This is a genomic window from Nostoc sp. NZL, assembly GCF_015714705.1.
Lineage (GTDB): Bacteria > Cyanobacteriota > Cyanobacteriia > Cyanobacteriales > Nostocaceae > Nostoc > Nostoc foliaceum_A.
Genome location: NZ_WBKL01000194.1, coordinates 1 through 57,671 on the forward strand (window position 1 = coordinate 1; position 57,671 = coordinate 57,671).

At 42.4% G+C, this 57,671-nt stretch carries 51 protein-coding genes and 2 pseudogenes; 21 read left to right on the forward strand and 32 right to left on the reverse strand.

The window, feature by feature from the left end; all coding sequences use genetic code 11:
- Nucleotides 1-144: 144 nt before the first annotated feature.
- The 3 genes from F8R90_RS28255 to ispD form a co-directional block, all read right to left on the reverse strand.
- Nucleotides 145-492, reverse strand: coding sequence for a DUF760 domain-containing protein (locus F8R90_RS28255; protein ID WP_104908394.1), 348 nt, complete (start codon nt 490-492; stop codon nt 145-147).
- 97 nt (nt 493-589) lie between these two features.
- Nucleotides 590-1,114, reverse strand: coding sequence for an SMC-Scp complex subunit ScpB (gene scpB / locus F8R90_RS28260; protein ID WP_196512801.1), 525 nt, complete (start codon nt 1,112-1,114; stop codon nt 590-592).
- A 145-nt stretch (nt 1,115-1,259) separates the two neighbouring features.
- Nucleotides 1,260-1,943, reverse strand: coding sequence for a 2-C-methyl-D-erythritol 4-phosphate cytidylyltransferase (ispD, locus tag F8R90_RS28265; protein ID WP_190899368.1), 684 nt, complete (start codon nt 1,941-1,943; stop codon nt 1,260-1,262).
- A 69-nt stretch (nt 1,944-2,012) separates the two neighbouring features.
- Between ispD and F8R90_RS28270 the strand changes: the two genes are divergently transcribed.
- Entirely contained in the window at nt 2,013-2,972 is a 960-nt protein-coding gene (locus F8R90_RS28270) for a glycosyltransferase family 9 protein (protein WP_196512800.1), read from the forward strand.
- Between the two features lie 223 nt (nt 2,973-3,195).
- On the opposite strand, the gene F8R90_RS28275 is transcribed toward F8R90_RS28270, so the two are convergent.
- Nucleotides 3,196-3,666, reverse strand: a complete 471-nt coding sequence (locus F8R90_RS28275) for a CRR6 family NdhI maturation factor (protein ID WP_196512812.1) — start codon at nt 3,664-3,666, stop codon at nt 3,196-3,198.
- 651 nt (nt 3,667-4,317) lie between these two features.
- Here F8R90_RS28275 and F8R90_RS28280 point away from each other — a divergent pair.
- Complete coding sequence (locus F8R90_RS28280) at nt 4,318-4,764, forward strand: Fur family transcriptional regulator (RefSeq protein WP_190899382.1); 447 nt, start codon at nt 4,318-4,320, stop codon at nt 4,762-4,764.
- An 80-nt stretch (nt 4,765-4,844) separates the two neighbouring features.
- Here the strand turns inward: F8R90_RS28280 and F8R90_RS28285 are convergent, their stop codons facing one another.
- On the reverse strand, nt 4,845-7,916 hold the full coding sequence (locus tag F8R90_RS28285; protein WP_196512799.1) for a pentapeptide repeat-containing protein: 3,072 nt from the start codon (nt 7,914-7,916) through the stop codon (nt 4,845-4,847).
- 142 nt (nt 7,917-8,058) lie between these two features.
- Here F8R90_RS28285 and F8R90_RS28290 point away from each other — a divergent pair, with 142 nt between their 5' ends.
- Both F8R90_RS28290 and F8R90_RS28295 read left to right on the forward strand, forming a co-directional pair.
- Complete coding sequence (locus tag F8R90_RS28290; RefSeq protein ID WP_196512798.1) at nt 8,059-9,834, forward strand: DUF3685 domain-containing protein; 1,776 nt, start codon at nt 8,059-8,061, stop codon at nt 9,832-9,834.
- A 74-nt stretch (nt 9,835-9,908) separates the two neighbouring features.
- Entirely contained in the window at nt 9,909-10,619 is a 711-nt protein-coding gene (locus F8R90_RS28295) for a diacylglycerol/polyprenol kinase family protein (protein WP_196512797.1), read from the forward strand.
- A 39-nt stretch (nt 10,620-10,658) separates the two neighbouring features.
- Here F8R90_RS28295 and F8R90_RS28300 read toward each other — a convergent pair whose 3' ends face one another.
- The 3 genes from F8R90_RS28300 to F8R90_RS28310 form a co-directional block, all read right to left on the reverse strand.
- Entirely contained in the window at nt 10,659-12,113 is a 1,455-nt protein-coding gene (locus F8R90_RS28300) for a dihydrolipoyl dehydrogenase family protein (protein WP_196512796.1), read from the reverse strand.
- Nucleotides 12,114-12,215: 102 nt separating this feature from the next.
- Nucleotides 12,216-13,355: a threonine-phosphate decarboxylase CobD gene (gene cobD, locus F8R90_RS28305; RefSeq protein WP_196512795.1), complete on the reverse strand. Its 1,140-nt coding sequence runs from the start codon at nt 13,353-13,355 to the stop codon at nt 12,216-12,218.
- Between the two features lie 26 nt (nt 13,356-13,381).
- Nucleotides 13,382-13,666 (reverse strand): HU family DNA-binding protein, encoded by a 285-nt coding sequence (locus F8R90_RS28310; RefSeq protein WP_010998076.1) that lies wholly within the window; start codon nt 13,664-13,666, stop codon nt 13,382-13,384.
- 910 nt (nt 13,667-14,576) lie between these two features.
- Between F8R90_RS28310 and F8R90_RS28315 the strand changes: the two are divergent.
- Nucleotides 14,577-14,696: pseudogene (locus tag F8R90_RS28315) on the forward strand (Uma2 family endonuclease); the annotation flags it as partial.
- A 60-nt stretch (nt 14,697-14,756) separates the two neighbouring features.
- Here the strand turns inward: F8R90_RS28315 and F8R90_RS28320 are convergent.
- From F8R90_RS28320 to pilM, 5 genes and pseudogenes are all read right to left on the reverse strand, one after another.
- Nucleotides 14,757-15,331: pseudogene (locus F8R90_RS28320) on the reverse strand (Uma2 family endonuclease).
- A 220-nt stretch (nt 15,332-15,551) separates the two neighbouring features.
- On the reverse strand, nt 15,552-17,894 hold the full coding sequence (locus tag F8R90_RS28325) for an AMIN domain-containing protein (protein WP_196512794.1): 2,343 nt from the start codon (nt 17,892-17,894) through the stop codon (nt 15,552-15,554).
- Between the two features lie 126 nt (nt 17,895-18,020).
- Nucleotides 18,021-18,791 (reverse strand): pilus assembly protein PilO, encoded by a 771-nt coding sequence (locus tag F8R90_RS28330; RefSeq protein WP_196512793.1) that lies wholly within the window; start codon nt 18,789-18,791, stop codon nt 18,021-18,023.
- On the reverse strand, nt 18,788-19,564 hold the full coding sequence (locus F8R90_RS28335) for a PilN domain-containing protein (RefSeq protein ID WP_196512792.1): 777 nt from the start codon (nt 19,562-19,564) through the stop codon (nt 18,788-18,790). The genes F8R90_RS28330 and F8R90_RS28335 overlap by 4 nt, the downstream gene beginning before the upstream one ends.
- Nucleotides 19,565-19,568: 4 nt before the next feature.
- Nucleotides 19,569-20,675, reverse strand: coding sequence for a type IV pilus assembly protein PilM (pilM, locus tag F8R90_RS28340; protein WP_190899348.1), 1,107 nt, complete (start codon nt 20,673-20,675; stop codon nt 19,569-19,571).
- Between the two features lie 142 nt (nt 20,676-20,817).
- On the opposite strand from pilM, the gene F8R90_RS28345 reads away from it, so the two are divergent.
- A complete protein-coding gene (locus F8R90_RS28345; protein WP_196512791.1) occupies nt 20,818-22,116 on the forward strand; it encodes an ABC transporter substrate-binding protein in 1,299 nt (432 codons plus the stop codon).
- Nucleotides 22,117-22,153: 37 nt separating this feature from the next.
- Here the strand turns inward: F8R90_RS28345 and F8R90_RS28350 are convergent, their stop codons facing one another.
- From F8R90_RS28350 to F8R90_RS33580, 3 genes are all read right to left on the reverse strand, one after another.
- Nucleotides 22,154-23,452 (reverse strand): bifunctional folylpolyglutamate synthase/dihydrofolate synthase, encoded by a 1,299-nt coding sequence (locus F8R90_RS28350; RefSeq protein WP_196512790.1) that lies wholly within the window; start codon nt 23,450-23,452, stop codon nt 22,154-22,156.
- A gap of 158 nt (nt 23,453-23,610) precedes the next feature.
- Nucleotides 23,611-23,736 carry a photosystem II protein Y gene (locus F8R90_RS28355; protein WP_069072075.1) on the reverse strand — a complete coding sequence of 42 codons (126 nt, stop codon included), beginning with the start codon at nt 23,734-23,736 and terminating at the stop codon, nt 23,611-23,613.
- Between the two features lie 190 nt (nt 23,737-23,926).
- Nucleotides 23,927-24,454, reverse strand: a complete 528-nt coding sequence (locus F8R90_RS33580) for a gamma carbonic anhydrase family protein (protein ID WP_196512789.1) — start codon at nt 24,452-24,454, stop codon at nt 23,927-23,929.
- Nucleotides 24,455-24,696: 242 nt separating this feature from the next.
- Here F8R90_RS33580 and F8R90_RS28365 point away from each other — a divergent pair, with 242 nt between their 5' ends.
- The 5 genes from F8R90_RS28365 to map all read left to right on the forward strand — a co-directional run bounded on the left by F8R90_RS28365 (nt 24,697) and on the right by map (nt 30,595).
- Nucleotides 24,697-25,206, forward strand: coding sequence for a TIGR02652 family protein (locus tag F8R90_RS28365; protein ID WP_442946757.1), 510 nt, complete (start codon nt 24,697-24,699; stop codon nt 25,204-25,206).
- 59 nt (nt 25,207-25,265) lie between these two features.
- Complete coding sequence (locus F8R90_RS28370; protein ID WP_196512788.1) at nt 25,266-25,709, forward strand: VOC family protein; 444 nt, start codon at nt 25,266-25,268, stop codon at nt 25,707-25,709.
- 142 nt (nt 25,710-25,851) lie between these two features.
- A complete protein-coding gene (locus tag F8R90_RS28375; RefSeq protein WP_196512787.1) occupies nt 25,852-28,701 on the forward strand; it encodes a M16 family metallopeptidase in 2,850 nt (949 codons plus the stop codon).
- Nucleotides 28,702-28,963: 262 nt separating this feature from the next.
- Entirely contained in the window at nt 28,964-29,488 is a 525-nt protein-coding gene (locus F8R90_RS28380; RefSeq protein WP_196512786.1) for a cupredoxin domain-containing protein, read from the forward strand.
- Between the two features lie 279 nt (nt 29,489-29,767).
- Nucleotides 29,768-30,595 carry a type I methionyl aminopeptidase gene (gene map, locus F8R90_RS28385; RefSeq protein WP_196512785.1) on the forward strand — a complete coding sequence of 276 codons (828 nt, stop codon included), beginning with the start codon at nt 29,768-29,770 and terminating at the stop codon, nt 30,593-30,595.
- 135 nt (nt 30,596-30,730) lie between these two features.
- Here the strand turns inward: map and F8R90_RS28390 are convergent, their stop codons facing one another.
- On the reverse strand, nt 30,731-32,209 hold the full coding sequence (locus tag F8R90_RS28390) for a hypothetical protein (protein ID WP_196512784.1): 1,479 nt from the start codon (nt 32,207-32,209) through the stop codon (nt 30,731-30,733).
- 208 nt (nt 32,210-32,417) lie between these two features.
- Between F8R90_RS28390 and F8R90_RS28395 the strand changes: the two genes are divergently transcribed.
- Nucleotides 32,418-33,815 carry an amidase gene (locus F8R90_RS28395; protein WP_196512783.1) on the forward strand — a complete coding sequence of 466 codons (1,398 nt, stop codon included), beginning with the start codon at nt 32,418-32,420 and terminating at the stop codon, nt 33,813-33,815.
- A gap of 8 nt (nt 33,816-33,823) precedes the next feature.
- Complete coding sequence (locus F8R90_RS28400) at nt 33,824-34,522, forward strand: Crp/Fnr family transcriptional regulator (protein WP_196512782.1); 699 nt, start codon at nt 33,824-33,826, stop codon at nt 34,520-34,522.
- An 84-nt stretch (nt 34,523-34,606) separates the two neighbouring features.
- On the opposite strand, the gene F8R90_RS28405 is transcribed toward F8R90_RS28400, so the two are convergent.
- The 8 genes from F8R90_RS28405 to F8R90_RS28440 all read right to left on the reverse strand — a co-directional run bounded on the left by F8R90_RS28405 (nt 34,607) and on the right by F8R90_RS28440 (nt 41,440).
- Nucleotides 34,607-35,098 (reverse strand): hypothetical protein, encoded by a 492-nt coding sequence (locus F8R90_RS28405; RefSeq protein ID WP_196512811.1) that lies wholly within the window; start codon nt 35,096-35,098, stop codon nt 34,607-34,609.
- 21 nt (nt 35,099-35,119) lie between these two features.
- The gene (locus F8R90_RS28410) at nt 35,120-35,467 is read right to left on the reverse strand and encodes a cupin domain-containing protein (protein WP_196512781.1); all 348 of its coding nucleotides are present in this window, start codon (nt 35,465-35,467) and stop codon (nt 35,120-35,122) included.
- Between the two features lie 92 nt (nt 35,468-35,559).
- A complete protein-coding gene (locus tag F8R90_RS28415; RefSeq protein WP_196512780.1) occupies nt 35,560-36,336 on the reverse strand; it encodes an SAM-dependent methyltransferase in 777 nt (258 codons plus the stop codon).
- A gap of 83 nt (nt 36,337-36,419) precedes the next feature.
- Entirely contained in the window at nt 36,420-36,959 is a 540-nt protein-coding gene (locus tag F8R90_RS28420; RefSeq protein ID WP_230966748.1) for a GNAT family N-acetyltransferase, read from the reverse strand.
- Nucleotides 36,960-37,102: 143 nt separating this feature from the next.
- The gene (locus tag F8R90_RS28425; protein WP_196512779.1) at nt 37,103-37,939 is read right to left on the reverse strand and encodes an EndoU domain-containing protein; all 837 of its coding nucleotides are present in this window, start codon (nt 37,937-37,939) and stop codon (nt 37,103-37,105) included.
- Nucleotides 37,940-38,110: 171 nt separating this feature from the next.
- Nucleotides 38,111-38,977 (reverse strand): aldo/keto reductase, encoded by an 867-nt coding sequence (locus F8R90_RS28430; RefSeq protein WP_196512778.1) that lies wholly within the window; start codon nt 38,975-38,977, stop codon nt 38,111-38,113.
- A 308-nt stretch (nt 38,978-39,285) separates the two neighbouring features.
- Entirely contained in the window at nt 39,286-39,792 is a 507-nt protein-coding gene (locus tag F8R90_RS28435) for a pentapeptide repeat-containing protein (protein WP_196512777.1), read from the reverse strand.
- 133 nt (nt 39,793-39,925) lie between these two features.
- On the reverse strand, nt 39,926-41,440 hold the full coding sequence (locus F8R90_RS28440; RefSeq protein ID WP_196512776.1) for an LCP family protein: 1,515 nt from the start codon (nt 41,438-41,440) through the stop codon (nt 39,926-39,928).
- Nucleotides 41,441-41,555: 115 nt separating this feature from the next.
- Between F8R90_RS28440 and F8R90_RS28445 the strand changes: the two genes are divergently transcribed.
- The 5 genes from F8R90_RS28445 (at nt 41,556) to F8R90_RS28465 (ending at nt 46,732) form a co-directional block, all read left to right on the forward strand.
- A complete protein-coding gene (locus tag F8R90_RS28445) occupies nt 41,556-42,677 on the forward strand; it encodes a mannose-1-phosphate guanylyltransferase (protein WP_196512775.1) in 1,122 nt (373 codons plus the stop codon).
- 78 nt (nt 42,678-42,755) lie between these two features.
- Nucleotides 42,756-43,052 carry a membrane protein insertion efficiency factor YidD gene (gene yidD / locus F8R90_RS28450; protein ID WP_196512774.1) on the forward strand — a complete coding sequence of 99 codons (297 nt, stop codon included), beginning with the start codon at nt 42,756-42,758 and terminating at the stop codon, nt 43,050-43,052.
- 31 nt (nt 43,053-43,083) lie between these two features.
- The gene (locus tag F8R90_RS28455; RefSeq protein WP_196512773.1) at nt 43,084-44,730 is read left to right on the forward strand and encodes an ABC1 kinase family protein; all 1,647 of its coding nucleotides are present in this window, start codon (nt 43,084-43,086) and stop codon (nt 44,728-44,730) included.
- Between the two features lie 160 nt (nt 44,731-44,890).
- Nucleotides 44,891-45,871 carry an ABC transporter ATP-binding protein gene (locus tag F8R90_RS28460; protein WP_190901481.1) on the forward strand — a complete coding sequence of 327 codons (981 nt, stop codon included), beginning with the start codon at nt 44,891-44,893 and terminating at the stop codon, nt 45,869-45,871.
- A 72-nt stretch (nt 45,872-45,943) separates the two neighbouring features.
- Nucleotides 45,944-46,732 carry an ABC transporter permease gene (locus F8R90_RS28465; protein WP_196512772.1) on the forward strand — a complete coding sequence of 263 codons (789 nt, stop codon included), beginning with the start codon at nt 45,944-45,946 and terminating at the stop codon, nt 46,730-46,732.
- 9 nt (nt 46,733-46,741) lie between these two features.
- On the opposite strand, the gene F8R90_RS28470 is transcribed toward F8R90_RS28465, so the two are convergent.
- The 3 genes from F8R90_RS28470 to F8R90_RS28480 all read right to left on the reverse strand — a co-directional run bounded on the left by F8R90_RS28470 (nt 46,742) and on the right by F8R90_RS28480 (nt 50,532).
- Entirely contained in the window at nt 46,742-48,478 is a 1,737-nt protein-coding gene (locus F8R90_RS28470) for a serine/threonine-protein kinase (protein WP_196512771.1), read from the reverse strand.
- 178 nt (nt 48,479-48,656) lie between these two features.
- Nucleotides 48,657-49,493 carry an alpha/beta fold hydrolase gene (locus F8R90_RS28475; RefSeq protein WP_196512809.1) on the reverse strand — a complete coding sequence of 279 codons (837 nt, stop codon included), beginning with the start codon at nt 49,491-49,493 and terminating at the stop codon, nt 48,657-48,659.
- A gap of 118 nt (nt 49,494-49,611) precedes the next feature.
- The gene (locus F8R90_RS28480; RefSeq protein ID WP_196512770.1) at nt 49,612-50,532 is read right to left on the reverse strand and encodes a bestrophin family protein; all 921 of its coding nucleotides are present in this window, start codon (nt 50,530-50,532) and stop codon (nt 49,612-49,614) included.
- Between the two features lie 122 nt (nt 50,533-50,654).
- Here F8R90_RS28480 and F8R90_RS28485 point away from each other — a divergent pair, with 122 nt between their 5' ends.
- Complete coding sequence (locus tag F8R90_RS28485; RefSeq protein ID WP_196512769.1) at nt 50,655-50,852, forward strand: hypothetical protein; 198 nt, start codon at nt 50,655-50,657, stop codon at nt 50,850-50,852.
- Between the two features lie 445 nt (nt 50,853-51,297).
- Here the strand turns inward: F8R90_RS28485 and F8R90_RS28490 are convergent, their stop codons facing one another.
- From F8R90_RS28490 to F8R90_RS28505, 4 genes are all read right to left on the reverse strand, one after another.
- Complete coding sequence (locus F8R90_RS28490; protein ID WP_196512768.1) at nt 51,298-51,684, reverse strand: VOC family protein; 387 nt, start codon at nt 51,682-51,684, stop codon at nt 51,298-51,300.
- A 581-nt stretch (nt 51,685-52,265) separates the two neighbouring features.
- A complete protein-coding gene (locus tag F8R90_RS28495) occupies nt 52,266-53,090 on the reverse strand; it encodes an SIMPL domain-containing protein (RefSeq protein WP_196512767.1) in 825 nt (274 codons plus the stop codon).
- A 190-nt stretch (nt 53,091-53,280) separates the two neighbouring features.
- Nucleotides 53,281-53,658 (reverse strand): hypothetical protein, encoded by a 378-nt coding sequence (locus F8R90_RS28500; RefSeq protein WP_196512766.1) that lies wholly within the window; start codon nt 53,656-53,658, stop codon nt 53,281-53,283.
- Between the two features lie 533 nt (nt 53,659-54,191).
- Nucleotides 54,192-55,256 (reverse strand): NAD(P)/FAD-dependent oxidoreductase, encoded by a 1,065-nt coding sequence (locus F8R90_RS28505; protein ID WP_196512765.1) that lies wholly within the window; start codon nt 55,254-55,256, stop codon nt 54,192-54,194.
- Between the two features lie 144 nt (nt 55,257-55,400).
- On the opposite strand from F8R90_RS28505, the gene F8R90_RS28510 reads away from it, so the two are divergent.
- Nucleotides 55,401-56,243 carry a hypothetical protein gene (locus tag F8R90_RS28510; RefSeq protein WP_196512764.1) on the forward strand — a complete coding sequence of 281 codons (843 nt, stop codon included), beginning with the start codon at nt 55,401-55,403 and terminating at the stop codon, nt 56,241-56,243.
- On the forward strand, nt 56,225-57,550 hold the full coding sequence (locus F8R90_RS28515) for an O-antigen ligase family protein (protein ID WP_196512763.1): 1,326 nt from the start codon (nt 56,225-56,227) through the stop codon (nt 57,548-57,550). The genes F8R90_RS28510 and F8R90_RS28515 overlap by 19 nt, the downstream gene beginning before the upstream one ends.
- Nucleotides 57,551-57,671 lie beyond the last annotated feature (121 nt).

Below are 57,671 nucleotides of genomic sequence, written 5' to 3' on the forward strand. Positions count from 1 at the left end.
AATTACGAATTACGAATTACGAATTACGAATTACGAATTACGAATTACGAATTACGAATTACGAATTACGAATTACGAATTACGAATTACGAATTACGAATTATTTGGTCAATAGTCCCAGAATATTTGACTACTGACTATTGATTATTGACCATTAGACAAATGCTCTAACTGCATTCTTTGTTCCATCTGGCGCAGAAAATACCCCGTCATCATGGCCGAAGCTAGAAGCCCAGCTAAGTTCTCCCGATCTGTTGTGATTTGCACGTTGAAATTTTCTGCCGGGAGCATTCCCACTAGCCCTTGGACATTTTGCGAGATAATTTGTTTAATTTCGGGGCTGGCGGACTGAGCAATCCTAGCTAAAACATCAGGAGACTGATGTTGTAGATATTTGAGTAACTGATTAGGGTATTCCTCAGAGTGGTCGGAAAGAAGTTGATTAGGGTGTTCCTCAGAGTTGTCATTCAAAAAGTCAGGATTAAACACCATTGGCAGTTTTATTTAGCTTAATTGCTAACTCTACTTTAAACCATAGTACAAGGGTAGCGCATTCACCACGGGTATAAGCCGTGAAAAGGAGGGGACATTATTTTGGTTCTAGTTCTAGTTCTAGTTGTTCTTCCTTTTGGCTGGTAGCAAGTATTTGCGGGAGTTGTTCTATTTGGAAATACTGATGAAACTTCGGGGTTACTTGCAGTGAATAAGAGCGAGAATCGCTGTCTCGACGCTTTCGGATGAAACCAAGTTCGACGAGTTCAGGAACGTGTTGATATACTCCTGAACCGCGTAAGTTAATCAAGTCGCTCTGAAGTATGGGACTATTAAGGGCGATCGCGGCTAAAGTCCGCAATGCACCTACACCCAATTCTACTGGTATCATCGTTTGCACCAAATCATGAAAATCAGACCGGAGTTGCAAACTGTAACCATCTGGAGTTTCTACTACCTCTAGGGCGCTATCTCGGTGGGCATAGTTGTCCATTAGTTCAATTATGCCTTCTTTGACAGTGGCGCGATCGCACGCGGCATACTCGGCGATTTCGCCGAGCGACAAGGGTTTACCTTTTAAATAGAGAATTGCTTCTATCTTCGTCGCTGTGGCTGTAATCATTTAGTTACTAGTCATTGGTTATTAGTCATTGGTCATTAGTACATGACAACTAACAATCAACAAGTGTGTGGCATTATATCGTAAATTGTCAAAATATTGTTTGAAACTCTGAAATTGGAGATGGGGCATTGGGGAATCATTTTCCTCAAAAGCCTCTAGTTGTGAGAATAAATTCTGCGATCGCTAAATCTTGTGGAGTAGTGACTTTTAAATTTGTCTCCTCTCCCTCGACAATTCGGACTTCAATACCGCACTTTTCAAACAAAGCGGCATCGTCAGTTACTTCCCAACCTTGACGGACACCTTCAGCGTGGCACTGTTTCAACAACTTGACATCAAATCCTTGGGGAGTTTGTGCTGCCCACAATTTTCGTCTGTCGGGTGTTTCTTGAATTATGCCTTGTTCATCGACAACTTTGATAGTGTCTTTGACCGATACACCAGCAATTAAACCGGGACAGTGACGAATGGCTTGGGCACAAGAGTTAAATAAATCTGGTGTGGCTAGGCATCTAGCCCCATCATGAATCAAAACTTGTTCTGCGGCTACTGGCAGGGACTGCAAACCATTGTAAACAGATTCTTGGCGGGTGGAACCGCCTTGTATCAATTCCACTGGTTTAGTCAGCTTCAGATCGGCGATAATTGCGTTGAAGTCTGGCCAATCAGTAGGCTGAGAAATAATCCCAATCCAACTGATTGTATTAGCGGCTTCTGCGGCTAATAGAGTCCAAGCAATAATTGGTTGCGATCGCACTTTTAGAAGGAGTTTATTACGGTTACTCCCCATTCTTTTTCCGATTCCCGCAGCTGGAATTAGTAAATACACAGAATTCCTCAATCTTTAAGCTATATATTTTCCCCTAAAATAGGGAGCGAGTAAGCGTCAATAAATATTATGCGAGTAGTAGCCCTTGTACCTGGCGGAATTGGCGACCAAATTCTCTTCTTTCCGACTCTAGATGACCTGAAGCGCCATTACCCTAACGCTCAGATAGATGTCGTTGTTGAACCCCGGTCAAAGGCTGCCTACCGAGTGAGCAAGTCAGTTCACGAGGTACTGACCTTTGATTTTCAAGACCGTAATAGTCTGGCAGATTGGGGTAACTTGGTGGGGACAATTCGCGATCGCGAATACGATGTCGTCATTGCTGTTAAGCAAATTTGGTTGCTTGGTCTTTTACTTTGGTTGACGGGAATTCCCATACGTATTGGCTACAAAGGCAAAGGTTCGGTTTTTCTGACCCACGCTGTGCCATTCAAACCATCCCAGTATGCGGCGGCAGTATATCACGATTTGCTGCAACCATTGGAAATAAATAGTCCTGTCCCAGAGTTAGCGGTAAATGTGCCAAAACCAGATATTGAGTGGGCACAAAAGGAACAAAAACGCTTAGGGGTGAATGAAACAGGCTATATCTTGATTCATGGCGGTTTTGGCCAGTTATCCCAGGCTAAAGAACTGGATAAAATCTACCCTGTCGAAAGTTGGCATCAAATTATTCAAGGCTTCCAAGACAAGCAGCCGGATATGCCTGTGGTGGTCGTTAAGGGAACTGATGATGAGCAGTTTGTGCGATCGCTTCTGGGGTCTTCTCCAGATATCAAGGTGACTGCCCCTGATGATATTGGCAAGTTAACTGCTATGATTGCCGGGGCAAATTTGATGTTGTCTACTGATAGTGCGGCACTACAACTGAGTGTTGCAGTCCAAACCTATACCATCGCCTTATTTGGGCCCACTAATCCAGCTAAGTTGTTGCCGAAAAACGATAAATTCCTGGCCATTGCATCTCCCACGGGAAAGACGGCGGATGTTTCACCAAACGCCGTTTTGGAGAAAATTTGGGGTGGCTAAAGGGCAGTTTGTCCCGACTTCTGCGATAAGTCTATTGGATATCCAAATGTAGTTATGCGTTTGTTGAATGACCGCAAAACCTGGACGTGACAGCTAGATTTTGCGGTTATTCAGTATTAAAAACCAGATTTCTCTCTAGCAATGCTTTGTGCTTACTTGCGATCGCGCCTGGGCTAGGCAATAGGCATAAGGGTTTTAGCCTAGTTCCTTTTTCTTCACCGAGTTAAAATATCTCAAAAAAAGCATCATCTAATTCATAACCCAGCATTTGGGCCATAGACTTCAGCCGTGAGAGACTGGGGATATCTTGCTGTTTAAGCCAATCACCCAAAATAAAGATTTTGTGCATCAAAAATATTTCTAAGGCTTCAGGATTGTACTGAATGCCTTCTTGGGAACTGAACTGGTGTGGTACAAGCATGGCGGCATAACGAGCAAATTCTCCAGCTTTCCAATCTAGTAAAAATGGTAACCAAGGGTATTTGGCATCTAGGCGCACAAACCACAGTCGCACCTCTGGAATTTCTGAAAGTTCCCGTGGATCGCCAGGTTCGAGATCGTAATTGAGATCAAAGCGTAGCTGCTGTTCATGGGACGCGACCCCATCTTGCAGCAGTTGTTCAATTACGGTTGACGCAGGCGACAGATCCAGATTGTTAATGAAGTCATTATTGAGTGCGATCGCAATTGTCATTGATTCAGCAGCCACTTTCTTGATGCTCAACTGTAGGATCGAGAATATACAGTAGCAGCTTTCAGGGATTGACGCTACATTGATCTTTATAAATCAATTGGTATTTACTAATACTTTTTTGTGGAGAATTGGTCAAACTATACAAGATTTATACACAAATCTGACCTTCTCAAATTGATTTAATACTTTTGCTTAGTTTTCGCTGGTTATCACAAATATATATCTAATGGCTAGCATTGATATCAGCCTCTGGTGATGCCTGCGGTTCTTCCTAGCCTACACCACTCACTTACACCAAATTTTCCTCCACTTAAATGTTTCTTTACTAATTGCTAAAATACTCACATTTAACTAATAAATTACTACACGACTTACATAGAATCAGCCTACTTGGGAAAGGCAACGCCTGCCCCAAGGTGGACATTTACAGCAATTTTAAGTTAAAGTTGTAATGAGTTTGTTTTAGATTAAGGTCTGAGAAAGTAGCCGTCAACAAGCAAAAAAAATAATTATCGCCACCTGTCTTTTGCAGCATCAAAAGCCAAAACACAAGTACAGGTAGAACAGCGGTGTGCAATATTATTGCATATATTAAATAACCAATAAACATTTAAATGGGAAAATTCCCCCCAACAGTTAACAAGCTGTAATATGCAAAAACAAACAATTTCTCCAAAACCAATTCGTTCTCTAGAAGATGCGCTGGATCGGTGTCAAATCCTGGGTATGCGCGTCAGTCGTCAGCGTCGCTTTATTCTGGAATTACTTTGGCAAGCAAATGAACATCTTTCTGCTAGAGAGATTTACGATCGCTTGAACCAACTAGGTAAAGAGATCGGTCATACTTCTGTTTATCAAAATTTAGAAGCATTATCCAGTCAGGGCATCATTGAATGTATTGAACGCTGTGATGGGCGTTTGTACGGTAATATCAGTGACTCTCACAGTCATATAAACTGTGTGGATACAAATCAAATTCTTGATGTTCATGTGGAACTACCAGAAGATTTGATCCGCAAAATTGAAGAAGAAACAGGAGTGCGGATTACTGACTATAGTATTAACTTTGTTGGTTACCGCAACCCGCAAGAAAGCTGATGGTAGTTAGGAGTCATTCAATTTTAGATTTTTCCTTCAATCCAAAATCTAAAATTGACGGCTTCCCTAGCTAATAAAAACTAATAATAATTAGTCTCATCAATAGAGTTCTTGCCAAAAACTGTCTCATCATCGGCATCATCATCATATAAATCTACTGGTACAATTGTGCCTTCGCAGCTTTCAATTAGTCCGATCGCAGGGAGTTTGTTCCAATTATTATCTGGGTTTGTCGGAATTTGGACGGTATTTAAGAAGGGTTGCTGCGAGCGCAAATGTTTCAGTCTTTGAAACGATTCTTTGGAGAACAAGGCACCATTATCAGCGGCCAATTTTTTATCCGCCTCAGTAAGGATGGCATCAAATAAGCAGGCGTTGGTGAGATTCGCTGAATTAAGATTCGTCCCCATAAGATTAGCCTGTTGCAGGTTTGCGCCTGTCAGGTTTGCCTGTTGGAGATTTGCGCCTGCGAGGTTTGCCTGTTGAAGATTTGCACCGGCGAGGTTTGCTTGTTGAAGGTTGGCTCCAGCTAAATTTGCCCCCATTAACTCCGCATTGGATAAGTTTGTCTGCTCAAGATTTACCCCAGTTAACATCACTTGTAACAAAGAGGCTCCCGATAAATTTAGTCCAGCCAGAGAGTTGATTCGGGTTGCGAAGGCACTTTTATGCAAAAGGGTTGTTCTAGCAATCAGCGCACTTAAGGCCTCTGGATTGAATTCTGCCAAATTAGCTGGATTCCCACAAGGCCAAAAAGGGATTTTTGTTTCTCGGTAGCAAGCACAAAGCAATAAAAACACATTCAGTCCCACCGCAGCATTCACTTGCTCAACATTCACCGGGTTTTGCAGTGCGTGGAAATGAGTCAAAGCTTTGTGAGCTATCCCTTCATCCACCCAATAGCCTTGACAGTAAGCACGCCAGAAAGACAAAAGCCGTTGGAACAAAACTTCAAAAGGAAACTTGTGCTTTTGCTCCCGGCGCAAAATTGCGATCGCCAGTTCCTCAATTTCCTGGCTAAGTATCCCGTAACCCAGTAAATTGTAGATACGCTGGGCAAAGCTACTGGGATCAAGCACAAAGGTGAGCGTGCCATAAACCTCATCTTGGCACTGAGTCAGCAATTTCAACTCAGCAGCCACAGCCTCAGCACAAAGATATTCTCCTAACTTGACATGCGAAAACTCAATTAAACTCCTCTGCGCGGCAGTCGCTACAACGGGGGAAATTCCTGCAACGCACAGCCAAGCAGTACGTGAGGTATCCGAACCCTGAATTTTAAAATAAAAAGCTGGTAAATTATTTGTATTTACTTCCTCAGGCAAATTAATTTGATGACGTTGGGAGTGTAAGATTTTCAGAGCGATCGCTTGCATCTGCTCAATTAAATCTTGGGGATGATCACCAGCGAGTAAATTAGCGATCGCTTCTGGAGTTCGGTGGATATGAGCCGATCCTGAACGCAGGAGCATCGTTTTGATCCCACCAATTAGCGGATAACCCAACAACCATCGACTCAGGCGATGATAAATTTCCCATAACAGAGAAGGCTTTGGGGTATTAGCAGCTAATTGTAATACTTCATCATCTAGCAGTCCGTCGCGGTGCAAAATGCCCAACAAATGCAGCATTAGGGGTTGACGAACAAGAGGAGATAATTCTCTTAACTTTGATTGGCTGGCAAATAACCCTGTCTGTTTTAAGAATGTAAAGAAATTTTGAGCGATCGCCAATGATTGCACTTTTGCCCATTGCTGAAACCATTGTTTGAGTTCCTCCACATCCAACGGCTGAATGATAATTCGCTTCAATGGCAGGGGTATCTCTGGGGCGATTTTCTCTAGTGTTGTTGATCGACTCGTTAACAAAATTTTGTGTCGGTACTGAGAATGAAAGTTCAGTAATTGCTGAATAAAAATTGCTTGTGCCCTTATACCCTGACTAGAAGGGGGTAGTTCATCCAAACCATCCAGCAGCAACAGACAAGGAAGATTTTCTTGCTCTAACCAAGTTGAAAGATTAATAGGAAAGGCAGAATTTAGCGTTTCGATGAAAGTTTTGCCATATTTTACATCTTGTAATTTAATTACTATAGGCATCCAAGTAGGGTAAGATTCTTGTGCTACCTGTGCTGCCCAAAGTTGGCAAAAACTCGTTTTTCCATAACCAGGTTCCGACTCAATAACAGCGATCGTTTCTAAATCAGCTAGCTGTTGCTGGGCCCATGTTTTTAAATCAACTGGTTTAACAATTTTATTATCCTGCTCAGAAATAATTGCCTCTATTGGTAAGCCTTTTTGTGGTACATAGATATCCTTAAGGGCAAAGGATTCCATGAGCAAAGGCATACTGAGGTTTTTAATCAAACTTGCACGGTAATGTTCTCGCTGCAAATCAATTTTCTCACTGACTGTAGAACCAACTTCTGGGGCGATCAAATTGGGAGATAATGAAATCCCCAAACGGAAAAATTTTTGCAGTTGGGCTAGAGGTGCGGCATTTTCGGTAACGACTACCAGTAAGTGCCCAGGAAGTGAGTTGATTAAACGCTGTGTTAGAAGTTTAGCTTCAGGTTCCTCTGCGCCATTGGCAACTAACCAAGCTATGGCAGCGTTGTTTATTTGTTGCACCAGTAATGAATCTGCAACCAAAGATAGTGCTTGTTCAGCTTGGGTGTCAGTCAATTTACCTGGGCTGAGAGTTTTCAGCAATCCTTGCAGTTGCGGGTCTTGGAGGATAAGTTTACCTACATCCTGTTTAAGTATTTGTGCTTGGATAGGTATACTTGCCCGGTCTAGCCACGGTCTTTGTAAGCTTGCTTCCTGCTCTAGAATTGCTTGCAAAGCCTGGAGATAGGCAATTTGAAACGCTAGCCATGTGCCTTCGTTACGTTTTAATGGTTTTTTTTGGCTGAGGCTACGCAACAAGTTTTCTGTCAACTGGGAAATAGCACTGATTTCTTGCCAAACAAGACCTAAGGGTAGTTCTAAGACCTCTACTAAGGTACAGATGTCAAAAGGCATGAGGCTTTTGACTTCCATATCCTGAACAATCCGATAGGCAATACCTGCCAATTGCCCCGCTGAAAATCCTTTGATTTGATTGATTGCGATATAGCGTTCTGCCAACCAGTGCCGAATACTCAAGTTCATTTAATTACACAGTGACGGCTGCCTATGGCAATTATGATCGATTTATCCGTTTGCGAAAACAGGTAACAATGGGGAAGACAAAGTTTTGTATCAAAGCTGTTTTCTAATTGCTAAAAATATTGCTTGTGTAATTGAGTAGACTATGAGCGATCGCCTTCTAAAATTATTGTTAATCGACCAAGACCCGATTTTTCGTCTGGGATTACGGGTAGCTCTAGAAGCAATTCCTAACCTGGAAGTAATAGCAGTGGTAGAAAGTGATACCGCTGCCTTGCAGATTTTAGCAGAAATTGCCCAAGAAGACCCTAATCAGGTAAATCTGGTGGTTTTGGAACTAGGTAATGGTTGCTCCACTACCAGTCAGCAGTTAGGTTTACAATTCTGTCGGCAACTCAAAGCCTTATATCCCAACCTGCCAATTTTGCTTCTCAGTTCTGTCCAAGAACAAGGACTACTATTGGCTGCAAAATCTATTGGTGTAAATGGCTACTGCCCCAAAGGCACACCACTTGCTGAGTTAGTCGCCGCCATGCAAGAAGTTGCCGATGGTAGTTCCTATTGGTTTCGGGAGACGGAAGCAATCACAACTCCTTACTCCTCACTCCCTAGTACAGACGCGATTAATCGCATCTCTCCCCACTCCCCACTCCCTTTTTCTAGACTGCGAAATAATTTACGTTTGTCAGGAATTGCTCACATTGAAGCTACCCTCGCCGCAGTAACAGCACAATTACAAGTTCCGGGACTACCAGTATTAGATCGAGCAATTCTAGCTGGACAGCGGCGAGAACTGCTAGCGGCTCGTTGGTTGCTAAATCGGTTGTTGGTTTCACCACAAGAACGGCAAGAGGAACATATTCCGGTTGCTGATAAGCCGCCTCTGCCTCCTTCGTTGAGTAGTGCCATTCAACAAAGGCAAACTGTGTCACCTTTGCTTAGTCCAGGAGCGCTACAATCTGCCTTGTTTGCGTCTTGCATTACCAAACTTCAATTTCCTTTACAAAATGTCACAGATGTCCCTTTAGAAATTGACATCTTTCGTGAAGAGAGAAAACGGGAATTACTTTATCTGATCCTGCAAAAATTGGCTCAACAGTTGGATGAACTGCGTGCTTCTCAAATCGAGATGAATCAATTATATGAGGTAAAAAGTACCTTGTTACGCGATTTATGGCAAGCAGCAATTACAGATTTTTTTGGGAAATTTTCTCGAATTCAAATAGGGAAACAAAATATAGAAATTGTTAATTTATTACTACAAAACACAGAAATTGTGCAGGCAGATATTCTCAATAAAATCCCGCTAGTTTTTGAGTTGTATTCTTATCTACTATTTCAAACAGAATTGTATATTGATAATGGTTCTTATCCAGCAGTGAGCAATGAAGCCAAGTCCCAAGCATTAATGATTTTAGAGAACTTGTTGATTCAGGTAGCGAATGGCGTAGTGCAGCCACTACTCAACTCTTTAGCAGATGTGGAAGCGATTAAGCAAAAGTTATATAGTCGCCAATTTATTTCTACAAGAGAAATTGAACGGTTTAGAAACGATTTATCATGGAAATATCGGTTAAAAAATTATATAAATGAGCCAAAAGCAGTTTTTGAAAGTCGCTATGATCTATTTGTAATTGCGCCTCGTGGTATTGCCAATACTTCAGTTTATGCACCTCGAAATCAGGAGTTAGGCAAACTTTCTAATATTCCTTTAGTAGTGACATTATTTTTAGAATTTAGTGATGCGATCGCACCGCGTTTAAAATCAATATTAGCTTTTGTAGGTAGCGGTATAGTCTTCATTCTCACCCAAATAATTGGTCGAGGTTTAGGTTTAATCGGTCGTGGTATTCTTCAAGGTATTGGTAGTGTTTCGTTAATAGAAAAGAACTTTAGACGAAATAGCGATCGGACTAAATGAATAAGCAAGGGAGTAGAAGGCACAAGGGAAGAATGACTAATAACCAATGACCAATGACCAATGACTAATAACTAATGACCAACAATGATTTTATCGGGCTAGCAATTTCTTATGTTTACGCTATCGGTCTGCTTGTCATTGGCGAGGGACTGCGTAAGCTGTTGGGTGTAAAGCCAGATTTGACCCGCAAAGTAATCCATATTGGTGCAGGGATGTGGGTTTTCGGCATCCTGCTACTGTTTAAACACTGGGAAATCGGAATTATACCATTTGCTACCTTTATCGGACTCAACTACCTGTTTTACCGCTACCGAATCATCGGCGCAATGGATACCCAGGATAGCTCACCCGGCACAGTTTATTTCGCTATCTCGGTAACGCTGCTGTTCGGGCTACTGTGGCGACCAGACGGGCCAGTAGATAGTGTCCCAATCGCCGTAGCTGGGGTAATGGCAATGACTTGGGGGGATGCACTAGCAGCATTAATTGGTAGACGCTTTGGACAGCATAAATACCAAGTGGGAAATTCTGTGCGATCCTGGGAAGGTTCGGCAGCAATGTTTGTAACGAGTACAGTGGTGATTTTCTTAGTGCTGTTGCTGCTACCTGGTTCGTCGCTGAGTCCCCTAGCAATGCCTTTAGGTTTAGGATGGGCCTTGTTGACGGCGGTGATAACTGCCACTTTTGCAACCCTAGCAGAGGCAGTCTCGCCCCACGGCACAGATAACCTCAGCGTGCCTCTAGTAGCTGCGGGAGTAGTTTGGATTGTCATGCAGGGTTTTTAAGGCACTCCCAATAACCTCTCCTAACTCCTAACTCCTAACTTACAAATTCCAATTGCGGCGGAAATGGAAGAAGCCTTCTAAAAACTCTTGCAAAGCAATGTTGCTATTTAACTTTTGCTTACTCCACTCTCTTGCTGTCTGTTCCAGAATTTCTGAAAAACTCGGATAGACAGGAGATAAATTTGCTAAATCTTTGACTTTAATTTTTTGGGACATTGCCAAGGCAATCAAATTAATTAATTCTCCAGCTTCTGCCCCCAATATCGAAGCTCCCAAAATTTCGCCGTTACGTAGCACAATTAATTTACACATACCAGTGGTTTCATCCCGAATTTGGGCTGCTGCCACTGTTTTAAAATACTGTCGAAAAACTAAAACTTCATCTCGACTAAATAGGCGTTTTGCCTGCACCTCTGTCAAACCTACTTGCGCCAGCATTGGCACAGAAAACATTGCCCAAGGAATAGAGCGATAATCTACTCGTAACCTGGGGAAAAAGAGTGCATTGTTCAGGGCAATTTTTGCTTCATAATTAGCGATATTGGCAAAGTCGTAACCACCAATTACATCACCACAAGCGTAAATGCGCTGGTTAGTGGTTTGCAGTTTATCATTCACCACTAAGCTACGCCGATGCCATTTCACACCTACTGTTGCCAAATTTAGAGATTCAATATTCGGCTGTTGTCCAGTCACTACTAAAATTTCATCAGTTTCAATAGCTTTATCTCCTGCTTGAACCCACTTTTTATCCTCAATTAGCCTCACCTGAGTTACTGGTCTTTCGGTGAGGACGCGCACACCTTCGACTTCCAACTGTGCCTGAAGAAATATGGCTATCTCAGGGTCAATATTGGGTAGAAGATAAGGGTGCTTGACTACCAGCGTCACACTGCAACCAAACCGGGCTAAAGTTTGAGCAATTTCAATGCTTTGGGGAATTCCGCCGATAATTACCCAATTTTTGGCTAATGTCCCTCGCTGTAAAGATTGCCAAATATTAGATAGGGTTAGGTAGCCAGTGCTTTGCAATCCCTCAATCTCTGGAATTTCTGGACATGAACCACTGGCTAGCAAATAGGTACGAGCGCGTAGTAGGCGATTATTAACGGCAAAAGTTAGTTGGGATGAAGATTGAAATTGACCACTGCCAACGATGATATCTACCCCCAGCGCGGCTAGGATGGTTGGGGAATGCTGTTCTTTGAGATTTGAGGCTACGCATTGAGAATACAGCATAGCTTCTTGCCATGCCATAGATATGTGGCATTCTTCTGAAGTACCAGTGTGTGTGGCATGAATACCAAAACTAGCAGCATCATTCAACTTCTGCGCCAATTTACCGATTTCGGTAAGAGCATGGTGATGAGTAAACCCGTAGTCTACTTTGGGTTCCACCAGGGCAACTGTGGCACGTAGTTGGGTTGCAGCAAGGGCAGCGTAGTATCCAGCAAGACTGCCGCCAATAATTACAACATCGTAGTCAACGGTCACTTGAATTAAGAGTTAGGAATTAAGAGTTAGGAATTAGAAATTAGGAATTAGGAATTAAAACCCTTCTTAAATTTATAACTCCTAACTTATAACTTATAACTCCTAACTCTCTTTTAACGCTGTTAGTAAGCGTTGGTTATCGGAGTTGGAACGTATAGCAACCCGGAAAAAGCGATCGCCTAGTTCTTTAAAACTAAGGCAATCGCGGATTAAAATCTGGTGATGCTTGAGTAATTGTTGCTGTAACTGCGAAGTAGACTCTTGGGACTTAACCAGTAAAAAGTTAGCAGCACTTACTTGGGGTTGCAATCCTGATATTTCAGCCAAACCCTGAAAGAGTTGGTTTCGTGCAGGTGGTAGCCATGCCCAGGTTTGCTGCTGAAACTCCGTATCCTGGAGTGCCGCAATTGCCGCCGCCGCCGCTAGCGTGTTTACGGGCCAGGGGTCACGCCATAGCTGCCATTTAGCTAGGCAGTCGGGGTGTGCGATCGCATATCCTAATCGCAGCCCAGGAAGACTGTAAAATTTGGTTAGCGATCGCAATACTACTAAATTCGCATATTCCTGTACCACCGGAATCAGGCTTTGTTCCTCATTGGGTGGCACAAAATCCATAAATGCTTCATCTACCACAACCAAAGCAAATTGCTCCAGATAGGGCAAAATAGAGTCCCGTGAAAAAATTTTTCCGGTTGGGTTGTGGGGATTATTCAGCAATAATCCTTTGTCGTTTGTCCTGTCTCCTGTGTCAAGAAATAATGACCAATGACCAGTGACCCTTCGGGTTCGCAGTTGCTCATGGGGGAAACCCCCATCGCCCTTGGCGTCTCCCCTTGGGAGAAGACCGCACTGGCTCACTAATGACAAAGGACACTCCAGCACATTAGCGTTGTACGCCCTCAGGGTTCGGTAGTAGTCGCCAAAGGCTGGAGTTATTAAAATTGTCGCGGCTAATTCAGCTAATTCCCTGCCTATGAGAGTGAGTAATTCTGCGGAGCCGTTACCCGGCAGAATCCACTCAGGAGGCAATTGATGGAAGTGACTGAGAGCTAGTCTCAGTTCACTATAGTTTGGGTCTGGATAGTGCTTAAGATTACCAATTTGGGACTGGATAGCAGCGATCGCGCTGTTTGGAGGCCCCAACGGGCTGATGCTAGCAGAAAAATCCAGAATAGCATCAGGGGGACAGCCAGCCAGTGCTGCTGCCCAGGCTAAATTTCCCCCGTGTGCAGGTTGCCGCATTAAAAAATGGTTCCCGAAGACAGAACCTATGCTTTTGGGGGTGCTACCTTTTCTCTAAACAGTTTTCCTGCCGAGAAGGCAGGAACCCTCGTCGCTGGAATTTCCATCTTTTCATTTGTTTTCGGGTTGCGACCTTCGCGGGCTTTACGTTCCCGTGATTCAAATGAGCCAAATCCTACCAACGTTACCTTATCACCAGAGGAAACCGCTTCAATAATCGTTTCCAAAGCGGCAGTTAAGACTGCATCCGCTTGTTTCTTGGTAACACTAGCTTTTTCAGCTACGGCATCAACTAATTCACCTTTGTTCATGTCAAACTCCTGAAGGTTTACTTGAGATTTTTTACGGATGCACCCTGATGCATCTGTACTGAAATCTCTGTTCGCAGAAATACAAAAATCATCCTTTGGGAGTATTTTTACTCAAAACGGCTGTACATCCCATCGGCTCGACTTTTCAATGAATCATTCTAAGGTGTTGTAGCCTGATGTGGATAGATGAAACCATTAATTTATATAGATTTCAGGATTTTTTGTAATTTTAGGGTAGTTGTTTCACTAAAAACTACCCCAAAAGTAGGAAAAAATACCTAGTAAATACCCCTATTGCCAATAAAACAGAGGAGTGGAGAGGTGGAAGATGGTCAGCGTTTGTTGGGATTAATTACCGTTGTTGAAGAGTTATTGCTGAGATTAACCAATTTTTATGGAAATCGAAGGCTCAGGTTACCGATTTCTCTAAAAAATCGGGGATTTTGATCACTTTTCACGTGATGTGGAAAAGCCAACGCGAAATTTAATTCCCTAGCAAGCTTCTCTAGCAGGAAAAAAGAAAAAATTAAAACCTCTCCCCTAGAAGGCTATCCATTAGCTACATCTTTCTTAACATTTATGATGGCGATCGCTATCATAAATTCTTTTCTGCGTTCGCGCAGCGTGTTGCAAGACGCTACGCGTAGCTTACTTCTTCATAGGGGTATGACCGAAGAGGCGGAGGGGCAGGGGGCAGGGGGAGCAATAGAAAGCCCCGAAGCCGTGAAGCGGAGCGGAACATGGGTATCAAGCCCCGTCTTTCTAAGACGTTCTTGATTGGTCGGAGTACAAGCTCCGTCCAATCCTCCCCCCTGCTCCCTGCTCCCCTGCCTCTTTTGACCTTTGAAGATTTTGCAGCGTGGCGACCCGAAGGCGGAAGGTACGATTATATGATGGTGTGATTGTTGAAATCGATGGTGAATACCAAGTTACTCAATTTATAGGCAGTAATCGCATCGTTTCGCCTACTTTCCCGGAATTGAATTTAACCGCCGAACAGATTTTTCAAGCTGGATGTCTACCAACGTAGCCACAACCCCAGTTGATGTTTTATCAGTATGTGATAACTAAAGTCCACACACAGAATCGGTTACCAAATTCTTTGTATATTGAGTACAAAACCAGGTAAAACATTTTCCCCGGAAATAGTTTGAGGAAATTCTAAAACTTCCACATCTTGTCCTGGACGATAAATTTCTACTTCCTGTTTTTTCGGTTGATCAACCAACCTAGACGACAAGCATTTTCGATATACTCTTGCATCTTGTTCTGAGTTTTTTTTAAGCTGTCGTTAGGCGAAAGTATCTCGATAACAAAATCAGGACATAAAGGAATAAATTTTTCTTTTTGTTCTTTAGTCAAAGCATCCCAACAAGATTTTTCCACCCAAGAAACATCTGGAGAACGGTCAGCCCCTGAAGGTAAAGTAAATCCAGTTGATGAATCAAAAACTTCGCCCAATTGATTTTGGTCGTTCCAGAACCATATTTGAGCGTTAATAGTAGAATTACTTTTTCCTGTTTCTCCTCCCGTAGGTGGCATTATAATCAACTCTCCTTGGGCATTGCGTTCTAATTTTAAATCGGGGTTTTCTTCACACAATTGATAAAATTGATCTCTTGTCAGTTTAATTACAGAATTGAGGTTTAATGTAAGTGCTGTCATAAAAGTATTTCCCGTTTTTGTCAGCTGACTGAGCTACAAACCTATATCTATTTTGTTCTACAGCACAATGAAATACTAACTTCCAGTATTCCGCTGCAACGCCTCAGCCGCTTATCTGCTCTGCACGGAGAATTCAGTGAACAAAAAGATCCCCGACTTCTTAAAGAAGTCGGGGATCTGAGCCTTTGCCAGAAGTGACTCACCTTGTCCATTATCCTTATTACCTGCCAGGAACCTTCAACCCTCGACGCTCAAGGATTTGCCGCACTTCTGGGCTGGGGGCGTAGTTATAGCCATAGGAGGAGTTCTCTGTGTCATCCATAATCTGAGGTGTGAGTAATACAATTACCTCATTACGCTGGTTCTGTCTGTTTGTACTTCTAAATAGCGAACCAATTAGTGGAAGATCACCCAAGATGGGAATTTTAGAGACAGTTGTCCGGTCTGCGTCTTGAATGATGCCTGAAAGAATTAGTGTTTGACCATCTCTCAAGCGAATCGAGCCAGAATTAAGAGAGCGCTCCGATACCAAGAATATTTGTTGGGTACCGCCTCCTCCAACGTTGATAGTAGCTGGAGCTTGGGGTGCTTTGACGACAGGAGCTACCGATAGAGAGACAAAACCGTTATCATCAATCCGCTCAACTTTGACAGCTAGGGTTAAACCTACTCGGTCTTTTTCAGCTGAAATAGTTTCTGTAGCAAGATTCGCATCGCGAACTATTTCCCTTTTAATATTGCCTACCACTTCCTGAGTCAGATTCACATTAGCGGTTTGACCTTCTTGGACAATTAAGGTCGGGTCTGTCAAAATCTTGGCGTTGCCATTTTGTACTTGAGCCTGCAAGCTAGCGAGAAGACGTTTAGGGAACTGGAATAAAGTTGGGAGAGCAAATGTATATTGATCAGGAGTTCCAGCGGTTGTGGCTGTTGCCGGAGTTCCTGGAGTAAACTCTGTAATACCTGGTTGTAGTGGATTACCTACATCAGCAGTAGCTGATGGTATATTGCCCTGAGAGTTAAAAAACCCATCACCCAAAAATGTTCCACCTGTAACGGGATTCTGGATAACTGGCGTACTAGTCACGCTGCTCGACGTTTCAGCTCTAGTAGCTGGTCTCGAACCGCCAAAATTTAGAGATGCTGCACCGCCATCATTTGTAAAGTAGTTATTACCAACCCCAAAGGAAAAGCTAGTGTTGTAGTCCTGGGTGTTCAAGAGGTTAACATCGATAATCTTGACATTGACTACTACTTGACGACGGCGGATATCAAGCTGAGTTAGTTGAGCCATGGCCATCTCAACTAGCCGCGGAGGGCCAATCAAAGTCAGGGAATTGGTGCGCTCATCTCCTAATGCCTGTAAACCTCTAAGTAATGGGTTAGAGTCTGTAAAATTAACGCGTTGAGTTTCAACTTTGGTTTCTGTAGTTGTCTGAGTTTGGGTGATAGGAGCAACTCCAGTACCCACGGGTACGGCATTAACACTGGTAACTTGTCGTTCGCGGCTGACGGCACTTTCTGCTCCCAAGCCGACCAAAAAGTTCAAGGCGACTCCCACTGTCACCTGATTGAGTCGCAGGCTACGCATAACCATGTCACGGGTGGAATTAGGTAGTTTAGGCCCAACAAAAACCGTGCGATTACTGCGATTCGCTTCTAAACCACTCAAGCGTAAGACGTAGTTAAACACATCTTGCACTGGCTCATTTTCTATATCTAACGAGATTGTTTGAGAAACTGCTGGTGCATTAGCAGCACCACCTTGCTGACCTCCAGCAGCTTGCTCGCCTCCGATATAAGCCAGGTTCAAACTAGCAGCACGGGCAAGTAGTGACAAAACCTCACGCACCGGTGCATCTCGCAATACTAAACGGGGTACACGTTCCTGAGTTCCTAAGTCAATGGTGCTAGGAGAAGCATCAGTATTAGAGATGGCAATATCTCCCACTGGTGGCGCGACAGCTCTAGGTAAGAAAGGTGGAGCCTGACTCACCGGTTGACCTGGCCCAGCTGCTTGTGCAGGTTGTCCGTCAATGGTGACTTCCGGGTTAGGAACAAGAACATCTGGCTTCTGACCCGGTTGGGCTGGAGTAGTAACAGGCGGTGCTGTGGATGTTGGCGCTGCTGGTGTTGGTGCTGATGCTGTAGTGCCTGTGGATGGGCTAAAGCTGAGTGTAATTCCATTTTGCGATCGCACCACGGGTTGACTCTCAGGTGTATTATTACTACCAGTTACGGTCACCCGAATACTATTGGCATCAAGCTGATTAATCTCAACGGAGGCAATTCCTGGTGCTGGGCTATCTTGACGAAAACTATTGCCTTGTGGTAATCGTAATTGAGTATTGATAATATCTGCGACTAAAGTCTTGCCTCTTTTTGTAGTGAAAACTTGGGGGCGCGACCCTGAAGAAGTTTTCAAAGCAACGCTAATTCCACCATTAACTGGATTTAACTGTACGTTAGTAACTTGACTAATTTGTGCCCAAACTGGTTGAGCTGCCAAAAATACAAAAGCGGCAGTACCCAATATAAAACTATTACCGTGAAGCTGTTTCACAGTTCATTCCTCACCTTATAAAACCTTGTTTACAAACAATTTTGAGTAGGCGAATAAAATTCGCCCTGGCTCTAAGTTTACTTAACGCTAAATCGGCGCTTAGAAACCGCCCTGGCTCTAAGTTAACTACTTTTTCGGGGCATTTTTAGCCGCCGCCGCCGCCGCTACTTCTTCTGCACTAAGTGGCATCAATACCTGTAACTGGAATGAAGTATTGATCGCTGCTGGCCCTACCTGAACCGGCGTTTTATCTAATGGCGATCTTGACTCTACTGGAGCCAAAGTTGCTTGATAATCTTTAACTATTAACAAAGGCTGTAAACGCTCAATGTTACGCATTATCGATTGTGTTTGCTCATAAGTTCCTGTAATTTCGGCATTGATACTGCTGCGTTGCAGTTTACCGTCAACCTGTAGTCCTAGAGTTCCATCGATAATCGGTTCTGGTTTGGCGGAAACTGGCACAAATTTCTTCAGTTTGGCTCTCACTGCATTAATAGAAGTTGGAGTACTGCCAGAGTCAATTAATCGGTTCAGATCCAACAGCAATGTATCCAAGGTTTTTTCGTTAGCAAATAAACCCAAAACCTGAACTTTTTGCTGTTTTGCCTGTGCTAGCTCGTCTTTAACTTTGGCAATCTGTTTGATACTGGCTTTTTTTTGCTCAATTTGCCCTTGCAGTTCAGAGCTTTTGGCTTGCTGCTGCTGATAGCTTTCCCAAGCTGGCATCAGCAGGTTTAAAAATATATAACCTGCTCCCGCTAAACCAATCACCCCTACCAAGATCCCAATAATTTTTGGTGTGAAAGCAATACCAAATACCACGGGGTAGGCTGGCGTTTCCGAATCGAATTCCCCACCATGTTCGGCAAAATTTAAATCATCACTCAGCGTCATTTTGAAATGACTCCTGTTTGTTGCATACTACGAATTCGAGTTACTAACCCCACTGTGCCTTTTTTTTCCAACTCCCGGATTAATTCCGACGCTGGAACATCGTTCATACTCGATTGAATAGTGTATTTAACTACTTGGGGCGGCTTAATTATTACAGCATTAGTAGGTTGACCCAAACCTGGAGTTAAGGGAGCATCTACTAACGTTGCCGTCAGAATTCTGCTTTCTGAGGACTTCAAGAACTGAGACTGTTGTAAACTCAATAAGAAATCATTGACATCGTTAAAAGAACGAGCCAATCCGGTAATTTCTAATCCCCCAGCGGGATTGCCTGCTGGCTTCCCTTCCACTGCCGCAATGGGTGGGATTTGCTTGATGTTTTCGATTTGCACTGTCGCTGGGATGCGATCGCGCAAATCTTGCAGCATTGCTGACCAAGGTCGAATCTGGTCAAATACGGTGACTAAAGCTTGGGTTTCCCCTTTAATTGCATTCGTCTCGGCTTTGATTTTATTCAGATTTCCTATTTCTGTATCTAATCTCTTGCTTTCTTGGTCTAGTTGTGCTATTGTCCCCTCTAATTCAACAATCTTTCCTTGTAACAACCACCAACCAACTCCCAATAAAGCTGGAAGACCTACACCTAGTGCAACTCCCACATAGACTGGTGTCATATTCCCCGTAGGCAGGTTTAGAGATATGCCTCCCTTTCTCTCAGGCTTTTTCTGGTATGCTGGGCGGTCTTTAAGAAAGTTAACATCTAGGCTGTACATTTTGTTACACCTCCCGCATTCCTAGACCTAGTACGATCGCCAAACCAGAGCGTTGTACCTGTGGATATTTATCAGTGTCAACTTCCAAAGACAAAGACCCTATTGGATCTATTTGGGTAGTTGGCAAGCTCAATCGTTGCGTAAAGAATTCATCTAGCTGTTGGAGTCCACCTCCTGGGCCAGCTAATATAATCTGTGCTACCTCCAAATTTTCACTTTGATTGAGGTAAAAATCGATGGAACGGCGCAGTTCATCTGTAAGTTCTCCCAACACTCTTAATATGGCTGCCATACCAGGATCGAGTTCGGTGACACCAGTTTTGCCGCCGTCTATGGGAGTTGGCGGAATAACCATTCCATGTAACAGTTCCATATCTCGTGATGTGGGTAAGCTCATTGCCCTTGCTAAGGCAGTTTGCATTTGATAAGTCCCGATTGGGACTGTGCGCGAAAATTGCGGCACTCCGTTAACGATGATGGCAATTTCTGTACTGTCAAACTCTATATCAACTAGTACTGCTGCTTCTTGTGGCCCAAATTGCCGCAGTTGCTCCCGAATAGTCCGAATCAGAGCAAAACTGTTAATTTCTAAAACATCAATTTGTAATCCTGCCTGCTCGAATGTACTTATATAGGTATCCGTTATCTCCTTGCGGGTGGCAACTAGGAGTACGTGTACTTTTTCAATACCATCTTCATCTACAAAGTACCCAAGTTTCTGATAATCTACATCAGCTTCTTCACGAGGATAGGGTAAATATAAACCTGCTTCATGGTTGAGCACCATTTCTCGCAGTTCTTTATCATCTAACTCTGCTGGCACTGGTATGATCCGAACGATGGAATCTCGCCCTGGTACACCAGTGGCAACGCGAGAAGTTTTGATTTTGCTCTCAGCTAGCGCCTGCTGAATTAATTGCGCCATTGCTGCGGGGTCGGTGATTTGACCATCAGTAACTATGCCTTCGGGAACTGCTACCGATGTAAAGGTTTCTAGTTTCAAGCCTTGACGCTGCTTGCGTAGCTGAACTACATTTACCCGTTCGGGAGCAAGTTCAATGCCGACCCCTTTATTCGATTTGCCAAACAGACTATTGAAGCTTTTTACCACATTTGTGCCCGCTGGACTGCTAAATTGAAAATTTAAATGATACTAAGAAATGGACTTGGTGCTAAGTAATTTATTTAGCCTATAATCTCGACAATTCTGATCTAAGCTTTTCACACTGAGCAAGCGTAAAAATACTGGGAAAATGATTCAATTGCGAAAATTTAAACAACTTGTTGCTTTTACACTGCTGGGATTATTAACCAGTTGGATTGTAAGTTGCAGCACAAGTAATGTTGGTACAGGTACAAAACAGGCTAGTTCAGGAACGGCAACTGTTGAGTTTTGGACGATGCAACTCCAACCTCAATTTACCGACTACTTCAAAAGCCTAATTGCAAATTTTGAATTGCAAAATCCAGGTATAAAGATTAACTGGGTAGATATACCTTGGGCGGCGATGGAGAACAAAATTTTAACAGCTGTCTCAGCGAAAACGCCACCTGATGTAGTTAACCTCAATCCGGGTTTTGCTTCCCAACTTGCCGGACGAAATGCCTGGTTAGATTTAGATGCGAAAGTCCCAAACGATGTACGTTCCTCCTATCTACCGAATATCTGGAAAGCAAGTACGCTTAATGGCAAGAGTTTTGGGATTCCCTGGTATCTCACCACAAGGTTAACCATTTATAACACTGATTTATTAAAACAGGCAGGTATCAATAAAACACCTGCAACCTACGCAGAATTGGCACAAGCAGCCCAACAAATTAAAGATAAGACTGGCAAGTATGCCTTTTTTGTGACTTTCGTACCGCAAGATTCCGGTGAAGTGTTGGAATCTTTCGTGCAAATGGGTGTCACCTTAGTAGATGCTGAGGGAAAAGCAGCGTTTAATTCAGCACAAGGTAAGGCAGCGTTTCAGTATTGGGTAGACTTGTATAAAAAAGGTTTGCTTCCTAAAGAAGCTTTGACGCAAGGACATCGCCATGCGATCGATTTATACCAATCTGGAGAGACTGCGTTTCTAGCTTCTGGGCCAGAGTTTCTGAAAACGATCGCAAATAATGCCCCGAAAATTGCTCAAGCTTCGGGAATAGCACCTCAACTCACTGGTGACACAGGCAAGAAAAATGTTGCGGTGATGAACATAGTTATTCCCCGCGATAGCAAACAACCAGACGGCGCTGTGAAATTTGCCTTATTTGTCACCAATGACGAAAATCAGTTAGCCTTTGCTAAAGCTGCAAATGTCCTACCTTCTACAATCAAAGCATTGTCTGATAGTTACTTTAAAGATGTTCCAGCTAATGCTTCAACAATAGAAAAAGCGCGAGTTATCACCGCCCAACAACTGCAACAAGCAGAAATATTAACTCCGACTTTGAAGGATTTCAAAAAACTCCAAAAGGCGGTTTACGAGAACTTGCAAGCAGCAATGTTAAACCAGAAGACTGTAGATAAAGCCGTAGAGGATGCGGCGCAAGAGTGGAACAATAGATAAATTTTGTAATTCGTAATTCGTAATTCGTAATTCGTAATTATGATTTACGAATTATATTAGTGGGTGATAAAAAATCGCCTACTAAATAAAGGGAACCACATAAAACGATTAAATCGTCTGTGGTTGCGGTTGAGGTTACGGCTTCCAATGCTGTGAATAAATCTGGATGGATTTGGCGATCGCTTAATTCTGGGCAGAGGCTGTAAGCTAGATTTGCTAAGTAGTCTAGATCAGCGGAAGTTCTACCGGGCCAAGATTCTACTGGTATTGGTACTAAAAAAAGGCGATCGCCTGGCCGCAACAGGGCGGCAAAAATATCAGCATGATCTTTGTCAGAAAACATTCCGATAACCCAATTGACTGGCTTGTGGTTCACTGCGTCTAAGCTATCGACATACTGGCGGAGAACTTGGGCTGCGGCGGTATTATGAGCACCATCAAGTAATAATTTATGGTTATTCCAGGTAGCCCATTGCATCCGCCCTGGCCATTTAGTTTTTGCCATGCCGTTAGTTATGGCTTCTTCAGAAATCTGCCAACCCTGTTGTTGGAGAATTTCTAAAGCAGCTAAAGCCAAAGCTGAATTAGTTAATTGAATCTGTCCCGCTAACGGTAACTGGTATTTAATTAATTTAGAATTTTCGATAGTTTGATATTCTGCCCATCCAGAGGCTATTTCACGGGCGGGTTGAGGTGTAAAAATCGGGCATTGTAATTCTAAGGCACGCGATCGCACAACTTCTTCTGCATCTAGTGGCAATCCTCCAACCACAACGGGACATCCAGGTTTGAGAATACCTGCTTTTTCTCCAGCAATGTCAGCGACGGTGGGGCCAAGTTGCTGCCAGTGTTCCCGGCTGATAGAAGTGATAATTGTAACCAAGGGTTTCAAACAGACATTGGTAGCATCTAAGCGCCCTCCTAGTCCGACTTCTACCACAGCCACATCGACTTGCTGCTGGGCAAAATATAACCAAGCAGCCGCCGTAATTACTTCAAACTGAGTTGCAGATTCGTCATCAGCACGAATAGCAGCTTGGACTTTTTCTAATAATTGGCTCAATTCCTCAGAGGAAATTGGCTGTTCATTCAGACAAATACGTTCCGTCCAATCGACTAAATGGGGGGAAGTATAGCGTCCTGTCCGATAACCAGCCTCAGTGAGTACTGAGGAAAGATAGGCACATACTGAACCTTTGCCATTGGTGCCAGCAACATGAATTATCGGGACTTGGTGATGAGGATTGCCCAGATTTGCCAATAAATTGACAATGCGATCAAGTCCTAGATGGACACCAAAACGTTGCAGGGGTTGTATTACAGAATCGATATCCAAGGAAGGGGAGATTGGGGAGTGAGGGAATGAGGGAGATGATGGGGACAAGGAGAATAACCAATGCTCAATGCCCCATGCCCACTAATTGATATCAATAAAACCGACTGCCTCTGTGAAGAGAGACAGCCGATTGAAGATCGATGATATTGAGCCGTATTTTAAGCTTCTCTATCCAAAAAGCCTTGAATTTGTCTTAAAGCCGCAGCGCCAATATTAAACACTGCCCAGCTAGCGGCAATGGCAACTGGTGCTAAAACGATCGCTATACGGTAATCGATATCCATATCTAGAACCCCTCTTTTAAGTAGAAATTAAAGTTTTGTCAACTGCTCTCATTTTTATTTTTAGCTGAAGTGGGCAATTTTTCCAACTAGATATGTAAAGAATGTTTAAATTATGGGGCATTGGGCATTAGTTATTTCTTCCCTGCCCCTCTGCGCCCCTGCTCCCTCATCTTCCCCATCTCCCCACTCCCTAAGGCTTCTTAAAGCCGAGATCAGTACCCTTACCAGCATGAACTAAAGCTAACTTTTGGTAACGTTTAGCGTGTTCAATAAGTTCTGCGGCTTGAGCCTCTGTTACTTGCCGCAACACTTTGCCAGGAATGCCCACAACTAGGGACAAAGGAGGTACATCTTTGGTTACGACTGCACCAGCACCGATAATGCTACCAGCGCCCACTCGTACCCCGTCTAAAATCACTGCGCCAATGCCAATCAAACTTCCACGCTCAACGTAAGCGGAATGTACCACAGCGCGATGCCCTACGGTCACATGATCTTCTAAAATTGTCGGAAACCCAGGATCTCCATGTAAAATTGCACCATCCTGAATATTTGTGCATTCGCCAATTTCAATCCGTTCTACATCTCCCCTAACCACTGCTCCATACCAAATGCTTACCCCTGCTGCTATATTTACCGAACCCATAACAACAGCATTGGCTGCGATGAAGGTAGCTTGAGAAAAATCAGGAGATGTCCAGTAAGAAGCGGTAGACACGATAGAATATTAATATGGTACCCAGGAACACTGGAGAAAATCCAACCTTTGAGGCTGGTTGAACAACCAGGATATCACACCGTTAAGCCTCTATGGTGAGGAAAACACTAGTGAGCAATGTTGCTGCCGCAACTCCGTGTCTATGCCGCAGTGAGCAAGTAACCCAAAGTAGTGGAGCCGAAGTGTATAATCCAATGCACTAGTGCTGGTGAAGACAAAATTATGTTTGTACGCACTTCATGATGAATCCAGGCTTGCAGTACCCGATGTTTGGGCCGGAAATACAGTGTCCCCACTGTCGCCAGACTATTCCGGCGCTGACACTAACAGATACCTATTTGTGTTCGCGTCATGGCGCTTTTGAAGCTAATCCTAAAAATGGAGAGTTAATCCATTTGCAATCGGGGCGTCATTGGCGGAGGTGGAATAATGAATGGTATAGACAGCATACTCATCCCGATGGTATTCGGTTTGAAATTCACGAAGCATTAGATAAGCTCTATACCCAAGGCTATCGAGCAACAAGAGTGATTATTGCTCGACGCTATCAGGAATTGATGAGTGGCTATTTAGAACGCAGCACCCCTTGGCGTTCTGGACAACCAGAAGCCACTGCTGCGCGTTTATACGGCTTACCCGTGGAGTTTAGCCCCGATAGCTCAGAAGATCCCTGTTGGGAAGTGATCAATTTTGACTTGGAAAAAGAGCCTGGCGTCCCTGTGCGCTACCCTTATTTCAGGTTGTTTGAGTAATGGTAATTAGTCATTGGTCATTTGACTAATGACTAATGACTCATGACTAATGACTAATTATGCACCACGCTTCTATTCGGACTGCGAATATTCATCGAGCGATCGCTTTCTACGAACATTTAGGGTTTACAATTTCGGAACGCTTTACTACGGGCTACACCCTAGCTTGCTGGATGGAAGGATTGGGCGGCAGAATTGAACTAATCCAAATTCCCGAACCAAAACCAGCGCCAGATGCGTTTGCTGATGAGCATTATGTGGGGTATTATCATCTTTCGTTCGATCTGACTGAAATTACACCAGATTTACCTAGTTGGTTGACAAATTTACAAAAACGTGTTCTGTTAGCTGCCGGGAATCAACCCGGAGAATTACAACCGTTGAAGGTACTTTTAGAACCGACACAACAGCAAATAGGCGATCGCATTTACGAAGTGGCTTTCATCGCCGATACCGATGGTTTACCTCTGGAATTCATTCGAGTTTTACCAAAAAACCCATAATTTAGCTTTTTTATTACCTTTATTGCTAATATATTATTTTTCTGTATTGTTACCGAGATAACAGATTTTTTTGCGATATTAAACTGTGGTCACTCTCCAACATAACTATGTAACTTAATTTACAGATATACTTGCTAAATACATGTATGGATTTTCTAGATTTTATAAATATCCCTTGCCATTATTATTTTTAAGCTTATGGCTAGTAGCGGTTTTTTTGTTAAGCGATCAACCTGCTCATAGCCAACATCCAGCCATATCTAATAAAGAAAAATACCAGTCAACCTTGCTAACAAAAAGAATAATGCCCTCAACACTGACACTAAATGTCCGTAAGACAGTGCTGGAAAATGGTCTAACTATCCTTACAAAGGAAGTACATACTGCACCAGTGGTGACGGTGCAGGTGTGGTACAAGGTTGGCTCACGTAATGAAGAACCGGGCGTGAATGGCATTGCCCATCAGTTGGAACACATGATGTTTAAAGGTACAAAAAATCGTCCGATTCAATTTGGTCGTTTGTTTAGTGCTTTAGGTAGTGATTCCAATGCTTTCACCAGCTATGACCAAACTGCATATTACGGTACTGTGGAACGAAACAAGCTAAAAGCGCTCTTAGTGCTGGAAGCAGACAGAATGCAAAATTCCCAGATTGAGCCAGAACAACTGGCGAGTGAAAAGCGGGTAGTAATTTCCGAGTTGCAGGGTTACGAAAATAGTCCAGAATATCGCCTCAACCGTGCCGTCATGCAAGCGGTGTTTCCCAATCATGCTTATGGGTTGCCTGTAGGTGGAACCAAAGCTGATGTCGAGAAATTTGAAGTTGAGCAGGTAGAAAAATATTACCGCAATTTTTACAGTCCCGATAATGCCGTTTTAGTAATTGTTGGAGATTTTCAAACTGCAAATACCCTGGAAATAGTTAAAGAGGTATTTGGTAAATTACCCAGGAGGCAGGGGGCAGGAGTTATTTCTTCCTCATCTCCATCACTCAGCACTCGTTACTCAGCACGGGCTAAACGCCCCGCTACCGCTAACAGCACTCCCATAATATTGCGAGAAGCGGGAGCAGGGCGGCTGTTGCAGGCGGTTTACCCACTACCGGATGCAAATCAACCGGATGTGCCTGCGCTGGATGTAATGGATTACATCTTGACAGAGGGACGGAATTCTAGACTTTATCAGGCATTGGTGGAATCAGGTTTAGCTAGTGAATTAACAGCATCAGTTACCAGTCTGCGAGAATCTGGCTGGTATGAGGTGTTGGTGATGGCTGGTTCTAAACAAGATTTGAAAAAAATTGACTCAGTGTTGAGTAGTGTGATCGCCAATGTAGCAGAAAAAGGCGTGACATCTGAGGAAGTTGAACGAGCTAAAACCCAATTAACAGCAGATGTAATTTTGAGTAACCGTGATATCACTTCTCAAGGAATGCAATTGGGCAATGATGAGACCACTGCTGGTGATTATCGCTACACAGACCGTTATTTGGCTGCTGTCCGTCTGGTGAAGCCGACGGATGTCGTTGCTGTCATTAACAAATACCTTACCAAAGAAGCCAGGAAAGTAGGCTTTTTTGAACCAACCCAGAAGCTGATAACAGAGGTTATTGATAAACCAGACTCAGCCCAAACTACAGAGAATTTTTCTCCTGGCGCACCTGTGCTTCCTTCTGAGGTGGGGAAGTACTTACCGCCTGTGGATTTGGCTACAGATGCGATTGCACAAGTATTACCACAGGAATTTAAATTTACCAACGGACTGCGGATCTTACTGTTACCAGATCATAGTACTCCCACCGTTACCTTGAGCGGTCACATTCAAGCCGGAAAGGAATTTGATCCAGATAATCAAGCTGGGCTGGCTGCTTTTGTGGCAGAGAATTTGCTAAATGGCACTAAGAGCAAGAATGTCTTAACTATTGCCAAAGCTTTGGCAGAACGAGGGGCGAGTTTAGACTTTGAAGCCTACCGCGAAGGTGTGCGAATTGAGGGTGATAGTTTAGCAGAGGATTTGCCGATACTCCTTGAGATATTGGCTGATGTTGTGAAAAATAGTACCTTTCCAGTCAAAGAATTGGAATTGCATCGCCAACAAACTTTAACTGATTTGCAGCTGCAATTAGATGAACCATCAGAAGTAGCTAGAAGAGTATTTGTTCAGTCAATTTACCCGAAAAAACATCCCTTACACACCTTTCCCACAGAGGAGAGTTTACAGCAGATTCAGCGCCAAGATGTGATTGATTTCAAAGCTAAACATTATCGTCCAGATACGACAGTGCTTGCGCTGGTGGGAGATTTTGATCTGGACAAAGTGCGATCGCTCATTAAAAATGAGTTTGGTAACTGGGAAGTTAGCGGCCAAGCACCCACATTAAAATATCCCACAGTGCCAATGCCGGAGAAAATAGTCAGTGTCAACCCAGTTTTACCAGGTAAAGCCCAAGCCGTTACATATATGGGTTACACAGGCATTAACCGTTATGATTTTCGGTTTCACGCAGCCTTAGTATTGAACCAGATTTTGGGAGGCGATACCCTATCTAGTAGACTGGGTGCAGAAGTGCGCGATCGCCAAGGTTTGAGCTATGGAATTTATAGTTCCTTCCAAGCCGGGAAGAATGCAGGCACATTTTTGATAGAAATGCAAACTAGTCCTGAAGATAGCAGTAAAGCGATCGCTAGTACCCGCCAGATGCTACAGCAAATCCATCAACAAGGTGTCACTGCACTGGAAGTAGAAACAGCTAAACGCACCCTCGTCAGCAACTACAACGTTTTGCTGGCAAACCCAGAGGAATTAACACATAGAATTCTGATGAATGAGGTGTATGAACTCGACAAATTAGAATTGTACTCCTTCACTCAAAAAATCCAAAAAGTCACTCTTGAGCAAGTTAATAAAGCGGCTCGTGAGTTACTCCGCCCAGATCAAATCGTAGTCGTTACTGCTGGGCCATCTGTGTTAGCAGAGAAAAGCATTAGGTAGAGATGGGCACTGGGCATGGATAATATAAAGAATGGGTAAACTCAGAACTTGCACCAGTCCCAACAACTGCCTCAGAATGAATTCTGAGGCTAGTCTTCTAAAGAAGAGTGAATAAGGATTGGAGTCCACTTGAGTGGATTTGCGCTATGAGCCAGAGAATAAATTCTCTGGCGGGAAGTGGGCAGGTGCAAGATATAAAGTAGTTTTTCCCGCTACCTATTAATTGTTCCTGCTCATCAGCATTGCCTTTTGAGAACTACCAATGAAAACTTACAACCATTTATACCAAATTGTAATTACATTGCTTGCTTTTCCAACTACTGTTTGGCGGCAAATATTACGGCGGAACTACGTGATATTAACGTTGCTCCTAGCTCTAAATTTCATTGCTGCGACTCCAGCAATGGCAGCAAATTTGTCTGACGATTTGCTCAAGCAACCAGCCACAGAAATTAGAGTTAGCTTGGGTAATTCGGCTAACGAACTCAAATTTGAGCCAAATCATTTGGAATTCGAGGCCGGCAAACGCTATCAACTAAAGCTTACCAATCCCAGCCAACTGAAGCACTATTTTACTGCTAAAGATTTTGCCGATGGTATCTGGACACAAAAAGTTGAAGCAGGCAAAGTAGAAATTAAAGGAGCCATTCACGAACTGGAACTCAAGCCTGGTGCTGAGGCAGAATGGGTATTTGTGCCCCTGAAATCTGGCACTTATGGCTTGCGTTGTCCAATACCAGGACATACGGAAGCAGGCATGACTGGAGAGATTGCCATCAAGAATTAAAAATTATTCGACTCAGTATTTAGCAGCGATCTAATGTTTAAATTAAAGTTAATTGAGCTAAATACCATAGTGTGCAGTGGAAAATAAGTTAGGGCAATTTAGATTGAAGTCCAACACATTAAAAGTAGGCAATGTGTTATTATATATACGTTAGCGGCTAAACTGGAAGAATCCCTATTTGGGATTAAAATAACTTAAATTATAGATATTATTTCTCAAGTAATCTAGAGAAAGCATTAATACTTCAGCGCTAGAGCCACCAGTAATTATTAATTTCCCATGAACATTTTCAGTAACTTACTTTCTCAAGCGACTCAGCCTGCACCTGCGAAAAAGCAACGCCGAGGAATTGAAATCAAATCGCCGCGTGAAATTGAAATCATGCGGCAATCAGCGACAATTGTAGCAACTGTTCTAAAAGAAATTTCCGAGTTAGTAAAGCCAGGAATGACAACGGCTGATTTGGATGTTTATGCAGAAAAACGCATCCGCGAAATGGGTGCAACGCCTAGTTTTAAAGGATATCACGGTTTTCCTGGTTCTATCTGCTCTAGCATTAATAATGAAGCAGTGCATGGTATTCCTAGTCCCAAGAAAGTGATTCGTGTGGGGGATGTATTAAAAGTAGATACGGGCGCTTATTACCAAGGCTTTCATGGTGATTCTTGCATTTCAATTGCTGTCGGTGAAGTGACGCAAGAAGCTGCTAAATTAATTCGCGTAGCAGAAGAAGCTTTATATAAAGGCATTGAACAAGTAAAGGCTGGTGTATACCTGCTTGACCTAGCTGGAGCAATTGAGGATTATGTTAAATCTAACGGCTTTAGTATAGTCGAAGAATTTACAGGACACGGTGTTGGTCGTAATCTGCACGAAGAACCTTCAGTATTCAACTATCGTACCCGTGAGATGCCAAATGTTAAACTCCGTGCGGGAATGACGCTGGCAATTGAGCCAATTTTAAATGCAGGTTCTAGACACACCCGGACATTATCTGACCGTTGGACAGCAGTCACTGTGGATAATTCTTTGTCGGCTCAATTTGAGCATACAGTGTTGGTAACAGAGACCGGTTATGAGATTTTAACTGACCGTTCTAAGCTGTAATTATTAGTTGTAATTATCTGTTGTTAAGAGAGGTGAAGCGTCAAAAAAGGGCGATTTGCCTCTTTATTTTTTTACAAAAATCGAAAGGCTCGGATTCGTAACTTATTAGAGAAATTAGAAATCTTGTAATTGTTTTTAGTTCTGGATTATTTGCCTGATAGCCGCATAGTTAGTTTTATAAATCACAAGTGTTTCTTTAGCTTGTATAGAGACAGAAGTTTTCTCTGGAATCGCTTCTAACAACTTGATTGCCTGTTGCCATTTGTCTTGTGCTTGCTGCCAAACTAGTAGCGGATGAGGTGGATTTTGGACAAATAAATTAGCTTCAATTGCTAACTTTTGGGCTGATTCTAAGTTGGCTAAGGCTTTCTTTTCAATTAAGACTCTTTGATTGATAGATTTATAGTTAATCCGATAGTAAGCCGATTTCTTCTTTGCTCGGTCATAAACTGATGTTTCAACAGGAATGCTATCTAATAATTTTATTGCCTGATGCCATTTAGTTTCTGCTTGTTGCCATACCTTTAAAAAATGCGGTGGATTTTGAACCAGAGAAGCAGCTTCCATTCCGAGCTTTTGAGCAGATTTAAAGTTAGTAATGGCACTTCTTTCTTGAGTTAAACTTAGACTCATCTGCTGCGATTGTAGACTTTGCTCTTTAATTTTCCAACCAGCAAAACCTAAGATTAATAAACTTGAGGCTATGAGTAAAGCTAAACGTACTATTTTTTGTGTGGAAAACTTTGGTACTATTTCTACATGCTGGCTAATAATTGGTTCTTTACTACTTTCGTGCTTAATCTTTTTCAGGGCTTGTTCTGCCTGTTCTTTTAAAGTATCACCCTGGATAATTAAAGTTGCAATTTGTTCTTGGAAAAAATCACACTCATTAAGAATATCTGTCAATTCTTGGAATTTGCCATCACTAGATATAATTAATTCGTGATCATCATCTAACCACTCTAAGGCAAAGCCAGATTTACCACAAAAAGCAGACACACCTAATAAAATGTTTAATAAATTATGACTATTTTTAATAGTATCAAAAATATAATTTAACTTTTGTTTTAACTGGAACAATTCATTTTGAGAATTGCTAATTTTTTGAATTTGCCGTTCTAAAACTTGAGAATTTTCAAAGACTAAGTTAATTTTTAAGCTTTCAGCAATAACTTGAAATTGGGCGCAGATGCTGAGATGATTATTATCAGAATTTAATTGATTTACCAACTGAACATCACTGAGAATATCAGCAGCTATTGCCTGCAAAAAATAACCCCATTCAATCCATACATCGATTTTTGATTTTAAATCAGCTAAAGAAATTTTAGTTTTTGAGTTGCCAAACTTATCTGCTATGGCTGGATCTACTAATCCAACAGGTATCAAGAAACTAGGGATTGTAGCTATTCGAGGAAGTGTAGCGATCGCAGAATTTTTGATATTCTCAAATCCCAATTCCTGAACAATTATTTTTTTAGTATTTCGTAGTTGTTCCTGAGCATTATTGGTCAGGATAATTTGTTCCATGATTTCATTAGAATCGCCAATATTCAGTTTTAGACTCTGAATTAGTGTTGGCAATTCACTAACAAGTATTTCTAGGTTAGCCATAAATACCCCTTAGGGATTTGTCGAAAGTTTATGCGAAACAATTAAAATGGCTTGAGTAAGAACGTAAACACGCCTGTTGCATCTGAGCATCCTAGTTGAGTGACAAATCTCAGGAGCTATAAAATGTATAGTTCCCGGAAATCCTGCTAAAGTAACAATTTCACATTTCAAATCCCACAAAAAGACAAAATTACCCATTCACTGACGTATGAATGAAGTTGATTTAGCATTTACCCCAGCACTAGAGTTGGCACAATTAATCCGTCGCCGGGAAGTATCACCACTAGAGTTGGTGGAAATATATTTAGAACGGATTGGGCAGTTAAATCCCCAATTAGGAAGTTATTTTACGGTGACGGCAGAACTAGCGATCGCAGATGCCAAAGCCAAAACAGAATTATTGACAACTACCTCAGAACTACCGCCATTTTTTGGGGTGCCAATTTCCATTAAAGACCTCAATGCTGTAGCGGGTGTTACCTGTACTTATGGAAATCCAGCATTACTTAACAATATCTCTAACTATGATGATGGCGTTGTGGCAAGGATTAAACAAGCTGGGTTTACTATTCTCGGTAAAACAGCCACTTCCGAATTAGGTTCATTACCATACAGCGAACCTACGGGTTTTCCCCCAGCCAGAAATCCGTGGAATTTAGAATACACCCCTGGCGGTTCCAGTGGTGGCGCAGCGGCGGCGGTAGCAGCAGGATTGTGTGCGATCGCTCAAGGTTCTGATGGCGGTGGTTCGATTCGGGGGCCTGCGGCTTGTTGTGGTTTGGTGGGACTCAAACCATCAAGAGGCAGGGTGAGTAAAGCACCCGTAGGCGAACGCCTTGCTGGAATTGCCGCCAACGGTCCGATCGCCCGCACCGTGGCTGATGCTGCTGCCCTTTTAGATACTATATCTGGCTATGTCACAGGCGATCCTTACTGGTTGCCTGATCCTGAACCATCATTTCTCGCCGCCACTCAGACAAAACTCGGTGCATTGCGAATTGCCTTTGACACTACTATTTCTCCTTTGGGAGAAGCTGATGCCAACTGTCAGCAAGGTGTCCGCCAAACAGTTGAGTTATTAGAACAACTCGGACACAAAGTTGAACATAAATCTCCAGATTTTAGTGGTTTAGTTGAACCATTTCAAATCGTTTGGCAAGCTGGGGTAGCTGCTTCGGGACTTCCTGTTGAAGTTATGCAGCCATTGAATCGCTGGCTATTTGCACGCACAGGTTCTGTTGCTGAGTATCTTCAAGCAGTTTCCCAAATGCAGATAGTGGCACGGCAGATTGTGGCGTTTTTCGATACCGTGGATGTGCTGGTATTGCCAGTTTATCTACATTCACCCATCCTGGTTGGGGAATGGGCTTCCCTGAATCCAGAAGAGACATTCCAAAATATTATTCAATGGGTTGCCCCTTGTCCACCTGCGAATGCAACTGGACAACCCGCGATCGCAATCCCTGTAGGCTTTGATAGTAAGGGTTTACCCATCAGTGTGCAGCTAATTGGTAAACCTGCCGCTGAAGCCACACTCATCAGCCTAGCAGCCCAATTAGAAGCGGCTAACCCTTGGATTCATCATCGTCCAGCCTTTGCAATATAAGGCTAATCATGCAAGCATCCCTGGAACAACTTTCGCAAATTATTGTATTTGCAGGTTTAGAAACAGCAGAGAAGATAAGTTTGCAACCTTACACTCAGGTGCAACGCCATAGCAAAGGAGAGATTATTTTGCATGAGGGTGATCGCTTACCAGCTAAACTCTATGCTGTTGTCAGTGGATCAATTCAAGTTACCAAAACAGCAACAACGGGGAAAGAAACAATTTTACGCGCCCTAGCTGCTGGAGAAATTTTTGCGGCTCCTGCTTTGTTAGGAAATGGAATTTCTCCGGCAACTGTCACTGCTGAGTCTGATTGCGAGATTCTCACTGTAGAGCGAGATGCTTTATTAAAAGCAATTGGGCAAAATCCTGAAATCGCGTTACGAATGCTGATGGTTTTTAACAGTCGAATTCAGCAATTGCATGAAACAGTTCACGGATTAGTTTCTGAAAGAGCTATTGTTCGCCTTGCTAGGTTAATTCAATATTTTGCTGCTGTATCTGGAACTGAATCAAGTCCACAAGGTGAGTGTTTAAAAGCCAAATTATCTTATTATCGGATGGCTCGGAGTAGTGGCATTACTTACGAAGAATGTGTGCGTTTAATTAAAAGTCTCAAGTCAATAATTGCCTATAGTCGGGGTGGGAAGATTACAATACTTGATGCGGAGAAATTAGATGCAATCGCTTCTGGAGATATAGATTAGAGAATCTAACGAATACAATTCGCGGTTACATAAAGAAAACCTGCCTCCGCAGGTTTCATAAGCTTAATTTTCTGTAAACAGTTATCAGACTTCTACAGCTGCTCTATCTTGTTCACGTGCAGCAACAACTAGAACTAGACATAGAGCTGCGATCGCTTTTTGCCATTCCTGCCGAACTTGCGCGTCTTCGACACCTGCAAACATCCCTACCAAGCGGGGGATAGAAGCTTCTAAAGCCGGACGAGGCAATGGTCGGTGTAAGTCAACTAAATGAGTTAAACTTTCTTGATTATTGACAAAACCAATTACCCATGTTGTTGTGTGATCAGGACTATCAGGAACCCGCTTGACTCCCAACTCATTTTTTAGCCAGTTGTAGAAAGGTGGTAATTCCTTAGCTAAAACTTCTCCTGCTGTGGGTAAAGTTTCCTTAAGCAAATTGATATCTAAGCTGTTTAGTTCTTGCTGCAATTCAGGCGAATTTAGAACTTCAGTTAGAGGTTTTGATAGTATTTGTTCCAACTGAGTTTTAGAAAGATTTAAATTTTGAGTGAAAGTGAAAAGTAGCGATCGCATATTTCCAGACTCCATAAATAACTAATTACTCTCTGCGACTTTCTCAGAAAGAGTGAGCAGAAATGTCAAGTTCTCTTCAGCTTTTAAGGCATGGGGTGCGTTAGCAGGCATAAAGACAAAAACACCAGGTTTAAGGATGATGTTTTCTCCAGATAAAGTAAGTAAACCTCTGCCTGCGATGACGTTGATAGTGGCGTTCCGAGTAGAGGTATGCTCAGAAATATCAGTGTTAGCTGCTAGGCAAAATAGAGTGTATTGACAAGCATTATCTTTCAACAATACTTTGCTGAGAACTCCCGCACTGGGGTATTCAATTTGTTCTCGTAGTTGAGTAATCATAGATGGGGTAGTTGTGATTGAATTTGTCATAGTATTTTAAGATTATGATTCGTAAACAAAGGCTGATAATCATTCAAAGATTATCGGTATTTATCAGGCGATGGTTTTGGGAATAAATTATGTTAGCTAGCAACAGCACACAAAACTATGTAGCCTAATTCGTGTTGGTATTTATGAAAAACTTGATACATCTCTAAAACCCGTTTGCGGATAGCTCTCTGCGTCAATATATTCCACAGAATCCGAGTCGTATTAAAGATGCCTTCATCTTGAAATATCCGTTTTAAATTCAATAAATTCATTGAGTCAGTTTGGCATTTCTGCACTTGCAATCCTGCTGTTGCAAAAGCCGTCATCCAGTTGGATTCTGACAGTGGTGTAGAATTAACTCGAATTACTCGTGCTAAATCAGCATGAATTTGTTCTTCTTTGTCGCAAGCTAATAGTTCATGGGAGAGAAATTTACCTCCCGGTTTGAGTCGATTGTGAATTTCAGCTAAAAGCTTGGTTTTTCCCAATGGCGATTGCATTGTAAGAATGGCTTCTGCCAATACATAATCAAACTTTCCTGGGATTGCCTCTAGGTTAAAAATATTACCTTCAATGATTTCGACTTGATTTTCTAACCCAGCAGCGCAGATATTAGCACGCGCACAAGCTACACTATCAGGATTTTTTTCAACGCCTACTACTTTCACATGGTAGCGTTTTGCTAAAGCGATCGCACTATAACCAAAGCTAGAACCTAGTTCTAAAACTGTCTCTCCAGGCTGAAAGTTTGCCCACTGAAATAATTTCTCTGTGGCTATTCGTCCACCAGGACGCAGATATTTTTTACCCGCTGCTGCTAAAATTTCGTGTCCGGTAGCTGTTTGGAAATTGAGGATAGTGTTGGTCATGTCTGTGACCCTCGGAAGTTGTCTTACCCTCAATTTCTCAGGAATTTATGATATTGTCTCTGAGGTAGCTCATAGAAGCAGTATTACTTTGCTTTCCACTCGTGGTCAAGGATAGCGTAAAGAAAGTTGTCGTACCATCTGCCTTTGATTAACTCTTTTTCCCGCAGATGACCTTCACGACGCATACCAATTTTTTCTAATACTTTTACAGAAGCAACATTCTCTGCAACACACCAAGACCAGATACGATGCATTCCCAGTTCTTCAAAGCCAAACTTTAAAATGGATTGTGCTGCTTCTGTTGCATAACCTTGTCCCCAATACTGAGTATTTAGTTCATAGCCGATGTTTGCTTCCTGCATTTCCGGGTCGTTTACACGGATACCACAATTACCAATAAGCCGATTTTCTTCTTTAAGGACAATAGCTAACTGAAACTTTGTTCTTGGTTGCTCTTTTTGCTGATCAATAAACATCTGGATAAACTCACACACATCGTTCTTTGTGCGGTGCGTCCAATAGTTGTAACGCAAGTACAAAGAATCAGATTGATAAGCAAAAACCGCCTGCCAATCTGCCTCTACAAAGTCACGCATTAGCAAGCGGTGTGTTTCTAATATCATGTCTTTTATTTATAAGCTTATAGCGGTTCCCACTTAGATGCGGTACAACATTATATCGCAAGGTGTAGGGCACAGCATGCTGTGCCCCTACGGGTGTACCTCACGTAAATGAGAACCGCTATAGTGTAGGCGATCTATAAATTTTAACTTTTACATTTTGCACCTTGAGGAGTAGCATCGGGATAATAGGTAATGATCGCTTTTTCTTTACTGACAAAAACAGTAGGGAATAATTTTCCTGTTTCTCGATCACGCACATTATAAATACATGCTTCCTCATTGTTGCCTTGGAGTTTAAATATTTTGGTGGCATCTAAAAGCATTTCTTCGGCATTGCTGAGGTAGCCATAGCCTTTAATGACATCTGTTACTGTACGATTTTTCTGTTTAATTACTACACCCATTGTATAAATTACATTAGGAATAACTTCCTCTCGTCCTTGATTATTTGGCAAACGTCCGCCTATTCCTTCATTTTGTAACTGTAAATATCTGCCATAGAAATGTAAACCACCAATATCATCGGCGTTATATATTTCGCCACAAAAGATATGTTCAAACCCCCGCCGTTTGAACCAAATATTTGTTAAATCTTCGAGAAATTGTGCTTTATTCCTACGTCCCGGACGAAGTTCACCACCGCTAGCTTGCTGAAGTTTCTGCAACACATCTGGGTAATAAGATAACAATTGTTTAAAATTATTAGAACTAACTCTCGTACCAATAGGGCCGCAGAGTTTTAGTACAGCTTTGTCAAAAGAATTTAGCAGCGGTGGAGGTGGTGTAATATCTACCTGTTGTCCTCCGGGAAAACGAACAGAAACTGGGTTATTTACATTATCAAAAAACGGCAGAAGTTGCGTATTTGGCTGAGGCTGTGCATCTCCTGGATTTTGCCAGATGAATTGGGAAGCTAGCAGCAGAACTGCAAACACTCTTAACCTCTGCTTTAACCTATCGATTACAGAATTTAGCTGCATAAATTTTAGATTAATTACTTTCGATAATAGTCTCGCATGAATACAAAAAGACGCACAAAATTTCTTAGTATCTTTGCGTCTTTTTGTAAGATTAACAATAGTTTATGCAGCTAAACAAGCCACGGAAATCTTAGGCAACTTCTACCACATCTACATTAGCTAGTAAAATAATTAGGTTGCCCCATCAATTTTTTGCACTTCTTCATCAGATAGTTTCACATTGATAGCACGTGTTGAGTCTTCAATGCTGAAAACCTTGCTAGCACCAGGAATTGGCAAAATAGCGGGCGACTTGGAACGCAACCACGCCAAGACAATATTATACACTGACACGCCTTTTTCTTTAGCTAACTGAGCGATCGCAGGGATATCTTGCAAGCCCTGATGGCGACGCCTACCACCAAAGGGACTCCAAGGCAAAAAGGTCAATCCTTGCTGTTCGCAATACTTCAACACACCGTCATTTTCTGGCTGTCGTTGCCAAGGGCTGTATTGATTTTGCACCGAGACAATATCTACCACGTCCCGTGCCCGTTTAATTTGTTCAACGGAAAAGTTAGAAACTCCCACAAACCGAATCAAACCTGCCTCCACTGCCTCTTTCACAGGTGTAAGGGATTCCTCAATGGTGTAATTATTATCGGGAGAATGGTATTGCCAAACATCGATAGGTTTAGCACCACCCAACGCCTCAAAACTGACTCTAATTGCTTGGCGCAGATGTTCTGGATTGCCGTTGCTTGTCCAGTTTCCATCGGGACGCATTAAACCGCCTTTAGTTGCCACAATTACTTGGCTAATATCGCCTTTGTAACTAGTAAGCGCCTTGTGAATTAGTCGCTCGTTGTGGTGCTTATCTGACTCATCTTTGCAGTAAGCGTCGGCAGTGTCAATAAATGTAATACCCAGATTCAGAGCATGATGAATCACTTGGATTGATTCTGATTCGGGAGGACGATTAGAAATTGACATGGGCATACCACCCAAACCGATCGCACTTACAAAGACACCAGTTTTTCCTAGCTGTTTGGTTTCCATGCTTCTAGCTATAGCTTTCTGCCCCAATTATCTACCAGTTAGCCAAAGCTTTTTTAGCAATTCATGATAAATCTTCCCTAGTACTTAGACTAGGTAATCAGTGAATATGCTACCAAGGGAATACTTTACTCAAAGGTTAAGTATTCTATACACAGACACTTTGCTCATGAATTTTTAGGTTTTTACCTCTGAGCAAATACCAAATTAAAATCAAATTGATAATTAATAATACATAGCCTAATAAAAAAGCTTGATTTTCCATTTTTTCGGTAAAATGTCTTTGTTTTTAGGCTTAACGCTGAGGTTCTTTACTTACAACCTAAACTATCTCGCGTTGGCACACCTGTAACCGGATTTACGCCATCCGCTCTTTCACACATTAACGACACTTGATAACGATCAATCAAAGCGTCGGTAAAATCAGCGCCTGTAATTTCGGCATCAAAAAAACGGCTGCGGGTCAAAGTTGCTTCTGTAAAAATGGCATTTTTCAGGTTAGCACCATCCATAGTGACGCGATCGACTAAAGCCCCGCTCAAGTTCGCACCTTCCAGATTTGCTTTTAATAAAACTCCTTTAGTGAGAATTGCGTTGGTTAAATTCGCCCCTTGAAAATTTGTCCCCCGCATTTCTGCTGCTACAAAAGTCACACCTGCCAAATCAGCATTCGAGAAGTCACGATTTTCTAAATTTATATTGTTGTAGTTGATTGTGTTGATTTGAGCAAAAGCCGGTTTGGGATTAAGTATTATCCACAAACATGCTAGTATCAAAATCGCAATCAAACTCAAAAAGCGCAATAAAATCTTTTTCATAACTTTATTATTTCTGAGTAGTCTTTTGTCATTAGTCCTCTCTTACAAAGTTCTGAGCGGAGGTTTCCTCCGCTCAGACTTTGCGCTTTGTCATTTAACCAATAACTAATGACTAATGACTAATGACTCTTGGCTATTTCCAATCTTTACCAATCCGAATTGTGAGATCAGATTCTAAATCACCAATCGCCGACACTTCTATTTGACCCAAGCCTAAGACTTTTTGCAAATCAACTCCAACTCGTCGGTTGCCTTTTTGGACAACAATCTGAGTTTGACGTTGGGTATCTGGCCAATCAGGCACTTTGTAAATATTAGTAAAGCCTTTCTGTTTCAGATAAGCAATAACTTTTTCAGTTAGCTGAGGTTGATTGGAGGCATTTTGAATAGCAATTTTGAGGTTAGGAACCTGACGCATATCTGGTTTCAGACCAGGTACATTTACCCCAACATAATCATTCAACAGGCTCTGTTGTCCTGTCATGTTCAGCCAATAGCTGTCCGGGTCTTTGCTAAAACGGCTAAACGTACCAGGCAACACGGTCATTTGGAAATTATCCCGATCTAAGTTGAGACCGAAGTTCACCAACGCCATCATTTCTTCCATCTTCAGGTTGGTATCAAAGTATTTTCGCATCAAGCGAGTTAATTGAGGCAACCTGGGTAAGACGGTAGGACTATTTAAGCGTTGCAGCAATGCTGCTGTTAGTGCTTGCTGACGCTGCACTCTCGGCAAATCTCCCAAACCTGGTTCGCGGAACCGGGCAAACTGTTCTGCTTGTTCGCCGTTGAGGGTTTGCCAGCCACTGACTAAATTAATTGACAGCCGACTGCTGGAGTCTTTATATTCCATTGATTGGGGAACAAAGACTTCTACTCCGCCTAACTGATCGACTAACTGCCGTAAGCCGCTGGTAGAAATACGGATGTAGCGATGGATTGGGGCGTTGTTTAAGGTACGGCTAACTACCCGTGCTGCCAAGACTGGGCCGCCTTGGGCATTGGCATCAGATACCTTAGTTAATCCCTTTTCTCCCTTTTCGGGGATAGCAATCATCGTATCTCTGGGAATGGAAAGCACCCGTACAGATTTTTCACTAGGGTTAAGCCGTACTAGCAGCATGGAGTCGCTTTTCCCAGCAAAGCTTTCTGGAGAACCATCAACAGTACCGCTGACTGGTTCAATCCCCATAATTAAAATATTCATCGGTCGTGAAAGCTGGTACTGGGAAAGTTTGCTCCATAACTCTCCTGGTAGTGGTATTTTTACCTCGTCTTTAGCAGTTCCTAAATCTTCATCTGTTCGATCTAGGTTGCTCCACAACGGAGTCCAAAGGGCTAAGGTTGATACCAGCAACCCAGATAAGGTAATGCCGATGACAACCGTCATGATCCATAACAGCCATCGAGGCATGGTTAAACCCAGTCTCTCGTAAAGCTCATTGGGAATCGCACCAACAGATTCGACGACGCTACGGTTGGGATTCGCTGGCGGGTTTAGTTCGACCTCCTCCTCCTCTGAGTCGGCTACTGGTGCAGGTGTTACTTGATTTTCCGTTCGTTGAAGTTGCTGCGATCGCACCTCATTTTCAAATGCTACTTGTTGAGATGTCACCGGATTTTCCGACCATTCGACTTGTTTTATCACAATTATCTCCCCACTCAACCACTCCCTAAAAGTATGTTAATGCAAGCTACAAATATTGCCAGTGGAAAAGCTCACTGTAAACTTGTAATGTTCTTCGGTAGGCGTGTATGACAACATGAATACTTTATTGTTCCCCGTAATCCTTGCTGGTGGTAAAGGTGAACGTTTTTGGCCCCTGAGCCGCAAAGACCGACCCAAGCAATTTTTAAGTCTTGATGGTAGCTCTAGAAGTTTATTACAAGCAACCGCCGATCGATTGATAGAACTCGGTGGCGGTGAGTCCAGCGCGGTCTTGGGGGTTTCCCCCATGAGCGACTGGCGAACCCGAACGGGGTGGGATTCCTTGTGGGTGATTACTTCTAGTCAGATAGCTGAAGGGGTAAGACAACAATTACCTGATCTACCATCTCAGAACTTATTGATTGAGTCGGAAGGCAGAGACACTGCCGCAGCCGTTGCTTGGACAAGTTTAGAAATCAAACAGCGCTATGGAGAAGACGCTGTTATTGGCTTTTTCCCTGCTGACCACTGGATTGCTGACGAAAAAGCGTTTGCACACACATTAAGCGCGGCTACGCAACTGGCAGCAAGCACAGCAGCGATCGTTACACTGGGGATCAAGCCTACTTTTCCATCAACCGGTTACGGCTACATTGAACAAGGTGAAAAAATAGGTAGCTTTAATGAGTTGCCAGCTTATCACGTCAACCGCTTTACTGAAAAGCCCGACCGAGAAACGGCAGAGACTTTTTTATCTACGGGACGCTTTAGCTGGAATAGTGGAATGTTCGTTTTTCGGGCAGGGGTTGTTCTCAAGGAACTACATACCCATGCTCCAGAAATTATCGAACCTTTAGAACAACATGGTCCTGATATCTATCCCCAGTTGCCTAAGAAGAGTATAGACTATGCGCTAATGGAAAAGACAACTCTAGCATACGTTTTGCCAGTTGATTTTGGTTGGGATGATTTAGGAGATTGGAATGCGATCGAACGCTTACTGAAGAAAGAGGAAAATCCCAATGTAGAACTCGCTACTCACGTAGGGTTGGACACGCAGGGCGCTATTATTTACGCCTCAAATCCAGAAGATGTAGTTGTTACAATTGGTTTAGAGGATGTGGTGATTGTGCGCGATCGCAATGTCACTCTCGTTGTTAAAAAAGAACGTACCCAGGAAATTAAGCAGATCCTCAAAATTCTTCAAAGCGATTCCCGATTTACCGACCTGCTGTAAAAATTAAAACCCTTGGCAGAGGCGAAAAAGTCTATTTTCCTATTATAACTTGACTGTCTGTTATTTTATCTGACAGTTATGGACATTATTAGCTTTGAGCCTCTCGCCAAAACAATGGCCATCGATTCTATTACTGCCTATCAAAAATATATTTCTCCGTCCAAAGGATTTAGTTGTTCCCATCGCTTATTACATGGTGGGGATTCCTGCTCTAATTACGTCAAACGGATGCTGAGTGAGCAAAAGCTCCACGAAGCCGTACAATCATCCATAAAAAGATTTCAAGACTGTGCCGCAGCTAGCAAAACTTTAACAAGCAGTAAAGCTAGAGCCGACTTCCGTTGTATTGTCATCCCCTGCTGTTTACCTCTTTAACTCCTCTGCATCTTTGCAGTTCTTTACAAAAATGTTCCTCACCCAAACTGTTCCCCGTCAACGAGAAATTCTTGAAGTATTCCTTCGCAATGGCTGGGACTATATGCGAAGGTTACTCACTGGTGGCAAAGCTGATGAACCCCAGCTACCTACACCTGCGGTTTTAAAAAATATCCTGATAGATTTGGGCCCAGTCTACGTAAAACTCGGTCAGCTACTTTCTACGCGTCCAGATTTACTGAGTGCTGCCTACATTGAGGAACTATCAACTCTACAAGACGAAGTACCACCAGTTCCCTGGTCAGAGGTAGAAGTAGTCATCCGCAAACAACTAAAACTCTCTCTGGCAGAAACTTTCAGCACAATTAACCCGATCCCAGTTGCAGCAGGATCAATTGCTCAGACACATCGAGCTACATTAGCAGACGGTCGAGAAGTCGCTCTGAAAGTGCAACGTCCGGGAATTGATATTACAATTGCCCAAGATATTGCTTTAATTCAAGGTATTGCTGATTTAGTGGCGCGGACTGAGTTTGGGCAAACCTATGAAATCAAATCCATCGCCGAAGAATTTACCAAAGCTCTAGAAGCCGAGTTGGATTTTACACGGGAAGCGGGTTTTACAGACCAACTGCGGCGCAACTTATCTAAAAGTCGTTGGTTTGATCCCACGCAAATAGTGGTTGCGGAAATTAACTGGGAATTGACCACAGAAAAATTACTGGTGATGGAATGGCTGGATGGGGTGCCGTTCCTCTCGGCAGATTTAAACAACAACAATAATGGTAAAGATCCTGATGTAGAGCGTAAAGAAATAACTACTTTGTTATTTCGGGTATTTTTTCAGCAACTATATATAGATGGCTTTTTTCACGCTGATCCCCATCCAGGGAACTTGTTTTATCTCAAAGATGGTCGTGTTGCCCTCTTAGACTGTGGCATGGTGGGAAGACTTGATCCCCGCACACAGCAGATATTAACAGAGATGTTGTTAGCGATCGTTGATTTAGATGCTCAAAGGTGCGCTCAGTTAACTTTGCAGCTATCAGATTCTGCCCAACCAGTAATTTTGTCGCGGTTAGAAAATGATTACGATCGCATGTTGCGAAAGTATCACAACGTCAGCCTCACGCAAATAAACTTCAGTCAGATAATTTATGAAGTTTTACAAGTTGCCCGCAACAACAAAATTAGATTACCTAGCAATATGGGTTTGTATGCCAAAACCCTAGCAAATTTAGAGGGTGTAGCGCGGACATTCAACCCGGAGCTTAACTTTTTTGATGAAGTAAAACCATTAATTACAGACTTGTTTCGTCGGCAGTTACTAGGCGATAATCCAGTGCGATCGCTCCTCAGAACAGCCCTAGATATTAAAAGTCTCTCTCTCCAATCTCCCCGTCAAATAGAACTGTTATTAGACCGAGTTACCTCAGAAACCTTACAGTGGAATCTATCGCTGCGGGGGTTAGATGGCGTGCGGCGCACTATGGACGATGCGGCTAACCGACTATCTTTTAGTATATTAGTGGGTTCGCTGATTATGGGTGCAGCAATTATTTCCACCAGAGCGCAGACAACTCAGCTATCTTTTTTAAGCACCATCCTCTTTGCCGTCGCTAGTTTATTGGGTTTGTGGTTAATTATTAGTACATTGCGATCGGGACGTTTACGCTAAAGTCTATGTGTTGTGCCTGAGTAATGCCCACCACAGGAAATCATCATATGTCACTGGCAAAAATACCTACTTTAGTATTTGGAACCACAGAAAAATAGCAATCAACATCATGATTTATGTGTGTTTACCCGTGTACATCTGTGGTTCTAATATAAAAAATATGTCAATCATCATTGCTGAAAAGCTAAGTAAATCTTATCCAGTGGCAGTTAAAAGTCCGGGTATTAAAGGTACAATCACCCACTTTTTTCGCCGCACCTACCGCACAATTCAAGCAGTTCAGGATGTTTCCTTTGAAATTGCTCCTGGTGAAGTAGTGGGGTTTTTGGGCCCAAATGGTGCTGGTAAAACAACCACACTCAAAATGCTCACGGGGTTGATTCATCCCTCTAGCGGTAAAGTTCAAGTAGCTGGACAAATTCCGTTTCATCGGAAAGAAGCATTTTTGCAAAAAATTACCTTGGTAATGGGGCAAAAGCAGCAGCTAATTTGGGACTTACCAGCGCTGGATTCTTTGAGAATTAATGCTGCTGTATACAACATCTCTGATAAAGAGTTCCAGCGGCGGGTGGGAGAACTAACAGAGATGCTTTCCCTAGAAGGCAAACTTACCCAACCAGTGCGGAAGCTATCTTTGGGTGAACGAATGAAAGCGGAATTGCTAGCAGCACTTTTGCACCGTCCTCACGTATTATTCCTAGATGAACCAACGCTGGGACTAGATGTAAATGCTCAGGTGGCGGTGCGCGATTTTTTGCGCGACTACAATCAGCGTTATCAAGCTACAGTGCTGTTGACGAGTCATTACATGGCTGATATCACAGCTTTGTGTCAGCGAGTGCTGTTGATTCACCAAGGAAGGCTGATGTATGACGGTAGTTTAGATGGACTACTAGAACGTTTTGCCCCTTACCGAGAAGTTCATATAGAGTTAGCCCAACCTCTACCGATAGAAAAACTTATGACCTATGGTGATGTGCAACACTTAGAAGGGCGATCGGTGCATTTTATGGTGTCAAGAGAGGCGCTCACCCGCACGGTTTCTCAGATTTTGACGGATTTAGAGGTAATTGATTTAACAGTTACCGAACCGCCTGTGGAAGAAGTGATTGGACGAGTTTTTCAGGCGGGTGTCGTGTAGTACAGACGCGATTAATCGCGTCTGTACAAGAGTGGAGAATTCTGGATAATTTTTGTAGCGGGAAGTGAATAAATGAAGCAGATAATCAGAAAAGCCTTAACTTTGCTGTCAGTATACTACGCCTATATGGTTGAGTATCGAGCAGAACTAATCTTATGGGTTTTGGCTGGCTCTTTGCCGATTATCCTTATGGGTATCTGGATACAGGCAGCACAAGGAGGACAGTTTGGACTATCACCTGTGGATTTTGCTCGTTACTTTATCACAGTTTTCATTGTTAGACAATTAACAGTTGCTTGGGTAATTTGGGACTTTGAAAGAGAGGTAGTAGAAGGCAGGCTTTCGCCCAAGTTGCTACAACCACTCGACCCCGTATGGCATCATGTTGCGAGTCATATTTCTGAAAGATTTGCTCGGCTAACGTTTGCTTTTCTACTAGTGGGATTATTTTTTATTCTTTATCCCCAGGCTTTTTGGTTACCAAGTTTGAGTAGGTTTTTGCTGTTTACATTGGCGGCGGTGCTAGCTTTTGCTTTGCGGTTTACGATTCAGTACACCTTTGCCATGTTCGCCTTTTGGACAGAACGGGCTAGCGCTTTAGAAAATTTTTGGTTGTTATTTTATCTATTTTTATCTGGTTTGATAGCACCTTTAGAGGTCTTTCCAGAACCTGTGCAGAAAATAGTGATGTTTACGCCTTTTCCCTATTTGATTGATTTTCCTGCGAGTCTTTTGGTAGGGCTACCCGTGGATATAGGGCGAGGATTTGGGTCAATGGTGGGATGGATATTAGTGTTTTTGGGTGCGAATCGTTTGCTGTGGCGTGCGGGTTTGAAGCGGTATTCTGGGATGGGAGCATGATTTACAATGCTAGAGATTTTCTAAATTACTTGGTATCGTCTTAAAGTTTTCTGCCGTCCCCAAAGAATAATCTTCTAACTTAAAATCAGCAAAAGGCTTCTTCTCTAACCTATCCCGTAATGCCTCATCAATAATTACACTTGCTGATTGTTTTTTAACACCAATGATTATAATACTTTTCTGATATTTAGTTAAATCCTGATTTGCCTGACAATCACTCCGTTGAAATTGTCCCAAATTTAATATACGATAGCCTTTGACACTTGGTGTATTAATAAATAAATTTTTCACTAAAAGTTGTACTTGTTTGGAACGTTCTAAAGACATTCGCTGTTGAACTGCTATATTACCTTTACAAGAAACTGTGCCTACAGAAATAATCTCACTAGGATCTTCCATTATCTTCTGTATACCTTCCTGTTCTAAGTTCAACTTTAAAAGGTCTAGACTAATAATTTCATCATTATATTTAATTTGAAAATTGCTACCTAAAAGCCATTTATATTCTAGTGATAAAACAGCTATATTAAATTCGGCTACCTTCCCCTGACTATCCCTACCTTCTTGATAAGGAAAATAATCAATATTACCTTTTTTTTGTGGAGATTGACCGTAATTTTGCCTCACAGAAAATTTTGATGTCCGCGTTGCTAATACCACTATACTAAGTAATCCTAATATGACTAACAGGGCTACAAAAAATGCCAGTAGTGGTACTTCTTCTGTCTGTTTCTGTGGAGATAATGAAGTTTTAGTAATTAGTGCTGGCAATTCCTCAATTTTACAATCATCTAATAAATTAATGTTTTCAGCAGTAGTTTCTATTAGTTGGGTTTCAATTTCTTCTAGGCGTTGTAAAATCTCCTGAGTATTTGCAGGACGCTTTTCTATATCCGGTGCTGTGAGCCAATCAATTAAATTCAATAGTAAGGGTGAGATATGGATGGCATGATTTTGCCAGTGCAACAAATTTTGCTGGACATCATACATATCTAAAGGATGGTATCCCGTGAGTAAAAATACAAAAGTGCGTCCCAAGGCAAAGAAATCTGATTGCGGTACTGCTTGAGCATTCATTTGTTCTGGAGCGCTGTAGCCAGATGACATCAGTGCTGTCATCCCGTCGCTGTTGTTGAGTTTGTCTGGGTAGGTTCTGTCAATTTCTGTGGCGGTGCCAAAATCAATCAGTACTAAATCCCCCCAACCCTTCCCAAGGGAGGATCGAATCATGATATTAGATGGCTTAATATCTCGATGCAGGTACTGTTGACCATGCACTAAATCCAAAATTTCTACCAATTGTTTTAACCAGGCCAAAGCTTGTTCCTGTGAAATAGGGTAATTCTGCTGTTGCTGCTTTAGCCACTCTTCTAAGTTGTACCCATCGATTTTTTCCATTGCAATGCAATGCAACACTAAACCATTTCGGGTTTGATACTGGAAGTAACTATCCTCTTTGGGAATGCCAGGATGCTTGAGTTGTCTCAATACAGTTACTTCTTGCTGAAATAGTTCTACTGCTTTGGCATCGCTTGATAGATCGTCTTTGAGTATCTTGAGGATTTTAGGGGTATCTTGTTCGTATGCTTCATAAACTTTACTAAACCCTGTTTTGTCACTCAACAGGCACATCACCCGATAACGCCCTAGCAATTCCAAATGGGAACCACAACTTTGACAAAAGCGGTTTTGATGATTATTCGGATGGTTTGGTTTAGGGCAAACGGGATTGATACAAAGGCTCATGACTGGCTTATCCGTACATTAACAGTTATCAGTTATGAGTTATCAGCGTTCACGAGTTACTGATAACTCATAACTGATTTAAGAGGAATACAGACGCGTAGCAGTTTGTTGCTAGACATCGCTCCTATTAATTCTTCTGTTGCCGTATGATAATCCCGTCCAATAATTATGAGATTTTCTATCTGTGTTCTGCCAATAAAGCTGCTACAGTTTGGTTAAATGCCTCTGGTTGTGTCAAAAACGGCCAATGATTGCCGGGAACTTGGCAGATGCGTAAGTTTTTAAGATAGGTTTTGTAGGGTTTAATTTGCCAATCTTGGCGGTTCAATCCTTGTTCTGGCTGGACGAAGATGGCAGGGGTGTCAAGGGGGATTGTAAAACCAGGCACTTGCATTACTGCCTCAAAAATGCTGTCACGGGCGGCTATGGTAAATTTGCTGCCCCAACTACCATCGGGTTTTTGTTCTATTCCTGCTTGAAAGACTTGCTGCTGTAAGGAACTCCATCCTTGATATTGCTTTAACTGCTGTGCTTGTTGTTCGGCTTCTTCATGAGTGGCAAAGGGACCCATACTTTTGAGAAAAGGCAAGAAGCGATACAACATGGGAAAAGTTACCCTGAGAAGACTGGGCATTTTCCAGATGAAAATTGGATCGACCAGAATTATACTCCGCAAACGCTTTGGGTTTTGCCTTGCCCAGATGGCGGCTAATTTGCCTGTCCATGAGTGGCTGACAATATGGGCAAAAGTCCATCCGAGATGATCCATAAGTGCTTCGAGGTCTGCGATCGCACTTTCAAAGCTATAATCTCTCTCAGGTTTACTACTTTGGCCATGTCCGCGCATATCTGGTGCAACTATGTGGTAGTCTGCCGCTAGGTAATTTCCTAAACTAGACCACACTAGAGCATGGTCGCCTAAGCCGTGTAACAGCAGTAAAGGTTCTTGTCCTTGGTTCCACTCTAAATAAGAAAGTTGGATATCAGGCTTTGATAAAGTTTGACGTACAGGCATCATTGCACATCCACCAATGAAGAGATTGTTTCGCGTTTATATAGTACTGCGAAAGAAGATGGACGCGGCGAGATGGGACTTGACAGCTATAACCAAATCTTGGAACTTCTTTCCAATCTCAACTTTTCTCATAGGTCAAATTACTTGAATGCGATCGCGTATTTGGAGTTAGAGTAATTAAATCATCAATGTTGCGTTTCATTGTGTCGCAAATCGCATCTAGAGGTAAGTCGTTAGGATCATAACCAAAGGGGTTTTCTATCTCCAAGCCGATGGCTTCAATGCCAAATACTGTAAAACCAACTAAAGCAGCAATTAAACCTGTCCACCAACCCAGAGTCTGCACTATTTGAAAGGGTAGCAGGAAACAATATAGCAGCAATAATTGCTTAAGATGAATGGCATAAGCTAATGGCATAGGTGTTTTTAAAATGCGTTCGCAAGCACCTAAATTATCCACAAGATTATTCAATAATTCTTGCATAGATGTTAACTGGTAGCTATTAAGGCAATTACGATGGTACTGCTCCTGTAAATAATCTCCTATCCAAAAGGCGACCTCTATAGGGGGATTATTCATAATCTTCAGTTTTATATACTTACTAGATGGCAATAAATCTTCTAACTCGCTATTGACTGCTTCTCCCCGCAAATGTAATTTAGTTGTCACAGCAAAAGCTACCAACAAATTTAATGCTGTAATTTTATTATCTTTATCTTCTGGAGAGATTTCATCAATTGATACCCAAATTTGCCGTGCCAGATTTCGGATATTATTTACTAAGGAACCCCAGCATTTTCTGCCTTCCCAAAATCGATCATAAGCGGTATTTGTGCGAAATACAAGTAACAAACCTAAAACAATACTAGGAATAACGCTTCCTAAAATAGGTTGGGATACAGGCAAATCAAAATGGTAAAGTATAGAAATCAAAAATCCGAAAGCTCCGCACCATAAAATATGTTTATAAACCGCTTTCATTACCGAACCTTTAAGTTGTAATGTTGTGCGTAGCCATGTGAGTTTTTCGGCTTTCATACAGTCACCCTAAGAGAATATTTACTGAACCGATAGATTAAACATCGATACATTAAAAATAATAACTATAGAAATAGCACAATTGGCAAAGAGGATATTGTAATATAGCGGTTCCCATTCAGATGCGGTACAACATTACATCACGAGGTTTAGGGCACGGCACTGCCCATACATGTCAACTTAACGTGAAAGCCATCCTAGAAGCAGCTTTTAGATATTGTCTCGTTCCCAGTCGGAGACTGGGAATGCCGTCCTCTCTTGCTGGCGGCAGAGCCGCCAGGAGCAGCATTTCCAGCCCAGAGGCTGGAAACGAGATTTGAAAAGGCTTTTAGCTTAAGTTGACACCAATGGGCACTGCCGTGCCCCTACGGGTGTACCTCACGTAAACGAGAACTATAAGTAGTGATGGAAAGATAACAGTATATGCTGGCGGTGATGGCTGTATCCTGCCTTCTGTTACAATCTGCTGAGGTAGGTAGGGGAGGCTGTTCCCAAGCGTATTGCCTTATGTATATCAAAGCGATAGCTACGGCTGGCTACGCCTACGCGGCTAATTGTAAGTAAATGTAAAGATTTCTCGGTAGCTGCATAAATCCCGCACCTCACGCCGATAAATCGATAGAAGAAAAGGTACATGGCTATCGATAATAGTTATACAGCATTAGTCAGTATCATGTACTCCAGTAAATCAAAAAGTTCTAACCTGTATAAATCCTGCCCTGTAAATTAAACGTTTAGACATAACTTATTTAGTTATGTCTTTTTTTAGCGGTTAGTCTCAAAACGTTGAATTTCAATTAAATAACCACTGGGATCACGCAAAAAACAGTGGTAAATGTTGTACTTTTTGTTTAGTTTAGGTGGCTTTTCAAATTCGATGCCACGTTGTTTGAGATATTCAAACCACTCATCCACCTGCTGTGTAACCAAGGTAAAAATAACACTTGATTGCATGTCGGCTGGAGGAGTTGATATTTCGCTTGCTTGACACAATCCTAAATATCCAGAACCGCTAACAGTGTAAATTCTACAGATTCCTTGGTCAAGCCACAACTCCAAGCCCAGCTTTTGTTCGTAGAATTCTGCGGACGCATTGAGATCATGAGTATAAAAGAAGGTAACCTGCTGTTCTATTGGCGGACGATCAGACATAAAATAGATTTGAGTATATACCCTAACGACATCTGGCGATCGCATAGGTAAAAATTGATTGATGTTAGAAACCTGTTACTACTCCAGATGCCTTAAGTGCATCTGGAGTTTCTTTTTGGAAAAAGCGATGTCTACGACGGGCTGCGCCTACGCAATTTTCCAAATCATCCGGATATGCCAAAACACGGCTGAATAAGGATGCATACTGAATTATCTATATTTAACACGGGGCATCACTTATTGATGTACCCCTTCTGCCAAACAACTCTCGCAAAACAGCCTCAGTGCATCTGGGGCTGTTTTGCGTTACTTTCAACAGAGAAGTTGTGTAAACGAGAAGCACAGCAGTTGATCCTTAGACATCTTTAACTGTATTTGAGTGTATACCCTGATGACGTAGAATGCTCGTCACGGTGAAAATTTGGTATAGGTAAATGCGTATCTTTCCTGACTCCAGATTTGTCACAAACATTTCTGGAGTTTTTTCATTATTAGAGTTGTTTACAGCTAAGGCAAAATAGTCAAGCGATCGCACTTATAATCTTGACTCAATCAAAGTGAGATACACGTAATATAAATGATTATTTCGTTGTATATGTCACAAAAATATCCTTTTTCATCTCTACTTCTGCCGGGGCATCTGGATTATAAGCTGGTGATAATAAAAAACTAGCAAATGACGGCAAAGGAACTCCAGTTTTGGAACTACATGAGGGATAGAATAATGTATAAAAAGGTTCGGCTATAGAAGGAGTATCAAGTTTAACACTCATAGCAGTTGCTAAAGCCTGAGCGCGACTTTGAGCGTCTTTCATCGCTGATTGATAAACTGAACTCTGCAAAGCTTGACAGTCATTGGCTGCATACTCAACGCCCACGCTCTTGACAGAAAGATTTTCAATTTCACTTGTCGCTTTGTTCGCTGTAGCAACAATCTCCTGGACGCGATCGCGTGTTGGCTTTTCCAATCTCACCAATATTTTGGCGCTATTTTCACTGGAATTAGTGCTAATTTGCACTTGAATTTTATCAGCCCTAACTCCTTTTGCAACTAGGCTATTAACTACAGGCTGGAGAGTTGCTTTAGTTAGAGATTTTGTGTTTGGTAAAGGTTCTGCTGCTGTTTTGTAATTTAAGAGTAGAGTCCGTGAGGGCAAGCGACGGGCTTCAGGTAGAGATGATGGTTGCGTTTCTAACTCATCATTGCTAGCTTCCCTACTGAATACCAATTCAATATCCGCTGTATCTGCTGGCACTCTCACTACTCCTTGCCCGATTACCATTATTGAATGGCGATCGCTTGCTGGTGGGTAAAATAATTGGGCATTAGTGGCTTTGGGTGTTAATGCTCCCATCCCGACAGTCACAGTAATACTTACCAACATTAGAGCAGTTATTTTTCTCATGTCCTGGGATGTCCTTTGAACCTCTTAATTGTCAAATTTTACACCTCAATAGCAAGCAATATGCTTAAAAAAATATTGAGCTATTCCCACGAGTTTTACACTGACTTGAGTCATGGGATTAGCTCAAAAATTAAAAATTCACTGCGGGCATTATGATATCTCAGCAGAGAGCCAAATCTTGTTAAAACTATTAACCAAACCAGTGAGAGGGTTCACAAGTTGATTGAACTGTTTCACAAACATGGTGGCTAATCCAATCTGACTTTTCTTGAACGATTAAACAAATACCTTGGTGAATCAAATTCTGTAAGTGTAGTTGCTGCTCTAAGGGTTTACGAGGCAATTTGTAATAAGCCAAGTTTCCTTGTTCAGCTTCAGCTAGCGGAATCTGTGCGTCAGACATCGCGCTGTAAAAGGAGGGAATGCGGTTGAGGACGAAAGCAATTAGCTCTTGGCGTAAGTCAGGAATCGCAAAGGCTTGTTGATATGGATGGTATGGATATGTATCCAAAACGCTTTCAATCTCACTGACTATTGATTGCTGTGTTAAATTGACTACCGTTTTCATGATTTTTAAACCCCTTTTTTATTCCAGTCAATGATTGGTGGAGAAAATAACTTTTTTAGATGGCAACGTCGTTATGACAATCAGTTAGAAATAATCCAACTGATAGATGTAATAAATCCCGAAACTAGTCTTTTATACTGGGTGAATGTCAGACATTTTTCCTTGCTTATTTTAGTTAAAGTTTATACTTTTTAACAGTATGAATTAATTAAAATAGCATCCGATATGCTGACATCTTCTCAACATTTTATATTTATAATCCTAATTATTTCAAATTTCTGCCTTTTTGGCAGAAATTTACACAAAACGCAGCATTAAAGATAGGGGATCAAGACTAACAGCAATAAAACAACTTGAATTAGGAACAAGTTTTTAATGAAGTTAACCTTTCTTGGTAATTTACATCACATTTTACGTTTGCTGCAAAAATTGCTGTTTCATCTAAAAAACTTATTTGTTGCACCTTGATTTAGTGAGTCATAAAAATAGCGACTCGCTATAGTGCAAAATCAGTCTAACGACAGATGAAAGGATCAGGTAAAAACGTTGAGAAAGTTCACATTTTCTAAAGGTAGATGACGTAACTGATTATTAATTTCATCAGCAGCCGCTAATCCAGAAACCATCGCACTTTCCACAAGATTGCCGCCACACCAATCACCACAGCAAACTAAAGGTAGAGGAGTTCCGGCAGACAGAAAGGCCTCGTGCCAAGGACGGCTAGGAAAGGCATAACGCCAACGATGTACTTGCATCCATTCGGGAGTATTCAGCCAAGGGAGCGACAGAGATTCAGCTGCTCGTTGCAACATATACTGTCCGGCCGGTTGTAAATCCTGGGATTCTAGATGGCGTTGGGCAAAATCCGCGCTACTTTGCACCACAAAATGTGGTTGTTGAGGATTAGAACGCTTGCTACTATCCAAACCAATCCATGCTAAATCAGCATCATCCACAAAAGTTAGAGCTTTCCACTGAGGGAGTGGTTGGGATGTGGGAGGATATCCAGCGATCGCACTAATCGAAGGATAAAATTCTACAGAACGCAAGTTGTCAAGAAAGGCTGCATCCAATCCACTTTCACCCAAAGGTTCTAACAGCATCACAGCTTGGGGTGCAGGAATGGCGACAACTAAAGCTTTTGCAGTTAATTCTTCGTTGCTAGATTCGAGAGCCAAACGCCAACTATTTTCGGGAGTTGGGGTAATAGCAATGACACGCTGATTCAGTAATATTTCTAAACCTGGGGCGAGGGATTTAGCAATCGCACTCATGCCTCCAGGTGCAACATATCGCGGACTGCGGTTTTTGGGTTCAGATAAAGGAGCACCTGCTGTGAGTTCGTAAACCTCCTCCGTCCAAACTTCGAGGATATGGCGCGATCGCAATATCTCCACAAAACGTCCCAACAATTCACCCTTTGGCTTCAGGTAACAAGCCCCATGATCCGCCAAAGTTCCATGCAAGCGGCGTGTAGCTAGTCTTCCTCCCAAACCACGGGACTTTTCTACCACTAGCACCGAATATCCAGCTTGACTTAACTGCTGGGCGCAGACTAAACCAGCTATTCCGGCACCAATCACTGCAATATCAGTCATGAGTCAGTAGTCCTTAGTCATTGGTTATTAGTTATTGGTCATTAGTTATTCGTTATTATCAAAGGACAAAATTACTACTAATGACTGCTGAAAGCTAATAGTAGAATAAGGTACAGAAAGCTGCATGGAAGGGAGGAAGGGAAATTGGATGAGATGAGGGCGGCGCTAGAGTTAGCGACCGAAGAAGAATTGCAAGACTTAACGGCAATTCTATTTAGTCGTAAGTTCAATCCCCTAGACTATGTACACACACCCGAACCCATCGAAGTGCAAAGCCAAGACCGTAAAGCCTGGCTAGACGCACTAGAGGGTCGCTTTCGTTTTTTGGCAGCAGATGGAATGACGGTATTGCGGGGACGCACAGGCCAGGTAACTTACCGACAAGCCTTAGTTCAAGTATGTAAGTATCTAAAAATTCCCTATTCTAATCAACTGGCAACCATTGATTTAGAAGCAGAAGTATTTTTGCATCTACTAGGACAAGTGTGGAAAAAATTGCCTGAACAAGAAAAGCAGAAATTGACTCTACGAGTGCAGCGTCACCTTGTCAAATCAGAACTAAAAGAACCGCTACCACTTTTATTGCAGCGTGACCCCTTGGGGTTACTTTTCAAAGGCGGTAGTGCATTAGCGGTGACTTCTCTTCTCCAGCCACTTGTGCTTAAGCAAATTGCCCGTCAATTTGCCATCCACTTTGCTACCTATGAAGTAGCCAAACAAGCGGCGATTACAGGTTCAGAAGCAGCTACAACGCAGTTTAAAAGCCATGTAGCTATGCGAATGGCCCAGCGAGGTATGACTGTGAATGCTGCTCGTTATGGGGCAGCCCGCAGTATGTTTGCCGTGATTGGGCCGATAATGTGGACTTGGTTTTTTGCGGATTTAGGGTGGAGAGCGATCGCCACTAACTATGGTCGGATCATCCCTACTATTTTTGCTTTAGCTCAAATTCGCCTCACTCGTGAGGAATGTTGGGAACCAGCTTGAACAAGGTTTTTGACTATTTCAAGTCTCGTTGGCAATCTTCTTGGAACTACTCTCTATGGGCACTGTTAATTTTCCCATTGAGTCCTTTATTGGGGGCTGTGACTATAGGTTTTGTATCATTAATAACTTGGTTGAAACAATACCGCAAAATTAGTCGCCGCCCCCTCAATTGGGGATTTGCCCTTTTGAGTGTGTTGCTAATCGTGAGTGCTGGGTTTGCCGATGACAAGACAGCAGCTTTCCTCGGCTTATTTAATTTATTACCATTTTTTTTACTTTTCGCTGCCCATAGCGCTCTAATTCAAACATTTGTTCAATTGCGGCAAATGGCTTGGATTTTGGTAATCGGTTCTATGCCGATGGTGATTATTGGCTTGGGGCAATTATTTTTGGGCTGGAGTTTGAAGTTAGAGATTTTGTGGATTGTGTTGGATTGGACGATCGCACCAGGAGGAAATCCGCCAGGTCGCATAGCTTCACTCTTCTTGCACGCTAATACTTTCGCAGCTTATCTAGTGATAGTTTTCATCCTTGGTCTAGGGTTGTGGTTAGAAAACTATCAGCAACTAAGAGTCAAGAGTCAAAAATCATTTCTCCCCCTCCTCTTCCTAACCGTGGCGATGATTACAAATTTCATCGCCTTGATTTTTACCAACTCGCGCAATGGGTGGGCGATCGCTATTTTTGCCTGTTTAGCTTATGCACTCTACCAAGGTTGGCGCATTCTTATGGGTGGTGTGGCTGCGATCGTCTCTAGTGTGCTTTTGGCAGCTTTCGCACCCTCACCAGTCGCTCAATTTTTTCGCCGGGTAGTTCCTGCTTTCTTTTGGGCAAGATTAAATGACGATATGTATCCAGATAGACCAGTTGCTTTAATGCGAAAAACTCAGTGGCAGTTTGCTTGGTCTTTAGCTCAAGAACATCCTTGGACTGGCTGGGGGTTACGCAGTTTTAGTGGACTCTACAGAGCAAAGATGCAGATTCCCTTAGGTCATCCCCATAATTTGTTTTTGATGTTATCTGCTGAAACTGGTTTTCCCAGTACTTTTTTATTTTGTGGTTTACTTGCTTGGATTCTGATTTCAGGCGGGCAATTATTGCGAAAGTCAAAATATATAAATACAGAAGACAGATTGATATTTTTCAGTTATTTTCTGGCTTTTGTTGGGTGGGTTCTATTGAATACAGTAGATGTAACCCTTTTCGATTTTCGATTGAATGCGCTTTCATGGTTAATTTTGGCTGCCATTTGTGGAGTAGTACATCGTTATAATCAACAACACAGGCTGGGATATCATCAAAATTAGGCATTAGTTGTTTTCAGTGTATGCACTGGGGACATTTAGAGTTTGAAGTTAATAAGATTACTATATTCACGTCTGTGACTGTGAGTGTGACTAATACCTAATTAGTCACTGTTGCTGATTG

Coding starts and splice junctions, on each gene's coding strand:
- F8R90_RS28255 (WP_104908394.1), bottom strand. CDS start 492: ATGGTGTTTAATCCTGACTTTTTGAATGACAACTCTGAGGAACACCCT.
- scpB (WP_196512801.1), bottom strand. CDS start 1,114: ATGATTACAGCCACAGCGACGAAGATAGAAGCAATTCTCTATTTAAAA.
- F8R90_RS28270 (WP_196512800.1), top strand. CDS start 2,013: ATGCGAGTAGTAGCCCTTGTACCTGGCGGAATTGGCGACCAAATTCTC.
- F8R90_RS28275 (WP_196512812.1), bottom strand. CDS start 3,666: ATGACAATTGCGATCGCACTCAATAATGACTTCATTAACAATCTGGAT.
- F8R90_RS28280 (WP_190899382.1), top strand. CDS start 4,318: ATGCAAAAACAAACAATTTCTCCAAAACCAATTCGTTCTCTAGAAGAT.
- F8R90_RS28285 (WP_196512799.1), bottom strand. CDS start 7,916: ATGAACTTGAGTATTCGGCACTGGTTGGCAGAACGCTATATCGCAATC.
- F8R90_RS28290 (WP_196512798.1), top strand. CDS start 8,059: ATGAGCGATCGCCTTCTAAAATTATTGTTAATCGACCAAGACCCGATT.
- F8R90_RS28295 (WP_196512797.1), top strand. CDS start 9,909: ATGACCAACAATGATTTTATCGGGCTAGCAATTTCTTATGTTTACGCT.
- cobD (WP_196512795.1), bottom strand. CDS start 13,355: ATGCGGCAACCTGCACACGGGGGAAATTTAGCCTGGGCAGCAGCACTG.
- F8R90_RS28310 (WP_010998076.1), bottom strand. CDS start 13,666: ATGAACAAAGGTGAATTAGTTGATGCCGTAGCTGAAAAAGCTAGTGTT.
- F8R90_RS28330 (WP_196512793.1), bottom strand. CDS start 18,791: ATGACGCTGAGTGATGATTTAAATTTTGCCGAACATGGTGGGGAATTC.
- F8R90_RS28335 (WP_196512792.1), bottom strand. CDS start 19,564: ATGTACAGCCTAGATGTTAACTTTCTTAAAGACCGCCCAGCATACCAG.
- F8R90_RS28345 (WP_196512791.1), top strand. CDS start 20,818: ATGATTCAATTGCGAAAATTTAAACAACTTGTTGCTTTTACACTGCTG.
- F8R90_RS28355 (WP_069072075.1), bottom strand. CDS start 23,736: ATGGATATCGATTACCGTATAGCGATCGTTTTAGCACCAGTTGCCATT.
- F8R90_RS28365 (WP_442946757.1), top strand. CDS start 24,697: ATGAATCCAGGCTTGCAGTACCCGATGTTTGGGCCGGAAATACAGTGT.
- F8R90_RS28370 (WP_196512788.1), top strand. CDS start 25,266: ATGCACCACGCTTCTATTCGGACTGCGAATATTCATCGAGCGATCGCT.
- F8R90_RS28375 (WP_196512787.1), top strand. CDS start 25,852: ATGTATGGATTTTCTAGATTTTATAAATATCCCTTGCCATTATTATTT.
- F8R90_RS28380 (WP_196512786.1), top strand. CDS start 28,964: ATGAAAACTTACAACCATTTATACCAAATTGTAATTACATTGCTTGCT.
- map (WP_196512785.1), top strand. CDS start 29,768: ATGAACATTTTCAGTAACTTACTTTCTCAAGCGACTCAGCCTGCACCT.
- F8R90_RS28390 (WP_196512784.1), bottom strand. CDS start 32,209: ATGGCTAACCTAGAAATACTTGTTAGTGAATTGCCAACACTAATTCAG.
- F8R90_RS28395 (WP_196512783.1), top strand. CDS start 32,418: ATGAATGAAGTTGATTTAGCATTTACCCCAGCACTAGAGTTGGCACAA.
- F8R90_RS28400 (WP_196512782.1), top strand. CDS start 33,824: ATGCAAGCATCCCTGGAACAACTTTCGCAAATTATTGTATTTGCAGGT.
- F8R90_RS28405 (WP_196512811.1), bottom strand. CDS start 35,098: ATGCGATCGCTACTTTTCACTTTCACTCAAAATTTAAATCTTTCTAAA.
- F8R90_RS28410 (WP_196512781.1), bottom strand. CDS start 35,467: ATGACAAATTCAATCACAACTACCCCATCTATGATTACTCAACTACGA.
- F8R90_RS28415 (WP_196512780.1), bottom strand. CDS start 36,336: ATGACCAACACTATCCTCAATTTCCAAACAGCTACCGGACACGAAATT.
- F8R90_RS28420 (WP_230966748.1), bottom strand. CDS start 36,959: ATGATATTAGAAACACACCGCTTGCTAATGCGTGACTTTGTAGAGGCA.
- F8R90_RS28425 (WP_196512779.1), bottom strand. CDS start 37,939: ATGCAGCTAAATTCTGTAATCGATAGGTTAAAGCAGAGGTTAAGAGTG.
- F8R90_RS28430 (WP_196512778.1), bottom strand. CDS start 38,977: ATGGAAACCAAACAGCTAGGAAAAACTGGTGTCTTTGTAAGTGCGATC.
- F8R90_RS28435 (WP_196512777.1), bottom strand. CDS start 39,792: ATGAAAAAGATTTTATTGCGCTTTTTGAGTTTGATTGCGATTTTGATA.
- F8R90_RS28445 (WP_196512775.1), top strand. CDS start 41,556: ATGAATACTTTATTGTTCCCCGTAATCCTTGCTGGTGGTAAAGGTGAA.
- yidD (WP_196512774.1), top strand. CDS start 42,756: ATGGACATTATTAGCTTTGAGCCTCTCGCCAAAACAATGGCCATCGAT.
- F8R90_RS28455 (WP_196512773.1), top strand. CDS start 43,084: ATGTTCCTCACCCAAACTGTTCCCCGTCAACGAGAAATTCTTGAAGTA.
- F8R90_RS28460 (WP_190901481.1), top strand. CDS start 44,891: ATGTCAATCATCATTGCTGAAAAGCTAAGTAAATCTTATCCAGTGGCA.
- F8R90_RS28465 (WP_196512772.1), top strand. CDS start 45,944: ATGAAGCAGATAATCAGAAAAGCCTTAACTTTGCTGTCAGTATACTAC.
- F8R90_RS28470 (WP_196512771.1), bottom strand. CDS start 48,478: ATGAGCCTTTGTATCAATCCCGTTTGCCCTAAACCAAACCATCCGAAT.
- F8R90_RS28475 (WP_196512809.1), bottom strand. CDS start 49,493: ATGCCTGTACGTCAAACTTTATCAAAGCCTGATATCCAACTTTCTTAT.
- F8R90_RS28480 (WP_196512770.1), bottom strand. CDS start 50,532: ATGAAAGCCGAAAAACTCACATGGCTACGCACAACATTACAACTTAAA.
- F8R90_RS28485 (WP_196512769.1), top strand. CDS start 50,655: ATGCGGTACAACATTACATCACGAGGTTTAGGGCACGGCACTGCCCAT.
- F8R90_RS28490 (WP_196512768.1), bottom strand. CDS start 51,684: ATGTCTGATCGTCCGCCAATAGAACAGCAGGTTACCTTCTTTTATACT.
- F8R90_RS28495 (WP_196512767.1), bottom strand. CDS start 53,090: ATGAGAAAAATAACTGCTCTAATGTTGGTAAGTATTACTGTGACTGTC.
- F8R90_RS28500 (WP_196512766.1), bottom strand. CDS start 53,658: ATGAAAACGGTAGTCAATTTAACACAGCAATCAATAGTCAGTGAGATT.
- F8R90_RS28505 (WP_196512765.1), bottom strand. CDS start 55,256: ATGACTGATATTGCAGTGATTGGTGCCGGAATAGCTGGTTTAGTCTGC.
- F8R90_RS28515 (WP_196512763.1), top strand. CDS start 56,225: ATGTTGGGAACCAGCTTGAACAAGGTTTTTGACTATTTCAAGTCTCGT.